Below are 56,973 nucleotides of genomic sequence, written 5' to 3'. Positions count from 1 at the left end.
TTGACATCGTCGTAAACGCGCGCACCCGACGGATCCGTGGGGGAAAGCAGATTCGCTTGCTTGACCATGAAGGCGTCTTTGAAGGCTTCCAGCGCGACCTCGAGGTGAGGGTGAGCGCGTATTTCCAAGGTCGTGGGGGCATGGGGATTGCTTGCGATCGGTCCTGGCAGCGGATGGTTGGCTTGCACGAACGACAGCAATGCATGGATGACCGGATCATCGGACACCAGCCTTTGATTCTCCAGGCGCACCGCGCCGGCATGCAGGGTTTTGCCCGCAACCGCATCGGCGGATCCCGGCGGCAGCGATTGCTGTGCGTCGGCCGAGGCGACGCTGCCGCTGTCCGTGTTCGCCGAGGTCGTGGCGTTCGGGGTTTGTTGGGCCTGCAAGGCGCGACGCGGCGGCCTGCCTAGCGCTGCGACGGGCAGGTCGGTATGGCGGTTGCCCTGTTCCAGGTCGGGCTGCGACGCCTCCGCGTCGGTGTGCGGATGCTGCGCCGGCATGATCAGCGGAGTGTGCGATGACGAGTTTATCGATGCAGAAGGATGCATGTTTATTTAGTATCCATGGAAAGGATTCAGAGCGTCTGGATAAACGCGACGCGCAGCTTAGTGGCTGGCCTGGAACACGACGACGCGATCCCGAAGCGGCGCTGCCCTATGCGAATTCGGCGGCGGATTTGTCTGCGAAGCGAACCATCGCGCGCGATGGCCGAATGGCGCCAGTCACGCCCATGCTCGGCGCGCAGCGTCGCGTGTTCCTCGCCAATCCCCCATGCGCGCGGTCTGCGGCATCGCCGCGCGCCGGTTCGCGCGTGCTGCCGGAACATCGGGTCGTTTGCGCACACGGCAAGGTCGCGCGGCCGCAGTCTGCTGCAGCGCGCGGTTAGCGGCGGCGAGAGGGCGGATCCGCCGCACGCGGCGGCCGGCCGGTTCTGCCAGGCGGCGTCACCGCGCTGCGCGCTGCGGACACAAAAAAAACCCGGAAAACTGAGGTTTTCCAGGCTTCTTGTGACCTTGAAACTGGTCGGGGAGACAGGATTCGAACCTGCGACCTCTACGTCCCGAACGTAGCGCTCTACCAGACTGAGCTACACCCCGAAGGAGCCGCACATGATACGGGGCTCGCCCGCATTCGGCAAGATCCCTTGCGAAAAAATTTCAGTCGGCGGCGTCCGGGGCGGCGCCCTCGCGGGCCTCGAACCACATGCCGTTGAGGATGGCGGCGGTGGAGGCCAGGCCGACACCGAGAATCCAGGCGAAATACCACATGCTGCGATCTCCTAAATGGATGGGGGGGCGCGTCAGTACGCGTTGGGGGTGTCGTCCAGCGATGCGGCGCTGACCTTGCCCTTCAGCACCCGGTACACCCAGGTGGTGTAGCCGATGACGATCGGCAGGAACAGCGCGGTGGCCAGCAGCATGATCCACAGGGTCAGGCGGCTGCTCGAGGCGTCCCACACGGTCAGGCTGGAGCCGGGCTGGCTGGAGGAGGGCAGCAGGAACGGGAAGATCGCAAAGCCGACGGTGAGGATGATGCCGGCGATGGCCGTGCCCGAGGCGAGAAAGGCCAGCCCGCCGCGCCGCTTGTGCAGCAGCACCGCGCTGAGCAACAGCCCGAGCAGGCCGGCCACCGGCGCCAGCGCGGTCAGCGGCATCGTCTGGTAGTTGTGCATCCAGCCGCCGACCTGGCCCAGCACCGCGGTCTTCAGCAGCGGGTTGGTGGCGCCGTCGGTGACCACCGGTGAGGTCACCGCATAGCCGGGCAGGCCCAGCGCCACCCACACGCCGCCGCTGGCGAACAGCGCGCAGGCCACCAGTGCCGCCACGCTGCCGTAGCCGGCCGCGCGCTCGGCCACCGGGCCGTCGGTCTTCAGCACCAGCATCGCCGCGCCGTGCGCCACCAGCATGCTCACGCTGAGCAGGCCGGCGAGCAGCGCGAACGGCATCAGCAGGCCGAAGAAGCTGCCGGTGTAGAACACCCGCAGGGTGTCGTCGAAGTGGAACGGCACGCCCAGCACCACATTGCCCACCGCCACGCCCATGATCAGCGCCGGGATGAAGCCGCCGACGAACAGCGCCCAGTCCCAGCCGTTGCGCCAGCGCTGGCTGGGCAGCTTGCCGCGGAACTTGAACCCGACCGGGCGCAGGATCAGCGCGAACAGGATCACGAACATGGCCAGGTAGAAGCCGGAGAAGCTGACCGCGTACAGCGGCGGCCAGGCGGCGAAGATCGCGCCGCCGCCGAGCACCAGCCAGACCTGGTTGCCTTCCCAGACCGGGCCGATGGTGTTGACCACCAGCCGGCGTTCGGCGTCGTTCCTGGCCACGAACGGCAGCAGCGCGCCGACGCCCAGGTCGAAGCCGTCCATCACCGCGAAACCGATCAGCAGGATGCCGAGCAGCAGCCACCAGATCAGGCGCAGCGTGGTGTAGTCCAATGCAATGAAGTCCATCGTGGTTCTCCTGCCGGGATCAGAGTTGACCGGCGGCCGCAGGGGCGGCGAGCGGGGTGGCGGGGCGCGCGGTCGGTTGCAGCAGCGCGGGCAGATCGTCCGGGCCCTTGCGGATCGCCTTGAGCATCAGCTTGATCTCGATGACCAGCAGCACGCTGTAGATCGCCACGAAGCCGGCCAGGGTGATCACGATCTCGTGCAGGGCCAGGCCGGAGGCAGCGTAGAAGGTCGGCAGCACGCCTTCCACCGCCCACGGCTGGCGGCCGTATTCGGCGACGAACCAGCCGCATTCGATCGCGATCCACGGCGCCGGCAGGGACCACAGCGCCAGCTTCAGGAACCAGCGCTGGTCCTCGAAGCTGTGCCTGCACGAGAACCACATCGCGGCGACGAAGAACGCGATCAGGTAGAAGCCCAGGCCGGCCATGACCCGGAACGTCCAGAACAGCGGCAGCACGCGCGGCACGGTGTCCAGCGCGGCCTTGGAGATTTCTTCCGGGGTGGCATTGAGGATGTCGTCGCGGTAGCGCTTGAGCAGCAGGCCGTGGCCCAGGTCCTGCCAATGACGGTCGAACACCTCGCGCGCCTGCACGTCGTTGCGGTCGGCCTTGAGCCGCTCCAGCGCGCCGTAGGCGATCTGGCCGCCGCGGATGCGGTGCTCGGCGCGGCCGACCAGTTCCAGGATGCCGGGAATCGGCGTGTCCAGCGAGCGCGTGGCGACCAGCCCCATCAGGTACGGCACCTTGATCGCGTAGTCGTTCTTGCCGGTGGCCTGGTTGGGGATGCCGAACGCGGTGAAGTCGGCCGGCGCCTGCTCGGTCTCCCACATCGCCTCGATCGCGGCCAGCTTCATCTTCTGGTGTTCGTTGGCGGCATACCCGCTCTCGTCGCCGAGCACCACCACCGGCAGCGAGGACGCCAGGCCGAACGCGGCGGCCACCGCGAACGAGCGCCGCGCGATGGCGCGGTGCGTGCCGCGCAGCAGGAACAGCGCGCTGATCGACATCACGAACACCGCGCCAGTGACGTAGCCGGCGCTGACCGTGTGCACGAACTTGGCCTGCGCCACCGGGTTGAACACCACCGCCATGAAATCGACCACTTCCATGCGCATCGTGTCCGGATTGAACACCGCGCCGGTCGGGTTCTGCATCCAGCCGTTGGCGATCAGGATCCACACCGCCGACAGGTTGGTGCCCAGCGCCATCAGCCAGGTCACCATCAAGTGCTTGACCGGCGACAGCTTGTTCCAGCCGAAGAAGAACAGGCCGATGAAGGTGGCTTCCAGGAAGAACGCCATCAATCCCTCGATCGCCAGCGGCGCGCCGAAGATATCGCCGACGTAATGGCTGTAGTACGCCCAGTTCATGCCGAACTGGAATTCCATGACGATGCCGGTGGCCACGCCCATCGCGAAGTTGATGCCGAACAGCACGCCCCAGAACAGCGCCATGCGCCGCCAGACCTCCTTGCGGGTCATGACGAACACACTCTCCATGATCGCGATCATGAACGACAGGCCGAGGGTGAGCGGCACGAACAGGAAGTGGTACATCGCGGTCATGGCGAATTGCAGCCGCGACAGCTCGACGACAGTGGTGTCGATCATGGCTGTGCTACCTCGTGGAAAATATGCATCTGGGTGGCCGGGTGGCGGTAGGTTGAAGCCGATGTTCCGCTTCCGCCGCGCGCGCGGCCTTGATCCAGATCAATGCGGGTTCCGGCCGCGACCGGCACCGTGACGGCACGCGGCGGTCCCGGCCGGGATGCCGACTTACAATGGCGGCCTGTTCGCCGCGCAGAGTCCGTTTTGACCGATCCCGCCGAGTCGTCCGCCGCACCGCCTGCCGCATCGCCGCACCTGCGGCAGCAACGCGTGCGCTGGCTGGCGTCGCTGGCCAGCGCGGCGCGTGGGCGGCAACGGCTGGCCGCGGCCGCGATCGGCCTGTCCGGGGCGCTGCTGATCGTGCAGGCCGGCGCCATCGCCTGGTTGCTGCAGGCCTTGCTGGTGGAGCGTCGCGAACTGCAGCAGGCGCTGCCCGCATTCGCCGTCCTGGCGCTGGTGCTGGCCGTGCGCGCGCTGCTCGGCGCCTGCGCGCAGCGCGCCGCCGGCGACGTCGCCGATGCGGCGAAGTTCGAACTGCGCCGGCGCGTGTACCGGCGCCTGCTGCAGCGCGGCCCGCTGTGGCTGCGCGGCCAGCGCAACGGCGAACTGGGCGAATTGCTGCTGGCCCACGGCGACGCGCTGGACGGCTACTACGCCGGCTACCAGCCGGCGCGGCTGGAAGTGAGCGTGGTGCCGCTGCTGATCCTGCTCGCGGTCGGCTGGAGCGACTGGGTGGTGGGCCTGCTGCTGCTGTGCACCGCGCCGCTGGTGCCGATCTTCATGATGCTGGTGGGCTGGAGCGCCGAAGCCGCCGGGCGCCGCCAGCTGCGCGAACTGGCGCGGATGGGCGGGCACTTCGCCGATCGGCTCAAGGGCCTGGGCCTGCTGCGCCTGTACGGCCGTGGCGAGGACGAACTGCGCGGCATCGCCGCCGCTGCCGAGGGCGTGCGCGAACGCACCCTGAAAGTGCTGCGCATCGCCTTCCTGTCTTCGACCGTGCTCGAGTTCTTCGCCTCGGTCAGCGTGGCGATGGTGGCGATGTACCTGGGCCTGAGCTACCTGGGCATGATTGCGCTGCACGCGGCGCTGCCGACCCTGGGCGTGGGCGTGTTCTGCCTGCTGCTGGCGCCGGAGTTCTATGCGCCGCTGCGGCGCCTGGCCGCGCACTACCACGACCGCGCCAACGCGCTGGCGGCAGCGGCCGAGGTGGAGCGCCTGCTCGGCGAGCTGCCGGATGCGGCGGCATCGCTGGTGCCGTCGGTGTCCTCGCCAGCCGTTGCCGCGCCGGCGCGCTCATCGCCGGCGCCGCCGTTGTCTGCGCTCCATGCGCCCGCACGGCCGGCAGCGCCTGATGGGTCCGCCGTGCCGTCGCCTGCAGCACCTGCAACGCCTGTGGTGCCTGCAGCGCTCGCAGAGCCTGAAACGCCTTCGGTACCCGCAGTGCCCATGGCGCTGGCGATGCCGACAGCGCCGGCACAACCGCTGCTGCACGCAGAGAGGCTGACGCTGCGCCCGCAAGGCGCGCGCTGCGACGCGCTGCAGGATCTGTGCTTCAGCCTGCAGCCCGGCCAGCGCCTGGCCCTGGTCGGACCCAGCGGCAGCGGCAAGAGCACCCTGCTCGAAGCGCTGGCCGGCTGGCTGCCGCCGCGCGCCGGCAGCCTGCACCTGCGGCCCGGATTGCGCGTCGGTTACGCCGGGCAGCGCCCGTACCTGTTCCACGGCAGCATCGCCGACAACCTGCGCCTGGCCGCGCCGCAGGCCAGCGCCGCGCAGCTGCACGCCGCGGCCGACGCGGCGCAGGTCATGCGCTTCGCCGCGCGCTTGCCGCGGGGCCTGGACACCGTGATCGGCGAACGCGGCTTCGGCCTGTCTGGCGGCGAAGCGCGGCGCATCGGCCTGGCACGGCTGCTGCTGCGCGATCCGCAGCTGTTGCTGCTCGACGAACCCACCGCCTTCCTCGATCCGGACACCGAGGCCGAACTGTTGCGCACGCTGGCGACGTTCAGCCACGGCCGCAGCGTGATCGTCGCCACCCACAGCGAAGCGGCGATGCGCTGGGCCGACAGTGTGCTGCGGCTGCCGGCGCGGGTGCCGGTGGACGACGCGATCGGAGCCGTGCGATGAGTGGCCCCGCGCGCGACGACGACCTGCGCAGCGTGTTCGGCCGCCACCTCGGCCGCCTGCTGCTGACCGCGCTGCTGCTGTTGTGCACGATGCTGGCCGGGGTCGGCCTGCTCGGTCTGTCCGGCGGCTTCCTGACCGCCGCGGCGTTGGCCGGCGTGGCTGGCATGGGCAGCAGTTTCAATTTCTTCTCGCCCTCGGCCGGCATCCGCGCGCTGACCTTCGCCCGCATCGCCTCGCGCTACGGCGAAAAGCTGGTCGGCCACGACGCCACCTTGCGCATCGCCCGCGACCTGCGCGTGTGGTTCTTCCGCCGCGCGCTGCCGCTGGCGCCGGCCAGGCTCGGCGCCAGCCGCACCGGCGAACTGCTGGCGCGCTTGATGTCCGACATCGGCGAGGTGGATGGCCTGGTGGTGCGCGCCTTGGCGCCGCTGGCGGCGCTGCTCGGCATCGGCGTGGCCGGCGTGGCCGCGGCGGCGGCGATCTACTGGCCGGCGGCGCTGCTGCTGGCGGTGCTGGCATTGGCGATCGGCGCCGGCGTGCCGTGGGTGGTCGCGCGCGGCGGCCGCGTGCGCGAGCAGCGCCGCGCACAGCAGCGCGAGACGCTGCGCACGCTGGCCTACGAAGGCCTGGAAGGTGCCGCCGACCTGGCCGCGCTGGACGCGCAGGCCGCCTGGATCGCGCGCGTGGACGCCAGCGCGCACGACCTGCGCGCGCAGGACCGGCAGCAGCGGCAGCGCCTGATCGGCGGCAATGCGCTACACGCGTTGTGCGCCGCGCTGGGCTTGCTGGCGATGCTGTGGCTGGCGCTGGGCGCGGCGCGTGCCGCGCTGATCGGCGCCGAACAGGCGGCCGGATTGCTGTTCCTGAGCGTGGCCCTGCTCGAAGTCTGGGCCGGTGCCGGCCTGGCCTGGCAGGCGCTGCAGTCCGGCCGCGTTGCCGCGCAGCGGCTGCAGGCCATCGCCGGCCAGGCCGCGCCGGTGGCCGACGCCGCGCGGCCGCAGCCGCTGCCCGCCGCCGGCGACGTGCAGTTCGATGCCGTGGTCTTCGCCTGGCCCGGCGAAACCCGGCACGTGCTCGACGGCATCGACCTGCGTATCGCGCCGGGCGAGCGCGTGGCCATCTGCGGCGACAGCGGCAGCGGCAAGACCACCTTGTCGGCGCTGCTGCTGCGGCTGTGGGATCCGCAGCAGGGCAGCGTGCGTTATGCCGGCGTGGACCTGCGCGAGCTGGCCCAGGCGCAATGGCACCAGCGCATCGCCTGGCTGCCGCAGGGAGCGCCGGTGTTCGCCGGCAGCGTGCGCGACAACCTGCGCCTGGGCGCGATCGATGCCGACGACGCCAGCTTGCAGCGTGCGCTCGCCGACGTGCGCCTGGACGCATGGCTGCACGAAGTCGGCGGCCTGGACGCCTGGCTGGGCGAAAACGGCGCGACCATGTCCGCCGGCCAGGCGCGGCGCCTGGCCCTGGCCCGCGCGCTGCTGCGCAACGCCCCGCTGCTGGTGCTGGACGAGCCCACCGAAGGCCTGGACGTGGATACCGCACAGGCCCTGCTGCGCGACCTGACCCAGGCGCTGGGCCAGCGCAGCCTGCTGCTGATCAGTCACGACGCGCTGCCGGACGGCGTGGTGCATACGCGCTACCGCATGCAACAGGGACGGCTGCAGGCCGAGCCGTAGCATCGCGGGTACCGGCGGCGATGATCGGAGCGGCGCATGGGCTGAAGCTGGATGCAGTCGGGACTGAAGTCCCTCCCACAAGGGCGGTAGCATGCCCTTGCCTCGTCGCGCAAACGGTTTCGTGTGGCCTCGGGCCATGGCATGGCCCGCGACGAGCGAAGCCGCGAGCCATCCATCCGCGACCCCATCTCGGGGCCGAACTATCTGTCGGGGCTGAAGCCCCTCCTACATGACGCGGCAGATTCCCGCGCTCGCAAGACGCTCCCTGTAGGAGCGCCTTCAGGCGCGACCGGCATCCATGCAAGACATGCGATCTGCCCTGCTAGACCTCTTGCCGAGCCCGTCTTCGCGAACCATGAAGCGGTGCCTCACTCGCGCGGCGCACGTCCTTCGTGCAGCGCCGTCACCGTGGCCACCGAGGGGCCGGTGAAGGCGATCAGCTGGTCGCCGAGCAGCACCAGGCGGCCGCTGTGGCGATCGACGCCATCGTAGGAATAATCGAAGCGGAAGGTCCGCTCGAAGCCGAGCCAGCCGTTGGGCAGGCGCCGCAGGCGCAGGCCGGTGCCGTGCACGCTCTGGTCCAGCCACTGCACATCGGCGGCCTTGCAGGCATTGCGGCCGAGACGCTCGGCGCATTCGGCGGCGGCGCGCGACGCGTTCCAGAACGCGAACACCGCGGCGCCGGCAATCATCCACAGGATCAGGCTAGGCATGCGTCACTGTAGCGAGGCGCGGGGTGGGGCGGCAATGTTTGGTTCGGGACCCGGGACTCGGGACTCGAAGCCTGGGCCGGGGCCGGGATTCGAAGAGGCGCGGATTTCGAGCGGGGAGTTTGCGTGTACGTCTCATGGCCTTTTGCAGGAGCGACTTCAGTCGCGACGGGCCTCACCGACTAAGCTCACTGCGACCGATGGCCCCAGGTAAGCCGGCATGGATCCTGGAGGTCGCAAGCGGTCGACAAGACGCTAGCGCCGCGGCAGCGGTTCGGTCGCTTGCGGTTGCGGCACCGGAGTCGCCTGCGTAGCGGCCGGCGCGGTGCCGGATGCCGGCGCTGGCGCCATCGGCGCAGCGGCCGGCAGCGCGGCCGGCGCCACTGCGGGAACCACACCCGGCAGCGCCAGCGGCCGCAGCTGCGCCTGCGCTTGCAACTGCAGCAGCGCCGCCCAGTCCTGGCGATTGAAGTCGCACAGTTCCTCCCGGCCGGGCGTGCACTCCAGGCCGGCGCCATCGTCGCCGACCTGGTCCTGCGCCAGCGGTGCCTTCAGTTGCAGGCGGCCGGCGCGGTCCAGCGGCAACTTGCGCATGGTCACCGCGTTGAGCACGTTGCCGCCGATCAGGTACAGCGTGTGGTCGCCGCCGACGTTGGCCGCGACCACGATGTCGCAATGCGACTCCCACGGCAGCGCGCCGCGGCGCGCCAGCGCCTGGCGCAGCCCGGCCGCGCCCAGCGGTTGCTTGCGCCCGCGCAGGAAGCACAGCAGGTCGCCCGGCGCCGGCTTGGGCTGCTGCAGGTCGGCATAGCGGTAGGGCAGGCCGTCGCTACCGGCCTGGTAGGCGGCGCGGATGTAGTCGATGTGCCGCACCGAGGAATGGAAGCCATCGACCCCGGCGCGCACCATCACCCAGGACACGAACGCCGCCGACCACGGGTTGTCGACCAGGAACGCACGGCAGTCCGCCTGCCGGTAGCGCGAGCCGTCCAGCTGCTGGCAGCTGGCGGCGCCGTCGCTGCCGCCCATCGCGCCCAGCGTGCCGCTGTCGCGCCAATACGCGGCCACGCGCTGCCAGGCCTCGATGCCGTGATCGGCCAGATAACTGCGCTCGGCCTCGGTCACGCGCAGGCCGGCGAGCCGGCCGTTGCTATCGATGAACGGCCGCCACCACAGCCGGTGCTCGTTGCAGGCGGTGTGCACGATGGCCACCGCGGCCGGGCTCAGGCCGAAGCGCGGTGGCAGGTCGCACACCTCCGCGGCGGCCGCGCGGCCGGCGGGAAACAGGGCGGCGGCACACAACAACGCGAACCAGGGGCGGGCCATCGGCGCACTCGGGGAATAGGAATGTGCGCAGCGTCGCAGAGCGGTGCGGCCGCGGCCGTGAAGTCAGTGCGGCGGCGGTCCCAGCTTCAGCGACAGATCCACCGCCTGCACGTGCTTGGTCAGCGCGCCGATGGAGATGCAGTCCACGCCGTCGGCGGCGATCGCGCGCACGCCGTCCAGGTCGACGCCGCCGGAGACCTCCAACGGAATCGCGCGGTGGAACGGCGCGGCGGCGGCGATCGCCACCGCCTCACGGCGCTGCGCCGCGTCGAAATCGTCGATCAGGATGCGGTCGCAGCCCACCGTCAACGCTTCGCGCAGTTGCGCCAGCGTTTCCACCTCGACCACCAGCGGCAGCTGCGGCCACTGCGCACGCGCGGCCTGCACCGCCGCGCTCAGCGAGCCGGCGGCGTGGATGTGGTTTTCCTTCAGCATCACCGTGTCGTACAGGCCGAAGCGGTGGTTGCTGCCGCCGCCGCAGCGCACCGCGTATTTCTGCGCCAGGCGCAGGCCGGGCAGGGTCTTGCGCGTGTCGAGGATGCGCGCGCCGGTGCCGGCGACCGCGGCCACATAAGCGGCGGTGGCGGTGGCGGTGGCGGACAGGGTCTGCAGGAAGTTCAGCGAGGCGCGCTCGGCGCTGACCAGCGCGCGGCTGCGCCCGTGCAGCAGCGCCAGCACGGTGCCGGCGGCCACGTGCTCTCCTTCGGCAATGTGCCAGTCGATCCGCACCTGCGGGTCGAGCGCGCGGTGGCAGGCGTCGAACCAGGGCCGGCCGGCGATCACCGCGTCTTGCTTGCACAGCAGGTAGGCGCTGTCGGCGCGGTCGGGCAACAACGCGGCGGTAACGTCGCCGCTGCCGATGTCCTCGGCCAGCGCGCGCGCCACGTCGGCCTCGATCTGTTCCTGCGCGGGCGCCTGCAACGGCACCGCGGTGGCGCTCATTTGCCGGGGAAATCGGCGAGTTGGGCGGTACCGATCGCTTCTTCGGCCAACAGCACCGGAATGCCGTCGTCGACGCGGAACAGCTGCTTGCGGTCGCGGGTGATCAGCGCCTCGCGCAGCGCCTGCGCCTGCGGGCTGCCGTCGGCGCGCTGCACGCCGCCGGCGGCGATGGCGCGGTTCAGCGCCTCCAGCCCGCGCGCATCCAGCAGGGCCAGCGGTTGGCGGGTATCGGGCGAGCACAGCAGGTCGAGCAGTTTGCGATCCATCCGGTCTTCGTCTTGCGTGGAAGACGGCTAGAATACGTCTTTAAGGCAGGGGACGGCCATGACCTCCAAGCAAACCACGCCGCTCGTCGGCATCGTGATGGGTTCCCGCTCCGACTGGGACACCATGCAGCATGCGGCGCAGAAGCTCGATGCGCTGGGCGTGCCCTATGAAGTGAAGGTGGTGTCCGCGCACCGCACCCCGGACGTGCTGTTCGCCTATGCCGAAGCGGCCGGCGGGCGCGGCCTGCGCGCGATCGTGGCCGGCGCCGGCGGCGCCGCGCACCTGCCGGGCATGCTCGCGGCCAAGACCGCGGTGCCGGTGCTCGGCGTGCCGGTGCAGTCCAAGGCGCTGAACGGCCTGGATTCGCTGCTGTCGATCGTGCAGATGCCGGCCGGCATCCCGGTGGCCACGTTCGCGATCGGCAATGCCGGTGCGGCCAATGCCGCGCTGTTCGCCGCGGCGATGCTGGCCGCCGAACACGCCGACATCGCCACGGCGCTGGACGCCTTCCGCCAGCGCCAGACCGACGAGGTGATGGCCAAGGACGACCCGCGCCAATGACCACCACCGTCGGAATCCTGGGCGGCGGCCAGTTGGCGCGCATGATGGCCGTGGCCGGCGCGCCGCTGGGGCTGCGCTTCGTGATGCTGGATACGGTGGCCGACGCCTGCGCCGGCCAGGTGGCGCCGCTGCAGGTCGGCGACTACCGCGACGAGGCGGCGCTGGCCGCGTTCGCCGCGCAGGTCGATGTGGCCACCTTCGATTTCGAGAACGTGCCGGCGGCCAGCGCCGAGTGGCTGGCAGAGCGGGTGCCGGTGTTCCCGAACCCGCGCGCGCTGGCGGTGGCGCAGGATCGGCTGGCCGAGAAGACCCTGTTCCGCGAATTGGGCATCCCGGTGCCGGAGTTCGCCGCGATCGGCAGCCGCGCCGAACTGGACGCGGCGCTGGCGCAGGTCGGCATCCCGTGCATTCTCAAGACCCGGCGCCTGGGCTACGACGGCAAGGGCCAGTTCCGGATCACCTCCGCGGCCGATGCCGATGCGGCGTGGGCCGCGCTGGGCGCGCAGGCGGCCAGCGTGGGCCTGATCGTGGAAGCCTTCGTGCCGTTCCAGCGCGAGATCAGCGTGGTCGCGGTGCGCGGCCGCGACGGCGAGTTCCGCACCTGGCCGCTGACCGAGAACTGGCATGTGCAGGGCGTGCTGTCGGCCAGCCTGGCTCCGGCACAGGCCGATACGGCGCTGCAGCGGGCCGCCATCGCCCATGCGCAGGCGCTGGCCGAGCGCTTGCACTATGTGGGCGTGTTCGCGCTGGAGCTGTTCTGCCGCGACGGCGAACTGCTCGCCAACGAGATGGCGCCGCGCGTGCACAACTCCGGCCACTGGACCATCGAAGGCGCGGAGACCGCGCAGTTCGAGAACCATCTGCGCGCGGTGCTGGGCCTGCCGCTGGGCTCCACGCGCATGCTCGGCCATGCCTGCATGCTCAACTGGATCGGGCAGATGCCCGACGCCGCGCCGGTGCTGGCGCAGCCGGGCGGACATTGGCACGACTACGGCAAGCAAGCGCGCGAAGGCCGCAAGGTCGGCCACGCTACGCTGCGCGAGGACACGCCGGCCGCTTTGGCGCAGGCGCTGCAGACGGTCGGCGCGCAGCTGCGGCGCGACGACCAGGTCGCCCCGGTGATCGAGGCGCTGCGCGCGCAGGGCTGAGCGGATGCCGACGGCCGCGCCCCGGCCATGCCTGGGCGTGGCCGGGGCAACGCAACGATGCCGGCGGCCGGTCAGACCGAATCCCGAATCCGGGCCTCAAACCAGATTCGCGGCCACGAACTCCCAGTTCACCAGCTTCCAGAACGCTTCCAGGTAGCGCCCACGGTCGCCGCGGTACTCGATGTAGTAGGCGTGCTCCCACAGGTCGCAGGCCAGCAGCGGGGTGTCCTCGCCGGTCAGCGGCGAGCCGGCGTTGACGGTGGCGAGCAGCGCCAGCGTGGCGTCCGGGCGCTGCACCAGCCACACCCAGCCCGAGCCGAACACGGCCAGGGCCATGCGTGCGAACTCGGCCTTGAAGCGGGCGAAATCGCCGAAGTTCCTGGCGATGCGCTCGGCCAGCTCGCCGCCCGGCTCGCCGCCACCGCGCGGACGCAGCCCACGCCAGTAGAACTCGTGGTTCCAGACCTCGGCCGCGTGCTGGAACAGGCGGCCCTGGGTGCGGCGCACCAGGTCCTGCAGCGGCAGTTCGGCGAATTCGCTGCCGGCGATCTGGGCATTGAGCCGTTCCACCAGCGCACGCTGGTGCTGGCCGTGGTGCTGGTCCAGGGTCTCGGCGGACAGGTGCGGCGCCAGCGCCGCGCGATCGTACGGCAGGGGAGCGAGTTCGATGGCCATGGATCCTCGGTGGCGGTTTCGGGCGCGCATGGCGGTACTGCCATGCGCAGGGCTTACACTATGCGGCTACGCGAAAGTCTAGCCGACCGCAAAGGTCGTTCTTTCGCCCCAGCAGGAGAAAACCCGCATGCAGGTGATGGAGCGCATCCAGGCCGACGTCGAACGCCATCCCATCGTGTTGTTCATGAAGGGCACGCCGCAGTATCCGATGTGCGGGTTTTCCAGCCGCGCGCTGCAGGCCCTGCTGGCCGCCGGCGCCGATCGGCTGCACACCGTCAACGTGCTCGACGAGCCCGAGATCCGCGCCAATCTGCCGCGCCATTCGAACTGGCCGACGTTTCCTCAGCTGTTCATCCATGGCGAACTGATCGGCGGCTGCGACATCACCATGGAACTGTTCGAATCCGGCGAGTTGCAGCGCATCGTGGCCGAGGCCTACCAGCCGTGACAGCGGCGGCGACGCCGCACGCGGGCGCGCTGGCGCAGCGCGTGGTGCTGGTGTGCGGCGCCGCCGGCGGGCTGGGCAGCGCCGCGGCCATGGCCTGCGCCCAGGCCGGCGCCACGGTGGTGCTGCTCGGGCACAAGCCGGCGCGCCTGAACCGGGTCTACGACGCGATCGCCGCCGTCGGCGCGCAGCCGCTGCTGTATCCGCTGGACCTGCTCGGCGCCACGCCGGAGGACTATGCGACGCTGGCGGCGCGGGTGCAGGCCGAACTCGGGCGGCTCGACGGGCTGTTGCATTGCGCCGCCGATTTCGTCGGCCTGACCCCGTTCGAGCACGCCGACCCGGCGCAGTTCGCGCGCGCCATCCACATCAACCTGACCGCCCCGGGCTGGCTGACCCAGGCCTGCCTGCCGCTGCTGAAGCAGGCGCCGGACGCGGCGATCGTGTTCGCGCTCGACGACCCGGCGCGTGTCGGCCAGGCTTACTGGGGCGGCTACGGCGCGGCCCAGCATGGCCGCCGCGGCCTGCTGGCGACTCTGCACGGCGAACTGGCGGCCTCGACGGTGCGCGTGGCCGGGCTGCAACCCGGGCCGATGCGCAGCGCACTGCGCGCACGCGCCTACACCCACCAGGAGGACCGCGACGCGGTCGATCCGGCGCACTACGCGGCCGCCTGCGTGGAACTGCTGGCGCCCGCCGGCGCCGCGCGCCGCGGCGCGATCTGGAATCCCCTGGCATGACCATCCTGTCGGCAGCCTTGCTGCTGTTCCTGATCCTCGACCCGCTGGGCAACATCCCGGTGTTCCTCAGCGTGCTCAAGCCGCTGCCGGCCAAGCGCCAGCGCGTGGTGCTGGCGCGCGAACTGCTGATCGCGCTGGGCGTGCTGATGGGGTTCCTGTGGGGCGGCAAGTACGCGCTGGAAGTGATGCACCTGCGCCAGGAATCGGTGTCGATCGCCGGCGGCATCGTGCTGTTCCTGATCGGCATCCGCATGATCTTTCCGCGCCCGGAGGGGCTGATGGGCGAGATTCCCGACGGCGAGCCGTTCATCGTGCCGCTGGCGATCCCGCTGGTGGCCGGGCCGTCGGGCATGGCCGCGGTGATGCTGATGGGCAGCAACGAACCCACCCGCCTGGGCGAATGGAGCCTGGCGCTGATCCTGGCCTGGATCGGCGCCTCGGCGCTGCTGTTCTCCGGCACGCTGCTGTACAAGCTGCTCGGCATGCGCGTGCTGATCGCGGTCGAGCGGCTGATGGGCATGCTGCTGGTGGCGATCTCGGTGCAGATGTTCCTGGACGGCCTCGGCGTCTATCTGAAGCTGCCGGTCGCCGGCTGAGCGGCCGTCCGCCGCGTGCGCGCGGTGCCGTGCCCTCTCTGTCGATCCGTGCCAATGCGGCGATGCGCAGGATAGTGGCGGCAATCGCACGCCAGTTGCGCTGGCGCCGACGGCATAACCGCGCAAACTGTGATGTAGAGGGCGTCATGTCCGTTTGTGCCAGTTCGTCACGTTTCGGCAACAAATCGGCACTATGGTGTTAAGCTAATGTTAACCCTTGCGGGGGATCCAGCAAGGGGGCACGAACCTCATTCCGCTGCCGTGCGCCGACCAGGACGGCGAGCTATGCGCATTTCGTCAACTTCCATCGAGGCTATTGCAATGACTCAACCCCGCCGTCTCCGGATGTCCAAGCTCACCCTTGGCCTCGTTGCTGCGCTCGCCGCCGCCCCTGTGTTCGCCCAGAGCACCTCCTCCGGCATCGGTGGCATGGTTACCCACAATGGCCAGCCCGTCGCGGGCGCCGAAGTGACCATTACCCACGTCGAATCCGGAACGGTCAGCCGCGCCAGCACCGATGCGAGCGGCCGCTACAACGCGCGCGGTCTGCGCGTCGGCGGCCCGTACAACGTCACCATCACCAAGTCTGGCGATGGCACCCAGACCCAGGAAGGCATCTATCTGGGCCTGGATCAGGTCGCCAGCGTCAATGCGCAGTTGACCGGCGACGTCGCCACGCTGGAGTCCATGCAGGTCACCGCCCCGCGCGGTTCCGAGGCGTTCACCTCGGACAACAAGGGCATTTCCACCAATCTGTCGCGCGGCGATCTCGACCGCACGCCGATGCCGGACCGCTCGATCCAGAACGTGGTGCGTTCCGATCCCCGCGTCGTGGTCACCGACCGCGACCGCGGCGCGTTCTCGGCAATGGGCCAGAACAATCGCTACAACAGCATCACCGTCGACACCATCAGCGCGGGCGACCCCTTCGGTCTGAACGACAACGGCCTGCCGACCAAGGGCACGCCGATCTCGCAGGACGCGATCGAGAGCTACAACATCTCCACCGCCAACTTCGACGTCGCCACCCGCCGCGGCGTGGGCGCTTGGGTCAATGCCGTCACCAAGAGCGGTACCAACGATTTCCACGGCTCTGCCTACTACGTCTACCAGAACGCCGACGACATGATCGGCAAGGGCGAGACCGACGCCAAGTGGACCGGCTACACCAAGGACACAACCAAGGGCGCGACCCTGGGCGGGCCGATCCTCAAGGACAAGCTGTTCTTCTTCGCCTCCTACGAGGAGAGCGAGAAGACCGCGCCGGGCGCGATCTGGGGCACCTCCGATTCCAGCGCCATCAGCAAGGTGAGCGGCGTGACCACGGCGCAGCTTCAGCAGATCACCACGACCGCGCAGAACCTCGGGCTTTCGCCGGGCGACGACGGTTCGGCCAGCACTGATATCGAAAGCAAGCGCTACCTGGCCAAGCTCGACTGGAACATCAGCGACTACCACCGCGCCAGCCTGCGCTTCAGCCGTACCGAAGAAGACGAGCCGATCATCACCGCCAGCAGTTCCACCCAACTGAAGCTGTCGAGCAACTGGTACGTGTTGAACAAGACCAACACCAGCTACGCGCTGAGCTTCTACGACGACTGGAGCGAGAAGTTCTCCACCGAAGCGTCGGTGGGCTACAGCAAGTTCGAGCAGGACCGTGCGCCGCTGGTCGGCGGCTACCAGCCCGAAATCACCGTGCGCACCAGTGGCGCCGACACCGGCAGCAGCGTGCTGCTCGGCACCGACTATTCCAGCCAGGCCAATGTGCTGAGCGTCAAGAGCTGGAACGCGTACTTCGCCGGTAGCTGGTTCCTCGGCGACCACGTCGTCAAGGCCGGTATCGACTACCAGCAGGACGAGGTCTACAACCTGTTCCTGCAGCGCTACAACGGCACCTACGCCTTCAACTCGATCGCCGATTTCGCCAGTGGTACCTATCGCCGCTACCAGCTTTCGCAGCCGGCCTCAGGCTATACCTTGGACAACGTCGCCGCCATCTTCAAGATGAAGCAGTACGGCCTGTTCCTGCAGGACACCTGGCAGGCAACCGATCGCCTGTCGATCCAGTACGGCCTGCGCTACGACGTGCCGAAGGTCAATCCGATGCCGACCTACAATCCGTGTTTCGCCGCGGACGCGGGCGTCACCGGCAATTTCGGCGCTTGCGGCCTGCGCGCGACCCCGGCCAACGCCAACGCGTCAGTGGGTGGCTTCGGCTTCTCCAACACCGGCACCATCGACGGCAACAGCGTCCTGCAGCCGCGCTTCTCCTTCAACTACGACCTGGATACCGAGCGTCCGACCCAGCTGCGTGGCGGTGCCGGTCTGTTCGTCTCCAATACGCCGGCGGTGTGGGTGGGTAATCCCTATTCCAACAATGGCGTTGCTGTGACCACCTACGACGTCAACCGCCGTAAGACCGCCGCCGATCCGGCGTTCAGCGCAGCTCCGTTCGGCCAGAACGTCCCGGGCGGCACGGTGACGCCGCCGGGCCTGGGCAGCTCGAGCATGACCGTGAACGTGGTCGATCCCAACTTCAAGCTGCCGGCCGTCTACAAGTACACCCTGGGCCTGGACCACCAGCTGCCTTGGCAGGACCTGGTGTTCACCGCGGAATATCAGCACCTCGACGTCGACAAGGGCATCCTGTATCAGGATCTGAACATGGGCGCGCCGACCGGCACGCTACCGGATGGCCGCTACACCTATGCGCGCTTCCCGAACCAGGCACCGGGCAGCACCAACGCCGCGAACTGGAACAAGAATGCGTCGTTCAGCAACGTCATCTATCTGACCAATACGGACAAGGGCAAGTCGGACAACTTCACTGTGTCGCTGAAGAAGCCCTTCGACGGCACCTGGAGTGCGATGCTGGCCTACACCTACAGCCGCGCCACCGAAGTGAACCCGGGCACCTCCAGCGTCGCCTACAGCAGCTATCAGAATCGCGCCTGGTACAACCCGTCCGACGATGCCGCAGGCATTTCCAACTACTCCATCCCCAACCGCATCATCGCGCAGCTGAGCTGGGAGCATAAGTTCTTCGGCGACTACGCGACCCGCGTCTCCGCGTTCTACGACGGCCACAACGGCGCGCCGTACAGCTGGGTGTTCGGCAACGATGCCCAGGGCCTGGGTCTGTCGTCCGGCCGCTCGCTGGCTTACGTGCCGTCCGGTCCGAGCGATGTGGTCTGGGCCAATGCGACCTCGCAGCAGCTGTCCTCGTCGTTCTGGGAGTACATCGGCAAGCATCCGGAGCTGGCGCGCTACAAGGGTGACGTTGCCGAGCGCAATTCCTCGCGTGCGCCGTGGGTGAACCAGCTGGACATGTCCTTCAGCCAGGAAATTCCCGGCTTCGCCAAGGGCCACAAGGGCGAGATCCGCCTGGACATGTTCAATGTGCTCAACATGACTAACAAGGATTGGGGTGTGGAGCACCGTGCCGAGTTCCCGCTGGTGCGCAACCTGGCCAACGTGGCCGGCGTCACTGCCGACGGCAAGTACATCTACGATATCTCCAGCACCAGCCTGTACAACCGCAACGGCACCTATGCGCCGACCGATCTGGCCATCAACGAAACGCAGAACCCGTCGCAGCGCTGGTCGCTGCTGCTGACGCTGCGCTATACGTTCTAACCAGGCCTTCGCGCAGGCGTTACAGGAAACGGCCGGGGCGACCCGGCCGTTTTCTTTTGCGGAGGCTGACGCTACAGTCGCCGTTGACGACAACGACAAGAATTGCGATATGACGACGAGCAATACGGCGGCACGGGCGCTGCCGGTAGTGGACGCGCGGATCTACCCGCGCGGCGCCCTGGACATCCTCTCGCGCGTGGAAGTGGTGCGCCTGCGCGATGCGTCCAGCGGAGGGCTGCACGAACTGCTGCGGCGCTGCGCGCTGGCGGTGCTGACCAGCGGCAGCGCGTCCGACGACCCGCGCGCCGCGCGCGACCTCTATCCGGACTTCGACATCCAGGTGGTGCAGCGCGATCGCGGCGTGCGCATCGACCTGTTCAATGCGCCGGCGATGGCGTTCGTGGACGGGGAGATCATCAACGGCGTGGCCGAGCTGCTGTTCGCCGTGGTCCGCGACCTGGCCTACATGGCGATCGAACTGGGGCCGGAATCGGCCGCCGACCTGGAGTCCGGCGAAGGCATCACCAATGCCGTGTTCGGGCAGCTGCGCAACGCGCGCATCCTGCAGCCGGCCGATCCCAACCTGGTGGTGTGCTGGGGCGGCCATTCGATCTCGCGCGACGAGTATCTGTACACCAAGCAGGTCGGCTACGAGCTGGGCCTGCGCGGGCTGGACATCTGCACCGGCTGCGGCCCGGGCGCGATGAAGGGGCCGATGAAGGGCGCCACCATCGCCCATGCCAAGCAGCGCAAGCACGACAACCGCTACATCGGCCTCACCGAGCCGGGCATCATCGCCGCCGAGTCGCCGAACCCGATCGTCAACCACCTGGTGATCATGCCGGACATCGAGAAGCGCCTGGAGGCCTTCGTCCGCATCGGCCACGGCATCATCGTGTTCCCCGGCGGCGTCGGCACCGCCGAGGAGATCCTGTACCTGCTCGGCATCCTGCTGCGCGAGGAAAACCGCGCGCTGCCGTTCCCGCTGCTGCTGACCGGCCCGACCATCGCCGCGCCGTATTTCCAGCAGATCGACCGCTTCCTGCGCCTGACCCTTGGCGAGATCGCCACCTCGCGCTACGAGATCGTGGTCGGCGATCCGGTCGCGGTGGCGCGCAAGATGGCCGAGGGCATCCAGCAGGTGCGCCTGCATCGCAAGGAACACAAAGACGCGTTCTATTTCAATTGGTCGGTGGACATCCCGCTGGAATACCAGCGTCCGTTCGTGCCGACCCACGAGGCGATGGCCGCGCTCGACCTGCATCACGGGCGCCCGCCACACGCCCTGGCGGCGGACCTGCGCCGCGCCTTCTCCGGCATCGTCGCCGGCAACGTCAAGGAAGACGGCATGCGCCGCATCGAGCAGCACGGCCCGTTCGAAATCCATGGCGACGCGGACATGATGCAGGCGCTGGACGCACTGCTGCGCGCCTTCGTCGAGCAGCGCCGGATGAAGATCTCCGGCGAGTACCGGCCCTGCTATCGGGTCGTCACTTGAGGGGAAGCGGGCGCCAACGGCGCGTGCTCGGGTCGGCCCTTGCCTGGAGCGGGATGTCGATGGTCACCGCATAGCGTTCGTCGCAATCTTCGATGTGCAGGTGCGAGCAAGGATGCAGGTCGGAGATCCTCCGGCGGATCGAGGACTGTCCGATGCCGTGACCGCGGCTGTCCGGCCGCGCCTGGCGCGGTAGCGTGTCGTTGCTGACCGCGATCCGCACGCCGTCGGCGTGCCGGGCGATCGCGACGATCACCTTGCTGGCCGCCGTACGCGGTTCCACACCGTGCCGGACCGCGTTTTCCACCAACGCTTGCAGGCAGAGTGCCGGCAGGTGCAACGATGGCAGCGCACTCTCGATGCGCCACTCCACGTCGAGCCTGGGGCCTAGCCGCAACTGCTCGATCGCCAGGTAGCGGCGTGCGAGCTCGATCTCTTCCTCAAGCGGCATTTCGTGCCGACCCTGCAGGCTCGCGCGGAACAGGTCGGCCAGATCGAGCAGCAATCGCTCGGTCGCGTCGGGCTGGCTGTGCACGAGCGCCGCGCCCACGTTGAGCGTGTTGAACAGGAAGTGCGGGTGCGTACGCGCCTGCAGCGCCTCCAGCTCAGCGCGCACGGCGCGCACCGACAGCGCCTGGACACGCAGATGGTTGCGGATTGCCACCAGGCCCAGCAGCCCGGCGATGAAGGCGATGCCCATCGCATTCATGATCCCCGGCAAGGCGCCAGCCAGGGAGGGCGAGGGTGCCACGCTGCCGAACAACAGCATGAAGCAAAACTGCGCCAGTCCGGTGGAGGCGACCATCGTCAGTAGCGCGCCGCCGAGCTGCACGCCGACCGGCCATCTTTGCAGCCATCGCCGCGCCAGGTGCATGGTCAGCAGCGTGGACAGCGCGACCCATTGGATCAGCAGCGAGGCGATGCCGAATACAATCAATCGCTCGCCCGCGTTCCCAGGCGCTAGCGCCAATATGCACGCGAGGGCCTCGCCGGTGATCCATATCCCGATGATCACTGCCGGCTGTTGTAGTCCCTCCAACATGGACGGCGCATATGGTTCTGACTGTGGCATCGTGTCATTGAAGCTGGCTGAGTCCTTCATCATGCCACTCGTGCGGCGCATCATGCCGCTTGTCGCCAAGTGTTTGCCGGCCTTTGGTCGCACGATCTAAGATGACGAGGATAAATCGAGAGGGCGGGGTAATGGGCGAGGCAGACTTGCTCCCGGACGTTTGCGCGTCCCGTTCGGGGGGATTCACCTTGGTGGAGCTGATGGTCACGCTGGCGGTGCTGGCGGTGCTGGCCGCGATCGCCATGCCTTCGTTCACCTCCCTGATCAACAGTAACCGGCTGTCGGCGGCCTCTGACGACATCCTGTCCGCGCTGCAGTTCGCGCGCAGCGAGGCGATCAAGCGCAACGCGCCGGTGAGCGTCTGCGGCAGCAGCGATGGCGCCACCTGCGGCAGCGCGTCCACCTGGCAGGGCTGGCTGGTCGTGACCGGCAGCGCCGACAGCGTGTTGCAGTCCTATAAGGCGCGCTCGCCGCTCCGTGTCACCGGGCCGGTCACGCGGATCACCTATGGTGCCAACGGGACTCTGAAGACCAGCAGCGCCTTGTCAGTCATCGCTTGCATCGCGACCAACCGCCCGGCGGAGAACCAGCGCGCGGTAGCGCCGACCTCGGCCACCCGGGTCGCGGTGAGCAGCGTCAACGGCAGTGGGGTATGCCCCTCATGACTGCGCGCGCGATGACAAACCGCCGGCGGCAGGTAGGCGTGAGCCTGCTTGAGGTGCTGATCTCGGTGCTGATCCTGGGAGTGACCCTGCTTGGCATAGCCGCGATGCAGGCACGCGCGTTGAGCAACGGCCAGAGTTCGTTCGAGAACAGCCAGATGGTCATCCATACCTACTCGATCCTCGAGGCCATGCGTGCAAATCGCAGTGCCGCCACGAGCGGTGCCTACAACCTGACGATGACCTGCAGCGTGCCTTCGGCCGGCGGCACGCTGGCGTCCGCGGACATACGCGCGTGGCTCGAAAGCATGAAGACCGGGCTCAGCGGCGCCGCCAACGTTTCCACGGATACCACCACATGCGGTTCGATCGCCTGTACCAGCTCGACCTGCACGGTGACCGTGCAGTGGGACGATAGCCGGGGGCGCGCGGTGAATGCGTCCACTGCCGAGTCGGCCACAGGCACAGGCTGCACCATCCGCCAGCTGGTGACGGTGGCCCGGCTATGACCCGTGCCGTCCCGCGCCGCCGTGCTGCTATCGGCCTGTCGCTGATCGAGCTGATGATCGCAATGGTGCTGGGCCTGCTGCTGGTGGGAGCGGCGATCAGCATCTTTCTGTCCAACCAGCGGGTGTTTCGCACGGTCGAAGGCATGGGCTGGGCCCAGGATGGCATGCAGACCACCTTCGAACTGATGGCGCGCGACCTGCGCGAGGCCGGCGGCAACCCATGCGACGGAACCCTGCCGGTGGCCAATGTCATCAACAATGCCAGCAGCACCTGGTGGACGAACTGGAGCTTCCCGGTCGTCGGTTACGAAAACGGCGCATTGAGTGGAAGCGCGAGCGGGACCGACGCCATCCAGGTCCTTACCCTCGACCCCCATCTGGCTAACGTCACCGCTGCACAGAGTTCGACCAACATCACCGTGGACGATGCGAGTGGCCTGAGCGCCGGCAACACGGTGATGATCTGCGACAACACCCAGCTGGCGTTGTTCGCGGCCGGCAGCGTGACCGGCAATGTGATCAACCATGCCAGCAGCGCGAACTGCAGCAACAACAGCCTGAGCGTGCTGCCGGCGGTCTGCTCCGGTAATGCGGTGGCCTATTCCTATGGCGTGAATTCGGTGGTGAGTCGGCTGCGCGGCATCCGCTGGTACGTGGCGAGCAACGCTCGCGGTGGGCGCTCGCTGTATCGCAAGATCGACAACGGCGCGGCTGAGGAGATGGTCGAGGGGGTGCAGGATATGCAGATCACCTACCTGACCACTGGGGCCGCCGCCTACCAGACCGCGTCCACGGTCGGCCCCGCCTCGCCCCCCGACGCCGCCTGGGGCAACGTCATCGCCGCGAAGCTTGTGCTGACCGTGCGAGGCGGCGACAAGACCGGTTTCGGTGGCCAGCAACTCGACCGCACCGTCCAATACGTGATCAACCTGAGGAATCGTACGCTATGAGGGCGATCGCGCAGTCGCACGCCATCGGCCGCCGCCCCCGCGGCATCTCGTTGATCGTGGTGCTGATCCTGATGCTGGTGATGATCGTGGTGGGCCTAGCGGTGATTCGCGGGGTCACGCTGCGTGAGAAAATGAGCTCGAACATGCTCGACCGCAGCCTTGCATTCCAGTCAGCGGAAGCGGCGCTCCGGACGGGCGAGCAGGCCATCAGGACGGCGGTGGCGTCTGGCGGCAGAATCGGGGTCGATTGCAGCGGCGGCGCGTCCTGTCCGATCCCTCCGGCAGGTGCCTATACCGACGTCGGAACCGGCTGGGTCAATGCAACTTCTATCCAGTCGATCGGCGCGACGACGCCGCAGTACTACGTACAGTACCTGGGCCAACGCACTAGTCGCCAGCAGTTGTCGCTGGGCTACAGCGCCAACTCCAATCAATACGGAAGCGGCAGCAGCGCCGTGCTGCAGTCGGTCTATCGGGTGATCGCGCGCAGCCAAGATCCCACGCTGGCCGATGGCCGGTCGGTGGTGGTGCTGCAGTCGAACGTGACCGTCCAATGAGCAAGCCAATTCCCGCGATGGAAACCCGCGATATGAAACCAGGCGATCGCATGCGCCATGGCATGGCCCGATCCGAAGTGTCGCAGCGCCGGCGTACACGCTGGCTGGCGTTCGCGACGGGAGCCTTCGCGGCGCTGTGTTCGGGTAACGGCGCTTCGATCGATCTGGGCACGCGCCCGATCTCGCTGCCGACAGATATTCCTGGCGCGCTTACGCTGGTGCCTTCGGTCGAATACCCGACCATCATCAGCCAGGCCAACCTGGGGAGCTACAGCAACGCTTCGGAGTATGTGGGCTACTTCGATCCGGTCAAGTGCTACGGCTACAGCTACGACACCACGAACAAGATGTATTACTTCGTGCCGAAGTCCAAGAACAGCGCCGGCGTACATACCTGCAGTGGCTCGTGGAGCGGCAACTACTTCAACTGGGCGGCCACCCAGACCATCGACCCGTTCCGCTCCGCCCTCACCGGCGGCTACCGCATCATCGACCAGGTCGGGCTGACCGTGCTGCAGAAGGCCCGCCACGACCGCGACAGCGACTACGCCGACCGCACGATCTCCAGTTCGGTTTCCTCACTGACGCCGTTGCCATCGGGCTGGTCCAGCGTCAAGACCCGGATCAGGAGCCTGAGCCGCGAAATGTGGTTCACCGGCACCGGCAGCCTTACTACGGACGCCAGCAATGTGATCGACTACGATCCGTCGATCACCAAGCCGGATCCGACCAAGGTGTACAGGGTCTGGGTGCGGGTGAAGGTCTGCGATCCGAGCATCGGCCTGGAGTCCAACTGCACCAAGTACTCCGACACCAACTACAAGCCGGAAGGGCTGATCCAAGAATATGCGAACAAGATCCGCTATAGCATCTTTGGTTACCTGAACGATTCGACCGTTAGTCGTGATGGCGGCGTGCTGCGCGCCAGCATGAAGTTCGTCGGTCCCAACGCCTATTACCCGGAGATCGACAGCTACAGCAACCCGCGTAGGGAGTGGGATCCTGCCACCGGTGTGCTCTACAAGGATCCGGACAGCAATGCCGACAGCAGAATTGGCGTGGGAAATGTCCATAGCGGCGAACAGATCAATACCAGCGATAGCAGTAACAGCCGCAACAGCGGTGTCATTAACTACCTCAATAAGTTCGAGGAATTGACCACCAGCCAAGCCAAGTCGTTCGATCCGGTCAGCGAGCTCTACTACGCCGCGATCCGCTACTTCAAGAACCTAGGCAACGTTGCCTCCTACTCCACCCTGAGCTCGAACTTGGGCACGGCGAAGGTCCAGGCGGACTACTTCCCGGTGATCACCAGTTGGGATGATCCGATCCGCTACAACTGTCAGGTCAATGCCGTCCTCGGCATTGGCGATGTGAACACGCACCGCGACAAGAATTTGCCGGGAAATACCGCCTATCGCCTGGAGGAGCCTTCCATGCCTCCCGAGGTCGCCGCCGACACCAGCGTGAACGTCATCACCAGCACGCAGAAGGTGCTGGCGATGGAGGGGCTGGACACGACGATTTCCAACAGCTGGAGCGGCCGAAACAACTCGGCCTTCATCGCCGGTCGGGCCTACGATTCGCACACCGTGGACATGCGCCCGGACGTCGAAGGCAAGACCAACACCACCGGAAGCCAGACGGTGAGCACCTATTGGGTGGACGTGCGTGAGGCGCAAACCCTGTATGGTCCTTCCAAGAACATGTATTGGCTCGCTTCCAAGTACGGCGGCTTCACCGTGCCTTCGGGCTTTTCTCCGTACGCCTCGACCACTACCGGGTTGCAGCAGAGCTGGTGGTACACCACCCGCGACACCTTGTCCCCCAACAGTGGCGGCACCTATCCGCGGCCGGATAATTTCTATGTGGCCAGCGACGCCAAAAACATGGTCGCCAGCCTGAGGAGCGCGTTCTCCAAGATCCTCAAGGACGCCACCGGATCGGTCGCGGCGCTGGGATCGGACGCGACCGCCCTGAATACCGGTTCGGTGGTCTACCAGGCTCAATACACTGTAGGCGATGCCAATCAGTGGAAGGGCGAGCTGACCGCGTACAAGGTCGATGACGCCGCCCGTACGCAGACCGCGATCTGGAGCGCCAACGCCAAACTACCTGCCTATGCGAGCCGCAAAGTGCTGTATGCCAGCAATGGCAGCCTGGTGGATCTCACAGGGACTGTAGGTAGCCTGACCAGCGCCCAAGTCGAATACATCCGCGGCAGGCGGGACCAGGAAAAGGGTGCCGGCGGCAGCTTCCGCAATCGCCTCGGCGTGCTTGGCGACATCGTCAATTCGCAGCCGCTGTACGTCGGTACGCCCAATGCGTCGCTCTACAGCGGCAAGAGTTTCTCCGGTGCCGGCCTGTACCCCCAGTTCGCGGCCAACAAGGCCGAGCGTACCCCGATGGTGTACATCGGCGGAAACGACGGCATGCTGCATGCCTTCAATGCCAACACCGGCGTGGAGCTCTTTGCGTTCGTACCGACCGAGGCGATCTCCAAGCTCTCTTCCTCCGGTTTCACTTCTCCAGACTATACCCATGTCTATACGGTCGACGGGTTGCTGACTGCGGCCGACGTCTACCTCGGTGGCGAGTGGAAGAGCGTCCTGGTCGGCACGATGGGACGAGGGGGCAAGAGCGTGTTCGCGCTCGACGTGACCAACCCGGCCTCGCCGAGCCTTCTGTGGGAGGTGAATAGCGCCTCCCTGGGCAACGTGCTGGGCCAACCCATCATCGCCCAGGTCGCCGACGGCTCCTGGAGCGTGCTGCTCGGCAACGGCCCGAACAGTTCCTCGCAGAACGCGCAACTGGTGCGGATCGACATCGCCACCGGTACAGTGGCCTCGGTGGACACCGGGGTAGGCAGTGACAATGGCCTGAGTGGCGTCAATGCCTGGTCTTCCGACGGCAGCGGCATCGTCGACAAGGTGTACGCGGGTGATCTGAAGGGCAACCTGTGGCGGTTCAGCAAGAGCGTTAGCGGTTGGAGCGTCGGCCAGCTCTTCGCGGCAGGCAGCAGCAAGCCAATCACCGCCGCGCCGCTGGTGGCGCGCAACCCTTCGACGCTCGAAACCTGGGTGTTCGTCGGAACCGGGCGTTATCTCACCAGTGCAGATCTGGCCAACACCGACCAGCAGACCTGGTATGGCCTGATCGACAAAGACAGCACGATCAGCGCGTCCAATCTCAAGCAGATCCGGATCCTATCCGACACCACGCTCAATGGCTACAATGTGCGCACGATCGATTCGTCCACCGGTGCCGGTACCAGCGGCTGGTACATGGATTTCTACGAGACAGGTGAGCGCATGGTGGTGGCGAACTACTTCCAGGGGCTCTATCTGGTGGGCAGCACACGCATCCCGGATTCGAACGATATATGTAGCCCGAGCGGCAAGGGATACACCATGGTGATCGATCCCTTCACCGGCGGACGTTTGTCGTCGTCGTTCTTCGACGTGAACGGCGATGGCGTATTCGACAACAACGATGCTGTGAAGGGCGTTCCGGTGTCCGGCATCGGCACCAGCAAGGGATCGAGTGGGTCGACCTTCGTCGGTAGCGAGATGATTTCCAATCTGGACAACGCCTCGACGACGTCGATCTCGACCAACTCGTCATCCGGCACGGTGACGCGGGTGCAATGGAGAGAGCTGATCAATGAATGAGTCCTATGATCGCCGTCGGATGGTGGCACATCCTGGCATGGCCGGACCCGGCAATGGATTCACGCTGATCGAGCTGATGATCGTGGTGGCGGTGATCGCGATCCTTGCCGCGATCGCTTATCCGAGCTATACCGCGCATGTCGTGAAGGCGCGTCGTGCCACTGCCGCTTCCTGCTTGATGGAGCGCGGTCAGGACATGGAGCGCTACTACACCACGCATCTGACCTACGTCTCGGCGCCCGCCCTGACCCAGTGCGACGGCGTGACCGATTTCTACACGCTTTCCTTCAATGGTTCGGTCAGCGCGAAGGCCTACAGCCTTCAAGCCGTGCCCAAGGGTGCACAGCTGACGCGCGATACCAAATGCGGCACGCTCTATCTGAACCAGAAGGGCGAGCGCACCGCGAGCGTGTCCGGCACCGACCCAATGTCCTGCTGGTGAGCGGCGCGCCGCTCCGGCCGCGGCCAAGGGCCGAAGCCGGCTGCTGTAGTGCTCGTCGGGGGTGTTGATCTTTGTGCATGTAGATAGCTACAATGCGCACCCCGCCCGAATAGCTCAGCCGGTTAGAGCACTTGACTGTTAATCAGGGGGTCGTTGGTTCGAGTCCAACTTCGGGCGCCAGAAATAGCAAGGGCTTGCGGATCATCCGCAAGCCCTTTTTCGTTACACCGGTAAAATTGCCGTGAAAATCAGGCTTTTTCAGCGTTTCGCTTGGCAGGCCTGACTTGCCGCCGCCCTGGCCAAGCGGGTCCGGCCGGCGTTGTTCACGACCACCTCAGCCAGCAGGCGCCCCTTTCCGCAGATCCTGATGCTGAGGTTGCTGCCGGCGCTGCGGCCGTCCGGCAGAAAGCGCACGGCTTGTCTGCCGCTGTTCGAGATGACGGTGATGGAGGCCGCTGCCGGTGCGGTTTCCAGGCCCAGAATCCTGCCTGGGTCGGTCGGTTGCGCTTGTCGTTCCAGGTCGCGGTAGACCATCCATCCATGGCTCCAGTCGTTGTCGGCGCGGCATTTCCTGTCGCCATCCGATGGGCACACGCTGACCGGCATGCCGTAGCTGATGGCGCTGCTGCGGGCCAGGGCAAGTTGGGAACTGAGCCGATAGCTGGTGACGGCCAGGCGTTGGCGCAACAGAAGGTCCTGGAAGGCCGGTATGCCGATCGCGGTCAGCACGCAGATCATCGCCATCACGATTGCCAACTGCAGCAATGTGTAGCCTCGAACACTGGATTTCCACATGGGAGCCACCCTTCGATGGGGGGCTACCAGTCTCGGTCCCCTGGCGCAGGGGCTTGAATGAGAGGGTTCACCGTTCCCATGTAAGGAATCTTCCCGGCAGTGCGTCAGCCGAGGCTCCTGTACTCACATTCATCCCGAGGCCTGTCCATGTCCGACCGTTTCCAACTCGTATCGCCGTACTCGCCGGCCGGCGACCAGCCGCGGGCGATCGAGAAGCTGGTGGCCGGCTTCGAGGCCGGTCTGGCCAAGCAGACCCTGCTCGGGGTCACCGGTTCGGGCAAGACCTACACCATCGCCAACGTGGTCGAGGCGATCCAGAAGCCGACCCTGGTCATGGCGCCGAACAAGACCCTGGCGGCGCAGCTGTACGGCGAGTTCAAGGCGTTCTTCCCGAACAACGCGGTCGAGTACTTCGTCAGTTATTACGACTACTACCAGCCCGAGGCCTACGTGCCGTCCTCGGACACCTTCATCGAGAAGGACAGTTCGATCAACGAGCATATCGAGCAGATGCGCCTGGCCGCGACCAAGACGCTGCTGTCGCGCCGCGATGCGCTGGTGGTGGCAACGGTCTCGGCGATCTACGGCCTGGGTGCGCCGGAGGACTATCTGTCGCTGCGCCTGATCCTGTCGATCGGCGAGCATATCGAGCAGCGCCAGTTGATCAAGCATCTGACCGACCTGCAGTACACCCGCAACGAATACGAACTGCACCGCGGCACGTTCCGCGTGCGCGGCGAAGTCATCGACGTATTTCCCGCCGAGTCGGACAGCGAGGCGCTGCGCATCGAGCTGTTCGATGGCGACGTCGAGCAGCTGACCCTGTTCGATCCGCTGACCGGCGAGACCCTGCGCAAGCTGCAGCGCTACACCGTCTATCCGAAGACCCACTACGCCACCACCCGCGAGCGCACGCTCAGCGCGGTGGACACGATCAAGATCGAGTTGAAGCAGCGGCTGGAGCAGCTGTACGCGCAGAACAAGCTGGTCGAGGCGCAAAGGCTGGCGCAGCGCACCCAGTTCGACCTGGAGATGATGGCCGAGGTCGGCTACTGCAACGGCATCGAGAACTACTCGCGTCATCTCACCGGCAAGGCCGCAGGCGAGCCGCCGCCGACGCTGTTCGACTACCTGCCGGCCGACGCGCTGCTGGTCGTGGACGAGTCGCATGTCACCGTCCCGCAGATCGGCGCGATGTACAAGGGCGACCGCTCGCGCAAGGAGACGCTGGTGGAGTTCGGCTTCCGCCTGCCGTCCGCGTTGGACAACCGGCCGCTGCGTTTCGAGGAATGGGAGGCGCGTTCGCCGCGCAGCATCTACGTGTCGGCCACGCCCGGTCCGTACGAACTGCGCGAATCGGCCGGCGAGATCACCGAACTGGTGGTGCGCCCGACCGGGCTGATCGATCCGGAGGTGGAGATCCGCCCGGTCGGCACCCAGGTCGACGACCTGCTGTCGGAGATCGGGCTGCGCGTTGCCTTGGGCGATCGCGTGCTGGTCACCACGCTGACCAAGCGCATGTCCGAGAACCTCACCGAGTACCTGAGCGAACACGGGGTCAAGGTGCGCTACCTGCACTCGGACATCGACACGGTCGAGCGCGTGGAGATCATCCGCGACCTGCGCCTGGGCAAGTTCGACGTGCTGGTCGGCATCAACCTGCTGCGCGAGGGCCTGGACATGCCCGAGGTGTCGCTGGTCGCGATCCTGGATGCGGACAAGGAGGGCTTCCTGCGTTCCACCGGTTCGCTGATCCAGACCATCGGCCGTGCCGCGCGCAACCTGCGCGGCAAGGCGATCCTGTATGCGGACCGGATGACCCGTTCGATGCAGGCGGCGATCGACGAGACCGGGCGTCGCCGCGAAAAACAGGTGGAGTACAACCTCGAGCACGGCATCACCCCGAAATCGGTGGCGCGGCCGATCGTCGACATCCTGGAGGGCGCACGCGCCGACGGGGCGGTCGAGTCCAAGTCCGGCAAGGGCAAGGGACGCCGGGTGGCGGAGGAGCCGGCCGACTACCGCATGCTGGAGCCGGCGGAGGTGGCATCGCGGCTCAAGGCACTGGAGCAGAAGATGTACCAGCACGCCCGCGACCTGGAGTTCGAGGACGCGGCGCGGGTGCGCGACCAGATCAAGAAACTGCGCGACGCCAGCCTGGTCAGCTAGGTACGAGGCTGCCGGCCTCCTGCCGGCGGCTATTGTTCTTGAGCGCAAGGTGGGCTAAGATTCGCGCCCCTGCAGCGGTATGGTCGCAGCAGCGATGGGCGGTTAGCTCAGCGGTAGAGCACTACCTTGACATGGTAGGGGTCACAGGTTCGAACCCTGTACCGCCCACCACGACATGCAAGCGATGCATGCGTGGAACACGACAAGCCGGCGCCGCCGGCTTTTTTGTTGCCCGTCGTTCGGGGCGGGGAGGCTGTCGCATCGCGTGCGGCAGTGGCTCTGGCGCCTGGCTTGCTTTAGCATTGGAGCGACGATCAGGCGAGGAGGCCGTACGCATGATGGAATATCATCATACGATTCAAGTCAAAGGACGCTACCAGCTCGTGGCGTTGACGCGCGAGCCGGAATACAGCCCGGCCAACGTGGTCGGCTACACCGTGACCACCGAAGGCGGCGCGCGCCTGAATTCGCACGACCTGTCCTGGGACGAGGCGCGGGTCTGGATGGATAGCCTGGTCGAGCAGGACGGCGGCGGCGTCGGCGTGGAAAAAAAGGCGTCGAAGAGCCAGCCCGGCAGCGTGCGGCGACGCTAGAATAGGTGGCATGGTGGATCAAGGAGGATAGGGGCTTGGCCAATCGCAAAATCGTTACGGCGACGATGATCGTCGTGCTCACCGTGGTGGCCGGCTATTTCCTGTCCGGCTATCTGGTGCTGCTGCTGCTCAAGCTGGACACGCGACTGTTCGGGCTGGGCACCTACTACGAGTACGTGCATGCCATCGGCTTGCCGCAGGTCGCGCCCTATGTCGGCAAGATCAAGTGGGCCGGCTACCTGGGCTTCGGCTTGCCCGGATTGCTGTGCCTGCTGACGCTGGTCTTGATGTTCAAGCCGCGCAAGCAGGCCCTGCACGGCGACGCCCGTTTCGCTGGTGCTGCCGACCTGGCCAAGCACGGCCTGTTCAAGCAGAGCGGCAACGGCATTGTGGTCGGCAAATTCCGCGGCAAGCTGGTGCGCCTGAGCGGGCAGCAGTTTGTCATCCTGGCCGCGCCTACGCGCTCTGGCAAGGGCGTCGGTGTCGTGATCCCCAACCTGCTCGAATACCAGGAGTCGGTGGTGGTCCTGGACATCAAGCAGGAAAACTTCGATCTCACCAGCGGCTGGCGCGCCAGCCAGGGACAGGAAGTGTTCCTGTTCAACCCGTTCGCCGAAGACCGGCGCACGCATCGCTGGAATCCGCTCAGCTACGTGTCCGACGACCCGGCGTTCCGCGTTTCCGACCTGATGAGCATCGCCGCGATGCTGTATCCGGACGGATCGGACGACCAGAAATTCTGGGTCAGCCAGGCGCGCAATGCGTTCATGGCCTTCGCGCTGTACCTGTTCGAGAACTGGGACGACGAGCGCAACATCGGCTTCCCGGGCGGCCTGGGTACCCCGACGCTCGGAGCCATCTACCGGCTGTCCTCGGGTGACGGCAGCGACCTGAAGAAATACCTCAAGTCGTTGTCAGGACGGCGCTTCCTCAGCGGCAATGCCAAATCGGCGTTCTCCAACATGCTGTCGCAGGCCGAGGAAACCTTTGCGTCGATCCTGGGTACGCTGAAGGAACCGCTCAATGCCTGGATCAATCCGGTGCTCGACGCGGCCACCAGCGACAACGATTTCCTGCTGACCGACCTGCGCAAGAAGAAGATGACCATCTACATCGGCATCCAGCCCAACAAGCTGGCCGAGAGTCGCCTGATCATCAACCTGTTCTTCAGCCAGATCATCAACCTCAACACCAAGGAACTGCCCAAGAGCAACCCGGCGTTGAAGTACCAGTGCCTGCTGCTGATGGACGAGTTCACCGCGATCGGCAAGGTCGACATCATCGCCTCGGCGGTGTCATACATGGCTGGCTACAATGTCCGCCTTCTGCCGATCATCCAGAGCATGGCGCAGCTGGATGCGACCTATGGCAAGGACGTGTCGCGCACCATCATCACGAACCATGCACTGCAGATCCTCTACGCTCCGCGCGAGCAGCAGGACGCCAACGACTACTCTGAGATGCTCGGCTACACCACCTTCCGCAAGAAGAACATCACCCGCGGCAAGGATGTGACCCGTAGCGTGTCGGAAGAGAGGAGGGCGCTGATGCTGCCGCAGGAACTGAAGGCGATGGGGAACGATCATGAGGTGTTCCTGTACGAAGGCATCCCGCATCCTGTGAAGTGCGACAAAATCAAGTACTACAAGGACCGGCACTTCACCGCAAGGCTGAAGCCAAAGGTGGATGTGTCGACGCTTTCCTTGTGAAATAAGTGATGCAGTTCGCAAAATTATTGGCAATCTGGCTGGATTGAACGCTTTTTTGCTAAATGCTTGACGTGAGCTTAGCCCTGCGGCACATTCTCACGATGATGGTGTGGGGCAATTGGCAATAGGAACAGGGGCGTGGGTTTTCAGGACACACGCGAGGGTGACATGGAAAGTTTTCTGACAAATTCCGTTTTTCTCAGCGCTGACAGCCTGTCCTCGGACGTTCTTCGTCTGCAGGAGCGCGTGCGTGCGCCGGATTTACGCGGCCCCCGACTCTGTCACCAGGCTCTTGCGCCGGCTGTGTATCGCGCCGTGCCGTCCCTGTGGCGAAACCTGCAGTTCTCAGACCGTCGGCCGTTTGCCGGCCGTCCATCAAAAAACGTTTCCGCAATTTAGAGGCTCGCGTGAAAAGAACGCATATGTTTCGGATGATCGCCACTCTGAGCGCCGTTGCGCTGTTGAGCGCCTGTGCCACCAGGCCGGCGCCTGATTTCCGCGGCAGGTGGAAGCCGGTCAACCGGTTCTCCGAGTCGACGATGGAGATCCCGCTGTACTCCTCGTACGTCTACCAGGCGTCGCCGATGGACGGCACCTTGAAGACGATGCTTGAGCGCTGGGCCAGGGACTCGAACATGGAGCTGGCATACAGCATCCAGTCCGACTACACGCTCTATGCGCCAGTGGCCAAGATCAACACCACCAGCATCCAGCAGGCAGTCGCCGAACTCAGCGTGGTCTATGCGCAGGAAGGCGTCACCGTTTCCGCTGCGGGCAACCGCATTCTGGTGCAGCCTTCTTCTTCGCTGAGCGGGGGCGCGTCGCCGGCCGGCAGCGCGAAGTGACGTTACTTTCGGGCGCGCCCGTGCGCTCCCCACAGCCATATTACGAACCTGGTGAAGTCTGATGTTCGGTAAAAAACCAGTTGAGAGCGAAAGCGTCAACAAGGCGGTTGCAACGGCTGTCAACTACGAGATCAGCATCGCTGACATGGCGCGGCGCAGCGAGCGCCGTGCATGGTGGGTCGCGTTCGGCGCGATCGTCATGTGCCTGCTGTTGGGCGGCGGCTATTACTACATGCTGCCGTTGAAGGAGAAAATTCCGTATCTGGTGATGGCCGATGCCTATACCGGAACCTCTACGGTTTCCGTACTGAAGAATCCGGGCGAGGTCCGCAGCATCACCATGAGCGAGGCCTTGGCCCGAAGCAACGTGGCCCGCTTCATCACCGCCCGCGAGTCCTACGACTACGAGATGATGGGTCTCAACGACTGGAACACGGTGTTTTCGATGGCGCCGGCGGAGACCGCGGTAGGCGCCGAGTACCAGGCGCTGCATGCGCAGACCAATCCTTCGGCACCGTACTTCGTCTATGGCAAGGTCCGTTCCATCCGGGTGAATATTCTGAGCATCAACCTGCTGGGCGGCGGTGCCCAGCCTTATACCGGTGCGAATGTCCGCTTCCAGCGCAGTATCTACGACAAGAAGACCGGGCAGACCACGCTGCTGGACAACAAGTTTGCGATCATGGGCTTCCGCTATAACGGCAACGTCGTCATGAAGGACGACCTGCGCGTACAGAATCCACTGGGTTTTCAGGTCACTGACTACCGCGTCGACAACGATTACGCGGCGATTCCTGCGCCACCGCCCAGCGCGATTCAGCAGACGCCAGCCGCTACGACCGGCCAGCAACTGGTACCTGGTCAGGCGCCGGCGCAGCAGGTACCAGGCCAGCCGATGACGCAGCCGGCAGCGCCCGGGAGCAATGGCGCAATGCCCCTGCAGCAGGCACCTCCGGCCGCGCCCGGCACGGCGCCTGTCTATCCTGGTGCGCAGCCCGTCGCTGCGCCGCCGCTGCCCAACGCTGCACCTCAGAACACTGGCAATGGAGCGAACGTTCGATGAGTTTCATGACGAAAACCGGTTCGGCGTGTGCCGCGATGCTGGCATTGGCCTGGTTTGCGCCGCTTGCCTCGGCGCAGGTGGTCCAGCAGTACGAGTACGAGCCTGACAAGATCTACCAGGTACGCACTGGCCTCGGGATCACGACGCAGGTCGAACTGAGCCCGAACGAGAAGATCCTCGATTACAGCACTGGTTTTACCAGCGGCTGGGAACTGAGCCGGCGCGAAAACGTCTTCTACCTGAAGCCGAAGAACGTCGACGTCGACACCAATATGATGATCCGCACGGCTACCCATTCCTACATCCTGGAATTGAAGGTGGTCGCCACGGATTGGCAGCGGCTGGAGCAGGCCAAGCAGGCCGGCGTGCAATACAAGGTGACCTTCACCTATCCCAAGGACACCAGTTTCGCTGCGGCCACAGACGAGGTGAAGAACGAGTCTCAGCTCGATACCCGCCTGTCCAAGGATCGACATTATTATTTCGATTATGACTATTCGACGCGCTCGAAGCAGACATGGATCGTGCCGAGCAGCGTCTACGACGATGGTAAATTCACTTACATCAAGATGGATCTGACGCGCTTTCCGACAGGTAATTTTCCGGCCGTCTTCGGTCGCGAGAAGGAAAATGACGAGGATTTCCTGGTCAATACCACGGTCGAGGGTAATACCCTGATCGTGCATGGGACCTATCCTTTCCTGGTTGTCCGCCACGGCAAGAATGTTGTCGGCTTGCGTAGGAATAAGCAAAAGTGAACTCGAACATACCTCCGTCTGACGAAAATAACGGCCACGAACAGGGTCAGCCGCGTTCTCCGCAAGCCGGCGACACGGGCAAGGAAAATCCCTATTTCGCCCGCCAGCGCCAAGCTGCCGATCCGGATCTCGATGCCAACGAACCGGTGCTGCGCTCCAGCGACGTTCAGAAGCTCAACAGGAAGGCGCTGTTTTTCCTCGCCGGCATCGCGTTGTTGCTGATCCTGGCGATCTTCTGGCTGGTAGGCGGCAGCGGAACCAGCGAACCGCCGCCCAAGCCCAAGCAGGAGGCGGTCGTCGCGCCTGCGTTGCCGCAGACTGCCGCGCCGTTGCCGGCACAGCAGGCCGAACCGGTAGCGCTCGAGCAGCAGCCCAGCCTGCCGCCGTTGCCGCCGATGCCGACCGATAGCGACCCATCCAATGCGCCGGCCTCGCGGCAGGAGCGCGGCCCTTCACTGCTGGAGCGGCGCATGGCCGGAATGCAGGATTCTGGCGGCCAGCAGGGTGGCGGACTTGCCGGTATGTTGCCCGGGCAGCAGCCGGGTGGGGCAATGCAGGAGGAGCAGCAGACCTCGGCAAAGCCCATCGCCAATCCTGACGGCCTGCTGGTGCGAGGCACCTATATTCGTTGCGTGCTGGAGACGCGGATCATCACCGACTTCCCCGGTTTCACGTCCTGCATCATCACCGAGCCGGTTTACTCCATCAACGGCAGGCGCTTGCTGTTGCCGAAGGGCTCAAAGATGCTCGGCCAGTATGGTTCGTTGGAACCCACCGGTCCGCGGATGCAGGTGGTCTGGGACCGTATCACCACGCCAACCGGGATCGATGTGACGTTGATGGGACCCGGCGTCGACAACCTCGGCAGCGCCGGTCATCCTGGCCAATACAGCGCGCATTGGGCGAGCCGGATTTCTTCGGCGTTGATGATCAGCATGCTCAGCGATGCGTTCAAGTGGGCCGCGGCCAAAAATGGTCCGGCGACGACCACGGTGGGTATCAACTCGGGCGTTGTGACCGAGCAGCCGTACGAGAGCAACACCGCGCAAGCCATCCAGCGCCTGTCCGAACAGGCATTGGAGCGCCGGCGTCCTGCCACCGTGACCATCAACCAGGGCACCGTCGTCAACGTCTATGTGGCAAAAGACGTCGACTTCACCGCCGTGCTGCCGCGTTGATCGTGTAGAGACTGCATCGTGACCCTCGACGACTCCCCGACCGCGCAGATCTCCACGGATTTCCTGGATTACCAGTACTCGGTGCTGGGGATCCTGGATTACCTGAATTCGCCGGAAGTGACGGAAATCTGCATCAACCGTCCCGGCGAGTTGTACCTGGAGACGTTGCGCGGCTGGCAGAAGATGGACATCCCGTCGCTGACGTTCGATCGGGCTCGCCAGTTCTGCACGGCGGTGGTCAACGAAAGCAACACCGGCCAGCGCATCACCGATACCGATCCGGTGGTGTCGCTGACCTTCCCGACCGGGCAGCGTGCGCAGTTCGTCATTCCGCCTGCCTGCGATGCAGGCAAGGTGTCGATCACGATCCGCTTGCCGTCCAAGCACACGAAGACACTGGAGCAGTACAAGGAAGACGGATTCTTCGAGGAGATCCTGGAGCAGAAAGCGGGCGTCAGCGATCAGGATCGGGAATTGCTTGAGCTCAGGCGCGAGCGGAACTACGCCGAGTTCTTCAAGAAGGCCGTGCTGTTCAAGAAGAACGTCGTCGTCGCCGGCGCCACCGGCAGCGGCAAGACCACATTCATGAAGTCCTTGGTGAACCACATTCCCAACGAAGAACGTCTGGTCACCATTGAGGACGCCCGCGAGCTTTTCATCAGCCAACCCAATTCCGTGCATTTGCTCTATTCGAAAGGTGGACAAAGCACGAGTAACGTGACGGCCAAGAGCTGCATGGAGGCCTGCCTGCGCATGAAGCCGGATCGGATCATCCTGGCGGAGTTGCGCGGCGACGAATCGTTCTACTTCATCCGTAACTGCGCCTCCGGTCACCCTGGCTCCATCACCAGCTGCCACGCTGGCAGCATCGGCCAGACCTGGGATCAGTTGGCCTTGATGGTGAAGGCGTCATCCGAGGGGTCGGGCCTTGAGTTCTCGGTCATCAAGCGTCTGCTGATGATGACCATCGACATCGTGGTGCACATCAAGTCGCATGCCGGCCGTCGCTATATCACCGGCATCGACTTCGATCCGGAGCGCACGCTCCATGGGGGTCAATGAATATGTTCATTAAGGTGAGCTCCCATACCGCGTCGTATTGACTTTGATTTTCTCTTCGAACACGATTGTTTGCGTCATCTGCGACTCGCCAGCTATTCGCCGGCACGGTCGATGGACACAGGAGTAAGCGCGGCATGTTGCCAGGCATGGAACTATTGAGTTGCCCCGAAATGGCGGTTCCTGCCGAAGTGATGCAGCACGTCGTGCGCGTCGAGTCGTCGCGCAATCCTTTTGCGATCGGTGTGGTCGGCGGTCGCCTGGTGCGGCAGCCGCAGAACATCTCCGAAGCCGTCGCCACAGCGCGCATGCTCGAAGAAAAGGGCTACAACTTCTCGCTTGGCCTGGGGCAAGTCAACCGCTACAACCTGGTGAAGTACGGGCTGGACTCCTACGAGAAAGCTTTCAAGACCTGCCCGAACCTGCAGGCGGCCTCCAGGATCCTCGCGGAATGCTATAGCCGTTCGGGCGGCAATTGGGGGAAATCCTTCAGCTGCTACTACTCGGGCAATTTCGAGACTGGTTTCAAGCACGGCTACGTGCAGAAGGTCTACGCCTCGATCAACCAGGGGCGCGTGCAGGCTGACATTCCTGCAGGAGCGATTCCTCTGGTTTCATCCGGTGTACGCCGTATTGCTGGCGAGACTGCGAAAGCCGCGGTGGTGCGCGAACTCGATTCGGTCGTATCGCGCCGCATCGAGGCCGCAAGCCAGCTCGCGAGCGGGCTGGCGGCGCAACCGCAGCCGTCTGCGCTGTACCAGGCCGCCGCCGCGGCGCCGGTGCAGCAGCAGGCCGCAGTGGTCGCCGCCGCCGGCGGCACCGCGTTGCCGGCAGCCGCGTCCGACCCGGATCTCTACGTGATACGACCGACAGGTGCCGGCAAGGGAGTGGCCATGCCTGCGGTTAGCGGAGCCGATTCAGCTTCGCACGCGTCTGCAGGTGGTCCTCAGCCTGCTGCAGGCGCGGCCGTCCCTGGCCTGAACCGTCCGCCGCCCCCAGGCGACGGAGCTTTTGTGTTCTAGCCAGTAGCAGTAGTGCTGCCATGCGAATGGCTTTTTTCGATCCCCCCTCTGTTCCACTTAAGGAGATAGACTATGAAGTTCAACAAATCTGCAGTGAATTCGAACGCGAAGGCAGTCGGCATGGCCGCATTGAAGGCCGCGATTTTCACTGCTGCTGTGTTCGCCTCCGGCGTTGTCATGGCGGCGGATGGCGGCGGTATGTATGCCGGCGCCGACACCAAGGTTTGTAACTTTCTCGGCAAGACCAACAACATCCTGAACATGGCGTCGGTGGTTGTGGTGACGATTGCGGTCGTCTTCGCCGGCTACCAGATCGCTTTCGCGCACAAGCGCGTTTCCGAAGTGGCGCCTGTGCTGATGGGCGGCGTGCTGATCGGCGCGGCTGGTCAGTTGGCCAAGATGCTGATCGGCGATACCGGTCAGACGGAGTGCAAGGCCTCCGCAGCGATTCAGGTCATCCAGCACGTACTGCACTATGCATAAGAACGTACTTTTCCGGGGTTGCACCCGGCCCGCGATGTTTTTCGGGGTGCCTTACATCCCGTTCTTCATCGGCGCGGGCGGCGGCTTCCTGATGGGTATCTATTTCGATATGTGGCTGCTGCTGCTCATTCCGGTGATCGTCTTCGTCATGCAGCAGATGACCAAGCGCGACGAGATGATATTCAGAATGCTGGGGTTGCGCTGGATGCTCAGGATGCGAGTGCGCAACCTGCAGCGTTACTCCGGCATGTGGGTATTTTCTCCCAATGAGTACAGGAGAAATGTTCCAGGCGCCAAGCCGTAGCCCGATTTGGCCGTGTGCCTCGACCCCATGCACGAACGGTTTCGTGCATGGGGTTGTTCGGTTTCCGCACCACGGCCATCGGTGTGTGCGTACACCAGCAATTGTTCGACTGTTCCCGTCTCATCCGAGTCGGGCCTTGGCAAGACGAAATGCATTCAGAGTCATCCCACCATGTTCATTCCAGATACGTCGATCAGCGAGTTCATCCCCATCTCCACGCACGTGGCGCCTTCAGTGCTCAAGACGACGGGGGGAGACTTCATGTTGACCTGGCATCTGGGTGGGTTGCCGTTCGTCGGCCGCGAAGAGTGGGAGATCGAGCATCGCCATAATACGTTCAACCGGATGCTGCAGACCTTACGTGCGCCGGATTTCGCCAACGTGGCCTTCTGGGTGCATGACGTGCGCCGCCGCCGGCGTATCAAGTCGAGCGGAAAGTTCCGCCAGGCCTTCAATCAGGCGCTGTCGGACGAATACTATGGCGCGCTTTCTTCGCAGAAGATCATGCAGAACGAGTTGTATCTGACCATGATCTACCGCCCTGTTGTCACGGGAAAGCGGCTGATGAACAAATCGTCGGATATTGCACAGCTGCAGAACGAGCAGGATCAGGCGATCACCAAGATCATGGAGTTGGCCGGCAACGTCGAAGCCGTGTTGAAGGACTACTCGCCTTACCGGCTCAGCATGTACGAAGCCAGCAACGGCGTCGTGTTCTCCGAGGCGCTCGAGTTCTTCGGCTACCTCATCAACCGCATCGATGAGCCGGTGCCGGTGCTGCAGGCGCCGGTTCCCGCCTACCTGCCGGTCAGCAAGCACATGTTCGCCAACAAGACCGGCGACTTCGTGATCAAGACGCCTGAAGGCGTCAACCACTTCGGTGCGATCCTGAACATCAAGGAATACACCGATGGAACCTATCCGGGCATTCTGAATGGCCTGAAGTATCTGGATTTCGAATATGTCGTGACCCATTCCTTCAGCCCGATGGGGCGCCACGATGCGCTGAAGGTGCTGGACCGGACCAAGGGCATGATGATCTCGTCCGGCGACAAGGCGGTGAGCCAGATCCACGAACTGGACCTGGCGATGGACCAGCTGTCGTCGGGCAATTTCGTGCTCGGCGAATACCATTTCACCATCGCCGTCTATGCAGACTCCCAGGAAAAGCTGTCGCAGCAGACCGCGACCACACGTGCCGAGTTGTCCAACGCCGGGTTCGTCTCCACCAAGGAAGACCTGGCCATCGCGTCGTCCTTCTATGCGCAGCTTCCGGGCAACTGGAAGTACCGCACGCGCCTGGCCAATGTCAGTTCGCTGAATTTCCTTGGCCTGTCGCCGTTGCACAATTTTGCCCAGGGCAAGCGCGAGAACAACCCTTGGGGCGAGTGCGTCACCACGCTGCAGACCACCAATGGTCAGCCGTACTATTTCAACTTCCATGCCACGCATCCGGCCGAGAATTCGCTGGGCGAAAAGGCCATCGCCAACACCATGGTGATCGGCAAGTCCGGTACCGGTAAGACCGCGTTGATCAACTTCCTGCTCAGCCAGGTACAGAAATTCGATCCGATCCCGACCATCTTCTTCTTCGACAAGGACCGTGGCGCGGAGATCTTCGTGCGCGCCTGCGGCGGCAACTATCTGGCCCTGGAAAACGGCCGCCCTACCGGTTTCAACCCGTTCCAGTGCGAGCGCAGCGAGGCCAACGTGCAGTTCCTGGCCGACCTGATCAAGGTCCTGGCCGGCAAGCTCGAGTACACCTCGCGCGAGGAAGAGGACATCTTCCGCGGCGTGGAAGGCATGCTGGATACGCCGATGCACTTGCGCAGCATGACCAACTTCCGCAAGAGCCTGCCCAACATGGGCGACGACGGCCTGTATGCGCGCATGCGCAAGTGGACCGCGGGCAATTCGCATGGCTGGGTATTCGACAACCCGGTCGACACCATCGACCTGGAAAAGGCCAGCATCATCGGCTTCGACTACACCGACGTCATCGACAACCCGGAAGTGCGGGTACCGGTCATCAACTATCTGTTGCACCGCCTCGAGGCCTTGATCGACGGCCGCCCGCTGATCTACGTCATGGACGAATTCTGGAAGATCCTGGACGGCAAGGGCGGCCTCAAGGAATTCGCCAAGAACAAGCAGAAGACCATCCGTAAGCAGAACGGCATGGGCATCTTCGCCACGCAGAGCCCGGAAGACGCGCTGGCCAGCGATATCTCGGCGGCGCTGGTCGAGCAGACCGCCACCATGATCCTGTTGCCGAACCCGAACGCCAGCAAGGAAGACTACATGGAAGGTCTCAAGCTCACCGAAGCCGAGTACCAGGTGGTGGTCAATCTCGACGAACGCTCGCGCTGCTTCCTGGTCAAGCAGGGCCACGGCTCGTCGGTATGCCAGCTCAATCTGCGCGGCATGGACGATGCGCTGGCCGTCATCTCGGCGTCCACCGACAACATCGAAATCATGCACCAGGTGCTCGAGCAAAAGGCCAAGGCGCATGGCGTGGCGCCGGATGATCTAACGCCCCAGCAATGGCTGAGCGAATTTTATGCCAAGCGCAAGGGGTCCGGAAAATCCGGTCCCGCGAAGTCCTCTTCTTCCGATAACCGGGGCACGGCAGCGGTCGTCTGACTGCGTGCTTCGGTCGTCATGCGTGTGTCTCTACAAGTTCAGTGGTGAGGTATTTATGGACATCGTGATGAAAATTTCCAATCGGTTCCGAATCGTTGCTGCGGCGTTCGCGCTGTGCGCGTTGCTGCCGGCTACTGCGCTTGCACAGTGGGAGGTGGTCGACAACGATGGAAACACAAAGCTCGACGATGCGAACAAAAAGCTCGACAATATCCGTAAAGATCACAATCTCGGCGCAAAGCCGAAGCAAAATGCAAGCGGCGAGGAAGTCGAAAAGCCAAAGGAAAAGCTCGTAAAGAGGCAAGACGACGAGGGCGTTTCGCAATGTGCGAAATCCACGTCGGGTACGTCTGTTTCCAGCGAACAGCAGAAGACCTGCGAGATCATCGCGCGTACACGCAACTCGCAGTACAACTATATGGTCGCGATGTACGAAATCACGGAGAAGCGGTTGAAGCGCCTTCGTGAAATCGAGCAAGAGCGTCAGGGTCTTCAGCCGGAACAAATCGGCAAACTCGAAGACAACACCAACAAGCTGATCGCACTGAAGACGTTGATGGACATCGACCGCCAACAGACCGAGGCGGCGATGTTCGCCTACGAAAAGCGCATTGCATTTCTGAACGATGTGCAGTCGGCCGGAGCGCGGGCAGCGATGAATGGCCAGAGACCGCCATCGGCGGACGGAACGCAGGCCGGTGGTTTGTTCCCGGGTTGGGAAGGGCTGGGAGACATAGCGAGCAAAATGATTGGCGGTGCGGTCATGACGGGAGCGCTGGAAACCGCAAAGTCGTCGAAACCCGATGGGTTCCAAAAATTGAACATCGATTGATGATTCGCATTGTGCCGATTCCTTTTTGAGCGGATCGGTTCGTAGGAATTGCATTCAGCGATGAATGCGCTGCGCCATGGAGTAGTTTATGCCGGATGTGACCAGCTTGTTGAGTAACCTTGGCAATTATGCGTTATTTACGCTCATCAACAACTTCTTGCGTGACGAGATCGACTATTTTCAGTGGTCGCTCTTGATCCGCATGTCGTGGTGGGTGACAGTGACGGCGATGAGCGCGTTGACGGTGTGGGTGCTGTTCAAGGGTTACCAGGTGGCCACGGGCCAGTCGCGGCAATCGGCGATGGAGTTGGTGGTGACGGCGCTGCGCGCGTCGCTGATTGTCGGTGTGGCGATGGGCATGGTGTCGGCGGCCAAGCCGCATGGAGACGAGACCAGCCTGTACTGGCGGGCGACGGACGGGCTGAGCAGCGCGATCGTGAAGACGGTGACGGGGAGTTCGGACAGCCCGTACAAGGAGATCGACAAGAACCTGGCGCTGATGCAGGTGGGGATGACGATCATCGACCAGATCAATACGGCTGGGGATCCGGAGCGTGACAAGGAGAAGGATCGGGCGCGGATGTTCTCGGGCATAGGGATGGCCGGTCCGGGCGTGGTGGGCGGTTCGCTGTTGCTGCTGAACAAGCTGGCGATCGCGTTGTTCATCGGCTTTGGGCCGTTGTTCATCCTGTGCCTGCTATTTGATGCGACGAAGTCGTTGTTCCAGAAGTGGTTGCTGTACGGGATCGGGACGATGTTTTCGTTGTCGGTGCTGACGTTCACGGTGAGCCTGGCGACGAAGGTGACGACGGCGGTAGCGGCGGGTTTCATTGCGAAGTGGGCGGCCACCAATGGCACAGCAGGCGAGGGCGTGATGAGCATGGCGTTGCAGCAGGGAGGGATCGGGTTGGTACTGAGCACGCTGATCCTGGCCGCGCCGCCGATGGCGGCGGCGTTCTTCCAGGGCACGCTGGGGCAGTTCAATGCGTATTCGCAGCTGGGTCAGGCCGGCAAGGATCCAGCGACGGGGCGGCCTTATACGCCGCAGGAGCCTAGCAAAAACTCGCAAGGTGGTTCCGAGAATGTGCAGAAGTATGAGGCTAATGCTTTGGATAATCTAAACAGGACACCTAGTACCCAGGTCCAAGTAGCTGCACCTGGAAGTCGCGGAGCACACGGCAATAATGGGTAATTTTTATGAATAAAAGAACTAATTTAATTTTTATTTCTATTGTGTGGTGTTGCTTTTGCTTGGATGCAAGCGGGCAGACTCGCTGCCCAGTCGGAGTACAAGCAGGAAGCAGCCAGTGTCTACCAGACGATGAAGACGCTGCTCCCGCTCGTCCCACTGGTGAATGGATAAAGACGTGGGGCGCATTAGCTGCATCCAATGAAGCGCATGGATCATGGTCGACCACTGGAAAGTTCACCGAAGAAGATGCGCGTCGAGATGTATTAGATAGGTGCTATGAAACCGGTGCGTCGGATTGCGGTGTGATCACGACGTATTTTAATCAGTGTATTGCTGCCGTTGGCTCTGGTGAATCTGGTATCAGTATTGGTAAGGGAAAAGATGAGTCTGCTGCTAAAAGTTTTGCACTAAAGGAATGTGGGAAGCATGGGGGGGGGTGCGTAGTTAAATTTTCTGAGTGCACGGATCCTTTCTTCAAAAAATATTGAGCGGCGAAATTGGTGGTGCTGATTTCTTAAAGTGCTGACTGTTTGAAAATGCCCTTAATTTGGTGATTCTATGTTGCGCAATCTTCTTCTGGTTTTTCTATTTTTATCTTCATCGGGATGCACTTCTCCTGTTGAGTCGTCAGTTATTGATTCAAAACAGAGGGTTTCTGTTGCCGCAGATAATTCCTCTGCAGTGAAGGCTTCAAAAAAAAATAAAGATTCGATCTCCATTTTTGATAATTTTAAAAAGGGCATGTCTTACGGAGATTTAAGAAAGCTTGCCCTGACTAATGGCTGGCTTGCTAAACCTCATTCCTCTTGCAAGCAGGGAGTGGTCGGCGCTGCGTTTGAGAAAGTTTGCTCATCCAACCCCAAGCGCTGTGAAGCTTGCGAATTGGCCCCTGAGTTGAGTGAATGCAGTGGAGATGGATATTGCCTTATGGAGTTTGCTGATGCTGATGGTGGCAAATTGCTGGCAGTTGCGACTTATGGAGAAATTGAGGATGTACTAGTGACAGGGAAGGACTCGCGGCTTCAAGTCACTTCATGGGAAGTTAAGTCTGTAAAATAGCGATTGGTGTTAATTCATAAGGAGGATTTATGAGCAGTCCGTTAGCTGATCTAATCCAGCGTGGCGAGTCTGGGCGTATAGGATATAACGCTTACAATCGTGGTGCCTATCTCGGCGATGATGGGCGCGAGCGCGTCCGTGGAAGTGATGGCCCTATAGATTTCTCTGCAATGACAGTTGGTCAGGTGATGGATGCTCAGGCACTGCCAAGAGGTGATGAGCAACGATTATTTGCGGTGGGTAGATACCAAGTGATACCCGGCACAATGAAAGATGCTGTGGATTTGCTGGGTATCGAACGTTCCAAGGCGATGACGCCCGACGTACAAGATAAAATTTTCTCCGATTATCTTATGTCGCAGAAACGGCCTGCCATAAGGGAATACATAACCGGCCAGACTGGTGCGACACTTCATGATGCGCAAAAGGCGTTATCACAGGAGTGGGCAAGTATCGCTAACCCTGATACAGGGAGAAGCTATTACCCTGGTGGTGCGAATCATTCCTCCATTACTAATACGGAGACAGCGCAGGCGCTAAATGCGATGCGTGAGTCTTATTCTAAAGCGATCCAGAGCGGTTTGTCTCCAGACGATGCTTGGCGACAGATCAACTCCCAGCCCGCGCAACAATTGTCGGCACCATCGCATTCCCAGCGTGCCGAGCCGATGGCCGATGGCAAGCTCGAACCAGGCGAACGTGGCGACGCCGTCAAGCAGATGCAGGGCCAGCTCGCGCAACTCGGCCTGACCGGCCGCGATGGCAAACCCTTGCATCCAGACGGCGACTTCGGCCCGAACACCCGCTACGCTGTGGAACAGTTCCAGCGCGAGCATGGTTTGCATGTGGATGGCGTCGTCGGCCGCAATACCCGCGCGGCGCTGGATCAGGCCGTGGCGCAGCATGCGCCGACGCAGCAAACCGCAACGCCTCAGTCCGCCGCTGTAGCCGCAGCGCCATTACTGTCGGACCCCAGCCATCCGCAGCATGCCTTGTACTCGGGTTCGGTACGCGAACTGGAAAAGCTCGGCGAGCACGGCGGTTTCGCCAATCGCCAGGCTTTGGAGCAGGCGGCCGGGCAGATGGCGTTCGAGGCCAAGGTCAGCGGTCTTGATCGGATCGATCATGTCTTGCCGAGCAAAGACGGCCGTGGCTTGATCGCGGTCCAGGGTGAACTGAACGATCCGGCGATGCATCGCGTGTACGTCGATCGCGAGCAGGCGCAGGTGCAGCCGTTGCAGGAGAGCACGCGGCAGATGGCCGAGGAAGTGCAGCGGCAGTCGCAGACGCAGCAGGGCGAAGCGAGAGCGCCAGCGGCGATGACGCGTTAGGGCTTGCGCTATGAGCAGACCAACGGCGCCTTGAGCGCCGTTGGTTGCCGCTGTGCGCAGACGCGGCTACAGTTGATCTTGGTCCGCGACCACTGATTCGTCTAGCTGCTTCTTCCTGCTGTTCGCTCCTGATCCGCATGTCGTGGTGGGTGACAGTGACGGCGATGAGCGCGTTGACGGTGTGGGTGCTGTTCAAGGGTTACCAGGTGGCCACGGGCCAGTCGCGGCAATCGGCGATGGAGTTGGTGGTGACGGCGCTACGTGCGTCGCTGATTGTCGGTGTGGCGATGGGCATGGTGTCGGCGGCCAAGCCGCATGGAGACGAGACCAGCCTGTACTGGCGGGCGACGGACGGGCTGAGCAGCGCGATCGTGAAGACGGTGACGGGGACGTCGGACAGCCCGTACAAGGAGATCGACAAGAACCTGGCGTTGATGCAGGTGGGGATGACGATCATCGACCAGATCAATACGGCTGGGGATCCGGAGCGTGACAAGGAGAAGGATCGGGCGCGGATGTTCTCGGGCATAGGGATGGCCGGTCCGGGCGTGGTGGGCGGTTCGCTGTTGCTGCTGAACAAGCTGGCGATCGCGTTGTTCATCGGCTTTGGGCCGTTGTTCATCCTGTGCCTGCTATTTGATGCGACGAAGTCGTTGTTCCAGAAGTGGTTGCTGTACGGGATCGGGACGATGTTTTCGTTGTCGGTGCTGACGTTCACGGTGAGCCTGGCGACGAAGGTGACGACGGCGGTGGCGGCGGGTTTCATTGCGAAGTGGGCGGCCACCAATGGCACAGCAGGCGAGGGCGTGATGAGCATGGCGTTGCAGCAGGGAGGCATCGGGTTGGTCTTGAGCACGCTGATCCTGACCGCGCCGCCGATGGCGGCGGCGTTCTTCCAGGGCACGCTGGGGCAGTTCAATGCGTATTCGCAGCTGGGGCAGGTAGGCAAGGATCCGGCGACGGGGCAGCCTTATACGCCGCAGGCGCCTGGCTACGATTCATCTTCAAGAACTACTCATGACTATAATCCGTCTCAGTCCATCAATACTCATAGCTCAAGACAGCCACAGTTTGCATCTGATACAGGATCACAGACAGGTGGCGGCAGGTTGAGAAACGCTGATTCAAGTTAATTTTTTTGGAGAGATTGTCTTGAAAATTATATTTGGCGTGTGTTTTTATCTTTCTTTATGCTTTTGTGCATATGCTCAAACTGCCTGTCCCGTTGGTGTTACTGCGGGCAGTTCTCAATGCTTGCCCGATTCTGACTCTTCTTCTCAGCCGAGTCGACCAACAGGTGAATGGATCAAAACATGGGGTGCAATCGCCAGTTCTTCAAGTGGGGATATTGGAAGTAGTAAAGGTAAATTCTCCGAACAAGAGGCTAAAGATAACGCGCTAAGATTGTGCGCAAATTTTGGAAATTCAGATTGCGAGATCGTGACTACATATAAAAACCAGTGCGTAGCAGTAGTAAGAGCTGCTGATGGCCGTACTGGTGGAAAAATTGTCACAGCTGGAAGTGAAAATAGTGCAAAGGATAGCGCTCTCAGTCAGTGTAAAAAGTCTTCTGGTGGTGAATGCTCTGTAGTCGGTACGGACTGTTCAAAACCTTACTTTAGAAAATATTGAGATCTTCAGCCGATTTCGCTTTTTCGCGAGCATGGCCTAGAGTTGGATGGTGTTTTCGGCTTACTTGTGCGGTGCTTAATCAAGCGATCGCACAGCATACATTCGCTCAGCACTCTGCGGCAGTGTTGCTGCCGCTGTTTTCAGACCTAAATGATCAACAGTATCCTTTGTACCCTGGTGCACTTCGCGAATCGGAAGCTCTAGCCGGTTGCTGAAATACCAATTTGGATCTGACAAACCCAGAACGGTGAGCAGTCTCCTGTGAATTCTGCGTCCTCTGCGGACATAGGATGCCGGAGATTCCACGCAGAAGCCCCTAAACGGTGTATCTCGAGACGACAGTCATAGATCCTGTGAAATTTTTCAGCAGCCTGCTAGTCGAACGCGGCAGCTTTGCCCATGATCGCGAATTGGAGCAGTTGGCGGGTCAGATAACGTTTTATGCTAAAATCAGTGGCCTGGAAAACGGAAAAATTATACTTAGGCTTTAATATTAAATTCTTGAGGTGATTTTGGATTTATGAATAAAAATAAATTCCCTGTTTTTGCTTTCTTTATTTCTTTTTTTCTTTTATCGTGTCAAGAGAAAAAAGTAAATTCTACTGCTAATGAAGCTCAGGGGTTGGCAGAAAATAAATATCACATCGACGGTGTAGAGTCAGTTCAACACACGGAAGGAAATTCACATAGACAAGTTCCACTTGACAAGGGGGCGCTTGACTCCATTGTCAAGGCCGTTCTGAACTCTGCCTATGGAGCTGCTAATTTCGACTCGTCGCGAGGCTGTTGGCGTCATTCCTTTCAGGCTGGCGGCGATTCAATGGATTATTGTATGGTTGCTGCTACGCCTTATGTTATCAATAGCGGTGATGGCGCTAGGATTTATTTGCAGACCCATAGCGATCCGCAAGCTGGAATTTATTCTCAGGTTGATCCCGGTTTAGAGGGACTTTTCTTTATTGGCCTGGGTGCTAATCAGAAATGGACCGCTCTTGCCTCTAGTCCTGCGATCGATATGGGCCAAGCGGGGGATTGTGGTTGTAGTGATAGTAAGGTGATAGACGTAGGTCCTAACATTCATGGATGGTTATCCACAGTAGGTGGAGTATGGCAGGGAGTGCAGGTGACTCGTTACTCGCTCCAGGTGCCAATGGGTGGAAAAATTCGCGATGTATCAGAAATTCCTCGTGTTAGCGAGAATTCTCCGGATGAGAGTAATGCGTTAGAAGTTGATCGCGATGGTAAAGTGGTTGCGGGAATGTACCCAATAAAAGTTACCCAAACTCGTGCAGGTAATGTGCTAGGAACGCGTTTGGTTAGTTATGATGAAAGAAAGGGAGTCTACCCATGGGATCCTTGATTTTCAAATAAAAATTTCTTACAAGGAGAGAGTGTATGGCAAGGATTGATGATCGGTGGGTTGAGCATCGGCAGGAATTAGTAGATGCCGCGCGTGGCGCTGGTATAGATCCTGGCGTGATGGTGAAAATTACTGGCTTTGAATCAGGGTTCAACCCTCAGGCAAGGCCGGTGGCAACCACTAATCCCCAGAATAATACCGTAAGACAGTTTGACGGGACAATGGCAATCTCGTCAGCTTATGGATATGGTCAGTTTTTGGATGGAACTTGGCAGCAGATGATCAATGCCTATGGCGAGAAGTATGGTGTTGAAAATGCTGCGAATCTGACCCGTTCGCAGACCAATTCGCCGGAGTTGCGCCAGGATACACGTCTGCAAGCAGCGATGCTGGCTGAGTTTACACGCGAAAATATCGATCGTGCTTCTCGATATGGTGGCGCAGACGTCGCTGCAAATGTTTATGCAATGCATAACCTGGGCGTTGGCGACGGCTCTAGATTCTTGCAAGCCGTGCATGATCATCCAGATGCTAAGGTAAACACTGTGCTGAGTGCCCAGGTTATCAGAGGAAATGCCTCCCTCTATGGTGATGGGAATATTACTAATGCCCAGGCGTATGCAGCTATGGGGCGGCAAATGGATAAATATGCCGGCTATGCTGAGGGTGTAAAAAACCTGCCGCCAGATCATCAATCTAGGCATCCAGTGCAAGGGTCGCCGCATCAGACGCATCATTCGATTAATATCTTTAAGCTTGAACAAGGGCAGCATGGGCAGCCTGTAGAGCAGTTACAGCATCAGCTTTCTCAGCTCGGCCTGACTGGCCGCGACGGCAAACCCTTGCATCCAGACGGCGACTTCGGCCCGAACACCCGCTACGCTGTGGAACAGTTCCAGCGCGAGCATGGTTTGCATGTGGATGGCGTCGTCGGCCGCAATACCCGCGCGGCGCTGGATCAGGCCGTGGCGCAGCATGCGCCGGCACAGCAAACCGCAACGCCGCAGTCGACGGCCGCAGCGCCATTACTGTCCGACCCCAGCCATCCGCAGCATGCCTTGTACTCGGGTTCGGTACGCGAACTGGAAAAGCTCGGCGAGCGCGTCGGTTTCGCCAATCGCCAGGCCTTGGAGCAGGCGGCCGGGCAGATGGCGTTCGAGGCCAAGGTCAGCGGTCTTGATCGGATCGATCATGTCTTGCCGAGCAAAGACGGTCGTGGCTTGATCGCAGTCCAGGGTGAACTGAACGATCCGGCGATGCATCGCGTGTACGTCGATCGCGAGCAGGCGCAGGTGCAACCGTTGCAGGAGAGCACGCGGCAGATGAGCGAGGAAGTGCAGCGGCAGTCGCAGACGCAGCAGAGCGAAGCGAGAGCGCCAGCGGCGATGACGCGTTAGGGCTTGCGCTATAAGCTGACCAACGGCGCCTTGAGCGCCGTTGGTTGGCGCTGTGCGCAGACGTGGCTGCAGTTGATCTTGGTCCGCGACCACTGATTCTTCTAGCTGCTTCTTCCTGCTGTTCGCTCCTGATCCGCATGTCGTGGTGGGTGACAGTGACGGCGATGAGCGCGTTGACGGTGTGGGTGCTGTTCAAGGGTTACCAGGTGGCCACGGGCCAGTCGCGGCAATCGGCGATGGAGTTGGTGGTGACGGCGCTGCGCGCGTCGCTGATTGTCGGTGTGGCGATGGGCATGGTGTCGGCGGCCAAGCCGCATGGAGACGAGACCAGCCTGTACTGGCAGGCGACGGACGGGCTGAGCAGCGCGATCGTGAAGACGGTGACGGGGAATTCGGACAGCCCGTACAAGGAGATCGACAAGAACCTGACGTTGATGCAGGTGGGGATGACGATCATCGACCAGCCAGCAATGGCGCTGGATCAGGCGCAGTGCAGGCCGAGGGATTCGGGGACGTGCGGCTGCGGCGTTGCCGACGCTGCGAATTCACAATCCCGCCAAATGGGTTACCATTTGGTGATTCTTCAATGCGGAACTACGGGTGGCCCGCGGCAACGCCGGCCGAGCGTGCGACATGAGCACTACCATCGCCCCAGCATGAAACCCCGTCCAAGGCTGTCCGAGCAGGCGCCCTTGTGGCGCCTTCTTTGTATCCCGTGCCTTGCGCCGCCGGCTTCCGGCGCGCGGCGGGAAACGTCCGCCCCGCCTCGCTTTCCTTCTTGCCGACTCCCATGATCACGATCACGCTTCCCGACGGCAGCCGCCGCGAATTCGAACACCCCGTCAGCCCCATGGACGTGGCCCAGTCCATCGGCCCGGGCCTGGCCAAGGCGACCATCGCCGGTCAGGTCGACGGCCGCCTGGTCGACGCCTGCGACCGCATCGAGCACGACGCCAGCCTGCGCCTCATCACCGCCAAGGACGCCGAGGGCGTGGAGATCATCCGCCACTCCTGCGCGCACCTGGTCGGCCATGCGGTCAAGCAGCTGTATCCCGAGGTCAAGATGGTGATCGGCCCGGTCATCGCCGAGGGCTTCTACTACGACATCTACAGCGAGCGCCCGTTCACCCCCGAGGACATGGCGGCGATCGAGCAGCGCATGCAGGAGCTGATCGCGCAGGACTATGACGTGGTCAAGAAAGTGACCCCGCGCGCCGAGGTGATCGAACTGTTCCGCCAGCGCGGCGAGGACTACAAGCTGCGCCTGATCGAGGACATGGCCGACGACGTCACCGCGATGGGCCTGTACTACCACCAGGAATACGTGGACATGTGCCGTGGTCCGCACGTGCCCAATACGCGCTTCCTCAAGGCGTTCAAGCTGACCCGCATCTCCGGCGCCTACTGGCGCGGCGATGCCAAGAACGAGCAGCTGCAGCGCATCTACGGCACCGCCTGGGCCGACAAGAAGCAGCTGGATGCCTACATCCTGCGCATGGAGGAAGCGGACAAGCGCGACCATCGCAAGATCGGCAAGCAGCAGGGCCTGTTCCATCTTCAGGAAGAAGGCCCGGGCCTGGTCTTCTGGCATCCGAAGGGCTGGTCGATCTGGCAGGTGGTCGAGCAGTACATGCGCAAGGTCTATCGCACCAGCGGCTATGGCGAGGTGCGCTGCCCGCAGATCCTGGACGTGTCGCTGTGGCAGAAATCCGGCCACTGGGACAACTACCAGGACAACATGTTCTTCACCGAGTCGGAGAAGCGCACCTACGCGGTCAAGCCGATGAACTGCCCGGGCCACGTGCAGGTGTTCAACCAGGGCCTGCACAGCTACCGCGACCTGCCGATCCGCTACGGCGAGTTCGGCGCCTGTCACCGCAACGAGCCGTCCGGCGCGCTGCACGGCATCCTGCGCGTGCGCGGTTTCACCCAGGACGATGGCCACATCTTCTGCACCGAAGCGCAGATCGAGGCCGAGGTCACCGCCTTCCATCTGCAGGCGCTGAAGGTCTATGCGGATTTCGGCTTCTCCGACATTTCGGTGAAGCTGGCGCTGCGCCCGGACAAGCGTATCGGGACCGACGAATTCTGGGACCGCACCGAGGAGACGCTGCGCCGCGCGCTGCGCGCGGTGAACGTGGAATGGGAGGAGCTGCCGGGCGAGGGCGCCTTCTACGCGCCCAAGATCGAGTACCACCTGAAGGACGCGATCGGCCGCACCTGGCAGCTGGGTACCATGCAGGTCGACTACTTCATGCCCGAGCGCCTCGGGGCCGAGTACGTGGACGAGCAGAGCCAGCGCCAAACCCCGGTCATGCTGCACCGGGCCATCGTCGGCTCGATGGAGCGGTTCATCGGGATCCTGATCGAACACCATGCCGGCGCGTTCCCGGCCTGGCTGTCGCCGGTGCAGGCAATGGTGATGAACATCACCGATGCCCAGGCCGACTATGTAGAGAGCGTGCGGAAACTCCTTGCAAATCAAGGGTTCCGCATCGAGGCCGATTTGCGGAACGAAAAAATCGGCTATAAGATTCGCGAACACACGCTGCAGCGGGTGCCTTACCTGCTGGTGGCGGGCGACCGCGAGAAGGAAAACGGCGCCATTGCAGTCCGCACGCGATCGGGGGAGGATCTGGGAACCATGTCGGTTGCCGCCTTCGCCGACCGGCTGCGCGCCGAGCAACTGGCGTAAGACAACCCCGATGCGGGCGGAGCCTCCCTCCGCGTCGGTCCGATTCCCCTGGGAGATTGCAACATCAGTACCCCTGACAACAAACAGAACCGCAAGAACCAAGAGATCCGTGTCCCGCGCGTTCGCGTGATCGGCAAGGACGGCGAGATGGTCGGCGTGTTGACCCGCGACGAAGCCTTGGCGCTGGCCGAAGAGGATGGGCTCGACCTGGTCGAGATCCAGCCGCAGGCCGATCCGCCGGTGTGCAAGATCATGGACTTCGGTAAGTTCAAGTTCGAGCAGCAGAAGAAGGCGAACGAAGCCAAGAAGAAGACCAAGCAGGTCGAGATCAAGGAAATCAAGTTCCGTCCGGTCACGGACGAGGGCGATTACCAGATCAAGCTGCGCAACATGCGCCGCTTCCTCGAAGAGGGCGACAAGGTCAAGGTCAACATCCGCTTCCGTGGCCGCGAGATGAGCCACCAGGAACTCGGGCGCGAAATGGCGTCGCGGATCGAGGCCGACCTCGGCGAAGACATCGTCATCGAATCGCGTCCGCGCCTGGAAGGCCGGCAGATGGTGATGATGATCGCGCCGAAGAAGCGCTGACCAGCCGCTCCAGATCGCGCCCCCGCCCATGCGCGGGAGCGCGGTCGCCACGGGCGCCCTTCGTGTGTCCCGATCGCCGCGCTCCGCCGCCGCGCTGTTGCCGCGTGGTCGCGCATCGCGCAGCCTGTTCGAGTCCCGAGTCCCGAGTCCCGAGTCCCGACGCGCAGGCGCCAGGATCGAAATACATGATTTGCAAGGCATTCCAAGCCCTGGCATAATGCGCGGCCCAGTGCATCGGGTTTGCCGTCAACGCGGCAATAGGACCCGCCCTGATTCTTTGAGGATCAAGGGCTTACAAGCCGGTACGGGCACGGACGGAAAGCGTGGCACAGCCACCGCCCTGACCAGTGACAAAACACCATCAAGGACATTGCAATGCCCAAGATCAAGACCAACCGGGCGGCGGCCAAGCGCTTCCGCAAGACCGCCTCCGGCAAATACAAGTGCGGCCACGCCAACCGTAGCCATATCCTCACCAAGAAAGCGACCAAGCGGAAGCGCAACCTGCGGCAGACGAACCATGTTCGTGCCGAGGACGCTGGCCGTCTTGACCGTATGCTGCCTTACCTCTGAGGACTGAACCATGGCTCGAGTAAAACGTGGCGTCCAGGCACGCCGTCGTCACAAAAAAGTTCTGAACCTGGCCAAGGGCTATTACAACGCCCGTCGCAAGGTCTTCCGCGTCGCCAAGCAGGCGGTGATCAAGGCGCAGCAGTACGCCTACATCGGCCGCAAGCAGAAGAAGCGCGTGTTCCGTTCGCTGTGGATCACCCGCATCAATGCGGCGGCCCGCATCAACGGCCTGAGCTACAGCCGTTTCATGAACGGCCTGCTCAAGGCTGGCATCACCCTGGATCGCAAGGTGCTGGCGGACATCGCTGTGCACGACGCGCAGGGCTTTGCCGCCTTGGCGGAGAAGGCAAAGGGCGCGCTGGCGGCATAAGTGCGAGTTGCTCGCAGGAGCCCGCACATCCATGTGCGGGTGTCCAACGAGGCGCCATCGCCAACATGCAGGGGAAGGGCGCGAGTCCTTCCCCTTTTTGCGTTTTGGGCATCCCGAGATCGGGATCGATCACGTGCCGGGATGTCTCCCGATCGCGGAATCCGGGTCGGGTGGTCGGCTGAAATGAGGCGCGAGTGCAATGAGTGAGATCGAATCCCTGAGCGGGCAGGCGCTGGCGGACATCGCCGCGGCGCAGAGTCCCGAAGCGCTGGAGCAGCTGCGCGTCGCGCTGTTGGGCAAGAGCGGCAGCATCACCGCGCAGCTGAAGCAACTCGGCGCGTTGCCGCCGGAGCAGCGCAAGCTGGCCGGCGAGGCGATCAACCAGGCGCGCGACGCGGTCTCCGCGGCGTTGGCCGCACGCCGCGCGCTGCTGGAAGGCGCGGCACTGGATGCGCGCCTGGCCGCCGAGCGCATCGACGTGACCCTGCCGGGCCGGCGCGGTGAGCGCGGCGGGTTGCATCCGGTCACGCGCACGCTGGAACGCATCACCGAGATCTTCGCGCGGCTCGGCTACGAGCTGTCCGACGGTCCGGAGATCGAGGACGACTGGCACAACTTCGAAGCGCTGAACTTTCCGCCGCACCATCCGGCGCGGGCGATGCACGACACCTTCTACTTCGGCGACGGGCGTCTGTTGCGCACCCACACCTCCGGCGTGCAGGTGCGCTACATGGGCGAGCATGCGCCGCCGCTGCGCATGATCGCCGCCGGCAAGGTCTACCGCAGCGACAGCGACCAGACCCACTCGCCGATGTTCCATCAGGTCGAAGGCCTGCTGGTCGACGAGCATTCCACCTTCGCCGACCTCAAGGGCACCCTGTCCGAGTTCGTGCGCGCGTTCTTCGAGCGCGACTTCGAGATGCGCTTCCGCCCCAGCTATTTCCCGTTCGTCGAACCCGGCGCGGAAGTGGACATCGCCTGGCAGCAGCCCGACGGCAGCACCCGCTGGCTGGAAGTGCTCGGCTGCGGCATGGTCCATCCGAACGTGCTGCGCAGCG

At 63.5% G+C, this 56,973-nt stretch carries 53 protein-coding genes, 3 tRNA genes and 1 pseudogene (2 of these 57 running past the window's edge); 45 read left to right on the top strand and 12 right to left on the bottom strand.

The features are described from left to right. Positions 1-551 carry the 5' end (the start) of a XopB/HopD1 family type III secretion system effector gene (xopB, locus tag KHF85_RS12425; RefSeq protein ID WP_284566896.1) on the bottom strand. 1,336 nt of this gene lie to the left of the window's left edge, so the window shows 551 of its 1,887 coding nt (coding positions 1-551); the start codon lies at positions 549-551; its stop codon lies beyond the left edge, outside the window. Between xopB and KHF85_RS12420 the strand changes: the two genes are divergently transcribed. Beyond that, complete coding sequence (locus KHF85_RS12420; RefSeq protein WP_284569615.1) at positions 521-889, top strand: hypothetical protein; 369 nt, start codon at positions 521-523, stop codon at positions 887-889. The genes xopB and KHF85_RS12420 overlap by 31 nt on opposite strands. Before the next feature lie 134 nt (positions 890-1,023). On the opposite strand, the gene KHF85_RS12415 is transcribed toward KHF85_RS12420, so the two are convergent. The 4 genes from KHF85_RS12415 to KHF85_RS12400 all read right to left on the bottom strand — a co-directional run bounded on the left by KHF85_RS12415 (position 1,024) and on the right by KHF85_RS12400 (position 4,064). Beyond that, a tRNA-Pro gene (locus KHF85_RS12415) sits at positions 1,024-1,100 on the bottom strand. Between the two features lie 60 nt (positions 1,101-1,160). Continuing rightward, on the bottom strand, positions 1,161-1,271 hold the full coding sequence (gene cydX / locus KHF85_RS12410) for a cytochrome bd-I oxidase subunit CydX (RefSeq protein WP_003470310.1): 111 nt from the start codon (positions 1,269-1,271) through the stop codon (positions 1,161-1,163). A gap of 32 nt (positions 1,272-1,303) precedes the next feature. Beyond that, entirely contained in the window at positions 1,304-2,455 is a 1,152-nt protein-coding gene (gene cydB, locus KHF85_RS12405) for a cytochrome d ubiquinol oxidase subunit II (RefSeq protein WP_284566895.1), read from the bottom strand. 19 nt (positions 2,456-2,474) lie between these two features. Continuing rightward, positions 2,475-4,064 (bottom strand): cytochrome ubiquinol oxidase subunit I, encoded by a 1,590-nt coding sequence (locus KHF85_RS12400; RefSeq protein ID WP_284566894.1) that lies wholly within the window; start codon positions 4,062-4,064, stop codon positions 2,475-2,477. A gap of 201 nt (positions 4,065-4,265) precedes the next feature. On the opposite strand from KHF85_RS12400, the gene cydD reads away from it, so the two are divergent. After that, a complete protein-coding gene (gene cydD, locus KHF85_RS12395) occupies positions 4,266-6,185 on the top strand; it encodes a thiol reductant ABC exporter subunit CydD (protein ID WP_284566893.1) in 1,920 nt (639 codons plus the stop codon). Further along, positions 6,182-7,861, top strand: a complete 1,680-nt coding sequence (gene cydC / locus KHF85_RS12390) for a thiol reductant ABC exporter subunit CydC (protein ID WP_284566892.1) — start codon at positions 6,182-6,184, stop codon at positions 7,859-7,861. The genes cydD and cydC overlap by 4 nt, the downstream gene beginning before the upstream one ends. Positions 7,862-8,229: 368 nt before the next feature. Here cydC and KHF85_RS12385 read toward each other — a convergent pair whose 3' ends face one another. From KHF85_RS12385 to KHF85_RS12370, 4 genes are all read right to left on the bottom strand, one after another. Continuing rightward, positions 8,230-8,574: a DUF3301 domain-containing protein gene (locus tag KHF85_RS12385; protein ID WP_284566891.1), complete on the bottom strand. Its 345-nt coding sequence runs from the start codon at positions 8,572-8,574 to the stop codon at positions 8,230-8,232. 252 nt (positions 8,575-8,826) lie between these two features. After that, entirely contained in the window at positions 8,827-9,897 is a 1,071-nt protein-coding gene (locus tag KHF85_RS12380) for a DUF2272 domain-containing protein (protein ID WP_284566890.1), read from the bottom strand. A gap of 63 nt (positions 9,898-9,960) precedes the next feature. After that, the gene (nadC, locus tag KHF85_RS12375) at positions 9,961-10,839 is read right to left on the bottom strand and encodes a carboxylating nicotinate-nucleotide diphosphorylase (RefSeq protein ID WP_284566889.1); all 879 of its coding nucleotides are present in this window, start codon (positions 10,837-10,839) and stop codon (positions 9,961-9,963) included. Continuing rightward, positions 10,836-11,105 (bottom strand): Trm112 family protein, encoded by a 270-nt coding sequence (locus KHF85_RS12370; RefSeq protein WP_039005221.1) that lies wholly within the window; start codon positions 11,103-11,105, stop codon positions 10,836-10,838. The genes nadC and KHF85_RS12370 overlap by 4 nt, the downstream gene beginning before the upstream one ends. 58 nt (positions 11,106-11,163) lie before the next feature. Here KHF85_RS12370 and purE point away from each other — a divergent pair, with 58 nt between their 5' ends. Further along, entirely contained in the window at positions 11,164-11,667 is a 504-nt protein-coding gene (gene purE / locus KHF85_RS12365) for a 5-(carboxyamino)imidazole ribonucleotide mutase (RefSeq protein WP_284566888.1), read from the top strand. Further along, the gene (locus KHF85_RS12360) at positions 11,664-12,815 is read left to right on the top strand and encodes a 5-(carboxyamino)imidazole ribonucleotide synthase (protein WP_284566887.1); all 1,152 of its coding nucleotides are present in this window, start codon (positions 11,664-11,666) and stop codon (positions 12,813-12,815) included. Before purE ends, KHF85_RS12360 begins: the two co-directional genes overlap by 4 nt. A 96-nt stretch (positions 12,816-12,911) precedes the next feature. Here the strand turns inward: KHF85_RS12360 and KHF85_RS12355 are convergent, their stop codons facing one another. Further along, a complete protein-coding gene (locus KHF85_RS12355; protein WP_284566886.1) occupies positions 12,912-13,490 on the bottom strand; it encodes a superoxide dismutase in 579 nt (192 codons plus the stop codon). A gap of 127 nt (positions 13,491-13,617) precedes the next feature. On the opposite strand from KHF85_RS12355, the gene grxD reads away from it, so the two are divergent. The 5 genes from grxD (at position 13,618) to ppnN (ending at position 20,405) form a co-directional block, all read left to right on the top strand. After that, positions 13,618-13,938 (top strand): Grx4 family monothiol glutaredoxin, encoded by a 321-nt coding sequence (grxD, locus tag KHF85_RS12350; protein ID WP_003468232.1) that lies wholly within the window; start codon positions 13,618-13,620, stop codon positions 13,936-13,938. A gap of 89 nt (positions 13,939-14,027) precedes the next feature. Then, positions 14,028-14,675 (top strand): SDR family NAD(P)-dependent oxidoreductase, encoded by a 648-nt coding sequence (locus KHF85_RS12345; RefSeq protein WP_284569547.1) that lies wholly within the window; start codon positions 14,028-14,030, stop codon positions 14,673-14,675. Further along, the gene (locus KHF85_RS12340; RefSeq protein ID WP_284566885.1) at positions 14,672-15,271 is read left to right on the top strand and encodes a MarC family protein; all 600 of its coding nucleotides are present in this window, start codon (positions 14,672-14,674) and stop codon (positions 15,269-15,271) included. Before KHF85_RS12345 ends, KHF85_RS12340 begins: the two co-directional genes overlap by 4 nt. Positions 15,272-15,592: 321 nt before the next feature. Then, entirely contained in the window at positions 15,593-18,907 is a 3,315-nt protein-coding gene (locus KHF85_RS12335; RefSeq protein ID WP_284566884.1) for a TonB-dependent receptor, read from the top strand. Positions 18,908-19,016: 109 nt separating this feature from the next. Further along, on the top strand, positions 19,017-20,405 hold the full coding sequence (gene ppnN / locus KHF85_RS12330) for a nucleotide 5'-monophosphate nucleosidase PpnN (protein ID WP_284566883.1): 1,389 nt from the start codon (positions 19,017-19,019) through the stop codon (positions 20,403-20,405). Here the strand turns inward: ppnN and KHF85_RS12325 are convergent. Next, positions 20,398-21,504, bottom strand: coding sequence for a sensor histidine kinase (locus KHF85_RS12325; protein WP_284566882.1), 1,107 nt, complete (start codon positions 21,502-21,504; stop codon positions 20,398-20,400). The two genes, ppnN and KHF85_RS12325, sit on opposite strands and share 8 nt — an antisense overlap. 170 nt (positions 21,505-21,674) lie before the next feature. Here KHF85_RS12325 and KHF85_RS12320 point away from each other — a divergent pair, with 170 nt between their 5' ends. The 7 genes from KHF85_RS12320 (at position 21,675) to KHF85_RS12290 (ending at position 28,445) form a co-directional block, all read left to right on the top strand. Continuing rightward, the gene (locus tag KHF85_RS12320) at positions 21,675-22,139 is read left to right on the top strand and encodes a GspH/FimT family pseudopilin (RefSeq protein WP_284566881.1); all 465 of its coding nucleotides are present in this window, start codon (positions 21,675-21,677) and stop codon (positions 22,137-22,139) included. A gap of 38 nt (positions 22,140-22,177) precedes the next feature. Beyond that, entirely contained in the window at positions 22,178-22,645 is a 468-nt protein-coding gene (gene pilV, locus KHF85_RS12315) for a type IV pilus modification protein PilV (RefSeq protein WP_345782158.1), read from the top strand. Further along, positions 22,642-23,595 (top strand): PilW family protein, encoded by a 954-nt coding sequence (locus KHF85_RS12310; protein WP_284566879.1) that lies wholly within the window; start codon positions 22,642-22,644, stop codon positions 23,593-23,595. The genes pilV and KHF85_RS12310 overlap by 4 nt, the downstream gene beginning before the upstream one ends. Then, positions 23,592-24,152 (top strand): pilus assembly PilX family protein, encoded by a 561-nt coding sequence (locus KHF85_RS12305; protein WP_284566878.1) that lies wholly within the window; start codon positions 23,592-23,594, stop codon positions 24,150-24,152. The genes KHF85_RS12310 and KHF85_RS12305 overlap by 4 nt, the downstream gene beginning before the upstream one ends. Next, a complete protein-coding gene (locus KHF85_RS12300) occupies positions 24,149-27,823 on the top strand; it encodes a pilus assembly protein (RefSeq protein ID WP_284566877.1) in 3,675 nt (1,224 codons plus the stop codon). Before KHF85_RS12305 ends, KHF85_RS12300 begins: the two co-directional genes overlap by 4 nt. After that, a complete protein-coding gene (locus tag KHF85_RS12295; RefSeq protein ID WP_080999323.1) occupies positions 27,816-28,265 on the top strand; it encodes a type IV pilin protein in 450 nt (149 codons plus the stop codon). The genes KHF85_RS12300 and KHF85_RS12295 overlap by 8 nt, the downstream gene beginning before the upstream one ends. Before the next feature lie 103 nt (positions 28,266-28,368). Next, positions 28,369-28,445, top strand: a tRNA-Asn gene (locus tag KHF85_RS12290). Positions 28,446-28,523: 78 nt separating this feature from the next. On the opposite strand, the gene KHF85_RS12285 is transcribed toward KHF85_RS12290, so the two are convergent. Next, positions 28,524-29,060, bottom strand: coding sequence for a GspH/FimT family pseudopilin (locus KHF85_RS12285; RefSeq protein WP_284566876.1), 537 nt, complete (start codon positions 29,058-29,060; stop codon positions 28,524-28,526). A 147-nt stretch (positions 29,061-29,207) separates the two neighbouring features. Here KHF85_RS12285 and uvrB point away from each other — a divergent pair, with 147 nt between their 5' ends. From uvrB to pheS, 28 genes and pseudogenes are all read left to right on the top strand, one after another. Further along, positions 29,208-31,229, top strand: a complete 2,022-nt coding sequence (gene uvrB / locus KHF85_RS12280) for an excinuclease ABC subunit UvrB (RefSeq protein ID WP_284566875.1) — start codon at positions 29,208-29,210, stop codon at positions 31,227-31,229. A 96-nt stretch (positions 31,230-31,325) separates the two neighbouring features. Further along, positions 31,326-31,400, top strand: a tRNA-Val gene (locus tag KHF85_RS12275). A gap of 164 nt (positions 31,401-31,564) precedes the next feature. Then, on the top strand, positions 31,565-31,822 hold the full coding sequence (locus KHF85_RS12270) for a hypothetical protein (protein WP_064538514.1): 258 nt from the start codon (positions 31,565-31,567) through the stop codon (positions 31,820-31,822). Positions 31,823-31,887: 65 nt separating this feature from the next. Beyond that, positions 31,888-33,531, top strand: a complete 1,644-nt coding sequence (locus KHF85_RS12265; protein ID WP_409976703.1) for a type IV secretory system conjugative DNA transfer family protein — start codon at positions 31,888-31,890, stop codon at positions 33,529-33,531. A 422-nt stretch (positions 33,532-33,953) separates the two neighbouring features. Then, a complete protein-coding gene (locus tag KHF85_RS12260) occupies positions 33,954-34,376 on the top strand; it encodes a hypothetical protein (protein ID WP_038233241.1) in 423 nt (140 codons plus the stop codon). Between the two features lie 61 nt (positions 34,377-34,437). Further along, positions 34,438-35,439: a VirB8 family type IV secretion system protein gene (locus KHF85_RS12255; RefSeq protein WP_284566873.1), complete on the top strand. Its 1,002-nt coding sequence runs from the start codon at positions 34,438-34,440 to the stop codon at positions 35,437-35,439. Next, positions 35,436-36,197 (top strand): TrbG/VirB9 family P-type conjugative transfer protein, encoded by a 762-nt coding sequence (locus KHF85_RS12250; protein ID WP_053837132.1) that lies wholly within the window; start codon positions 35,436-35,438, stop codon positions 36,195-36,197. The genes KHF85_RS12255 and KHF85_RS12250 overlap by 4 nt, the downstream gene beginning before the upstream one ends. After that, a complete protein-coding gene (locus KHF85_RS12245) occupies positions 36,194-37,375 on the top strand; it encodes a TrbI/VirB10 family protein (RefSeq protein WP_284566872.1) in 1,182 nt (393 codons plus the stop codon). Before KHF85_RS12250 ends, KHF85_RS12245 begins: the two co-directional genes overlap by 4 nt. An 18-nt stretch (positions 37,376-37,393) precedes the next feature. Next, on the top strand, positions 37,394-38,437 hold the full coding sequence (gene virB11, locus KHF85_RS12240) for a P-type DNA transfer ATPase VirB11 (RefSeq protein ID WP_003478787.1): 1,044 nt from the start codon (positions 37,394-37,396) through the stop codon (positions 38,435-38,437). A gap of 134 nt (positions 38,438-38,571) precedes the next feature. Continuing rightward, positions 38,572-39,456, top strand: a complete 885-nt coding sequence (locus KHF85_RS12235) for a lytic transglycosylase domain-containing protein (protein WP_345782157.1) — start codon at positions 38,572-38,574, stop codon at positions 39,454-39,456. A 72-nt stretch (positions 39,457-39,528) separates the two neighbouring features. Then, positions 39,529-39,939, top strand: a complete 411-nt coding sequence (locus KHF85_RS12230; protein WP_284566871.1) for a TrbC/VirB2 family protein — start codon at positions 39,529-39,531, stop codon at positions 39,937-39,939. Beyond that, positions 39,932-40,243 carry a VirB3 family type IV secretion system protein gene (locus tag KHF85_RS12225; RefSeq protein ID WP_080998910.1) on the top strand — a complete coding sequence of 104 codons (312 nt, stop codon included), beginning with the start codon at positions 39,932-39,934 and terminating at the stop codon, positions 40,241-40,243. Before KHF85_RS12230 ends, KHF85_RS12225 begins: the two co-directional genes overlap by 8 nt. A gap of 171 nt (positions 40,244-40,414) precedes the next feature. Further along, complete coding sequence (locus tag KHF85_RS12220; protein WP_284569546.1) at positions 40,415-42,886, top strand: VirB4 family type IV secretion/conjugal transfer ATPase; 2,472 nt, start codon at positions 40,415-40,417, stop codon at positions 42,884-42,886. 55 nt (positions 42,887-42,941) lie between these two features. Further along, entirely contained in the window at positions 42,942-43,718 is a 777-nt protein-coding gene (locus KHF85_RS12215) for a hypothetical protein (protein WP_284566870.1), read from the top strand. An 88-nt stretch (positions 43,719-43,806) separates the two neighbouring features. Next, a complete protein-coding gene (locus tag KHF85_RS12210; RefSeq protein ID WP_284566869.1) occupies positions 43,807-44,910 on the top strand; it encodes a TrbL/VirB6 family protein in 1,104 nt (367 codons plus the stop codon). A 5-nt stretch (positions 44,911-44,915) separates the two neighbouring features. Beyond that, the gene (locus tag KHF85_RS12205) at positions 44,916-45,398 is read left to right on the top strand and encodes a DUF4189 domain-containing protein (RefSeq protein ID WP_284566868.1); all 483 of its coding nucleotides are present in this window, start codon (positions 44,916-44,918) and stop codon (positions 45,396-45,398) included. Positions 45,399-45,468: 70 nt separating this feature from the next. After that, the gene (locus tag KHF85_RS12200; protein WP_284566867.1) at positions 45,469-45,969 is read left to right on the top strand and encodes a hypothetical protein; all 501 of its coding nucleotides are present in this window, start codon (positions 45,469-45,471) and stop codon (positions 45,967-45,969) included. A 266-nt stretch (positions 45,970-46,235) separates the two neighbouring features. Next, positions 46,236-47,300, top strand: coding sequence for a peptidoglycan-binding domain-containing protein (locus KHF85_RS12195; protein ID WP_284566866.1), 1,065 nt, complete (start codon positions 46,236-46,238; stop codon positions 47,298-47,300). A gap of 125 nt (positions 47,301-47,425) precedes the next feature. Beyond that, a pseudogene (locus KHF85_RS12190) lies at positions 47,426-48,433 on the top strand (type IV secretion system protein); the annotation flags it as partial. 19 nt (positions 48,434-48,452) lie between these two features. Then, complete coding sequence (locus KHF85_RS12185) at positions 48,453-48,932, top strand: DUF4189 domain-containing protein (RefSeq protein ID WP_284566865.1); 480 nt, start codon at positions 48,453-48,455, stop codon at positions 48,930-48,932. A gap of 520 nt (positions 48,933-49,452) precedes the next feature. After that, a complete protein-coding gene (locus KHF85_RS12180) occupies positions 49,453-50,292 on the top strand; it encodes a hypothetical protein (protein WP_284566864.1) in 840 nt (279 codons plus the stop codon). A gap of 35 nt (positions 50,293-50,327) precedes the next feature. Beyond that, positions 50,328-51,689: an XVIPCD domain-containing protein gene (locus KHF85_RS12175; protein WP_284566863.1), complete on the top strand. Its 1,362-nt coding sequence runs from the start codon at positions 50,328-50,330 to the stop codon at positions 51,687-51,689. Between the two features lie 137 nt (positions 51,690-51,826). Continuing rightward, on the top strand, positions 51,827-52,483 hold the full coding sequence (locus KHF85_RS12170; protein WP_284566862.1) for a type IV secretion system protein: 657 nt from the start codon (positions 51,827-51,829) through the stop codon (positions 52,481-52,483). Further along, on the top strand, positions 52,480-54,384 hold the full coding sequence (gene thrS, locus KHF85_RS12165; protein ID WP_284566861.1) for a threonine--tRNA ligase: 1,905 nt from the start codon (positions 52,480-52,482) through the stop codon (positions 54,382-54,384). Before KHF85_RS12170 ends, thrS begins: the two co-directional genes overlap by 4 nt. A gap of 48 nt (positions 54,385-54,432) precedes the next feature. Further along, positions 54,433-54,972, top strand: coding sequence for a translation initiation factor IF-3 (infC, locus tag KHF85_RS12160; protein WP_080601535.1), 540 nt, complete (start codon positions 54,433-54,435; stop codon positions 54,970-54,972). 375 nt (positions 54,973-55,347) lie between these two features. Beyond that, on the top strand, positions 55,348-55,545 hold the full coding sequence (gene rpmI, locus KHF85_RS12155) for a 50S ribosomal protein L35 (protein WP_002811096.1): 198 nt from the start codon (positions 55,348-55,350) through the stop codon (positions 55,543-55,545). A 10-nt stretch (positions 55,546-55,555) separates the two neighbouring features. After that, entirely contained in the window at positions 55,556-55,915 is a 360-nt protein-coding gene (gene rplT, locus KHF85_RS12150; protein ID WP_003466653.1) for a 50S ribosomal protein L20, read from the top strand. Positions 55,916-56,114: 199 nt separating this feature from the next. Further along, a protein-coding gene (pheS, locus tag KHF85_RS12145) for a phenylalanine--tRNA ligase subunit alpha (protein WP_284566859.1) crosses the window boundary here: on the top strand, positions 56,115-56,973 show its 5' portion. It continues 137 nt past the right edge of the window; 859 of the gene's 996 nt are visible here — the first part of the coding sequence; its start codon is at positions 56,115-56,117; its stop codon lies off the right edge, out of view.

It is taken from the genome of Xanthomonas graminis pv. graminis (genome assembly GCF_030168915.1).
Classification (GTDB): Bacteria; Pseudomonadota; Gammaproteobacteria; order Xanthomonadales; family Xanthomonadaceae; genus Xanthomonas_A; species Xanthomonas_A translucens.
The sequence above is the reverse complement of the archived record's forward strand: the minus strand, read 5'-3'. Positions and strand labels throughout refer to the sequence as shown.

What these genes read in the sequence shown, in the direction of transcription:
- KHF85_RS12420 (WP_284569615.1), top strand. Translation starts at nt 521, where the DNA reads ATGACGAGTTTATCGATGCAGAAGGATGCATGTTTATTTAGTATCCAT.
- cydX (WP_003470310.1), bottom strand. Translation starts at nt 1,271, where the DNA reads ATGTGGTATTTCGCCTGGATTCTCGGTGTCGGCCTGGCCTCCACCGCC.
- cydB (WP_284566895.1), bottom strand. Translation starts at nt 2,455, where the DNA reads ATGGACTTCATTGCATTGGACTACACCACGCTGCGCCTGATCTGGTGG.
- KHF85_RS12400 (WP_284566894.1), bottom strand. Translation starts at nt 4,064, where the DNA reads ATGATCGACACCACTGTCGTCGAGCTGTCGCGGCTGCAATTCGCCATG.
- cydC (WP_284566892.1), top strand. Translation starts at nt 6,182, where the DNA reads ATGAGTGGCCCCGCGCGCGACGACGACCTGCGCAGCGTGTTCGGCCGC.
- KHF85_RS12385 (WP_284566891.1), bottom strand. Translation starts at nt 8,574, where the DNA reads ATGCCTAGCCTGATCCTGTGGATGATTGCCGGCGCCGCGGTGTTCGCG.
- KHF85_RS12380 (WP_284566890.1), bottom strand. Translation starts at nt 9,897, where the DNA reads ATGGCCCGCCCCTGGTTCGCGTTGTTGTGTGCCGCCGCCCTGTTTCCC.
- nadC (WP_284566889.1), bottom strand. Translation starts at nt 10,839, where the DNA reads ATGAGCGCCACCGCGGTGCCGTTGCAGGCGCCCGCGCAGGAACAGATC.
- KHF85_RS12370 (WP_039005221.1), bottom strand. Translation starts at nt 11,105, where the DNA reads ATGGATCGCAAACTGCTCGACCTGCTGTGCTCGCCCGATACCCGCCAA.
- purE (WP_284566888.1), top strand. Translation starts at nt 11,164, where the DNA reads ATGACCTCCAAGCAAACCACGCCGCTCGTCGGCATCGTGATGGGTTCC.
- KHF85_RS12360 (WP_284566887.1), top strand. Translation starts at nt 11,664, where the DNA reads ATGACCACCACCGTCGGAATCCTGGGCGGCGGCCAGTTGGCGCGCATG.
- KHF85_RS12355 (WP_284566886.1), bottom strand. Translation starts at nt 13,490, where the DNA reads ATGGCCATCGAACTCGCTCCCCTGCCGTACGATCGCGCGGCGCTGGCG.
- grxD (WP_003468232.1), top strand. Translation starts at nt 13,618, where the DNA reads ATGCAGGTGATGGAGCGCATCCAGGCCGACGTCGAACGCCATCCCATC.
- KHF85_RS12345 (WP_284569547.1), top strand. Translation starts at nt 14,028, where the DNA reads ATGGCCTGCGCCCAGGCCGGCGCCACGGTGGTGCTGCTCGGGCACAAG.
- KHF85_RS12340 (WP_284566885.1), top strand. Translation starts at nt 14,672, where the DNA reads ATGACCATCCTGTCGGCAGCCTTGCTGCTGTTCCTGATCCTCGACCCG.
- KHF85_RS12335 (WP_284566884.1), top strand. Translation starts at nt 15,593, where the DNA reads ATGACTCAACCCCGCCGTCTCCGGATGTCCAAGCTCACCCTTGGCCTC.
- ppnN (WP_284566883.1), top strand. Translation starts at nt 19,017, where the DNA reads ATGACGACGAGCAATACGGCGGCACGGGCGCTGCCGGTAGTGGACGCG.
- KHF85_RS12325 (WP_284566882.1), bottom strand. Translation starts at nt 21,504, where the DNA reads ATGAAGGACTCAGCCAGCTTCAATGACACGATGCCACAGTCAGAACCA.
- KHF85_RS12320 (WP_284566881.1), top strand. Translation starts at nt 21,675, where the DNA reads ATGGTCACGCTGGCGGTGCTGGCGGTGCTGGCCGCGATCGCCATGCCT.
- KHF85_RS12310 (WP_284566879.1), top strand. Translation starts at nt 22,642, where the DNA reads ATGACCCGTGCCGTCCCGCGCCGCCGTGCTGCTATCGGCCTGTCGCTG.
- KHF85_RS12305 (WP_284566878.1), top strand. Translation starts at nt 23,592, where the DNA reads ATGAGGGCGATCGCGCAGTCGCACGCCATCGGCCGCCGCCCCCGCGGC.
- KHF85_RS12300 (WP_284566877.1), top strand. Translation starts at nt 24,149, where the DNA reads ATGAGCAAGCCAATTCCCGCGATGGAAACCCGCGATATGAAACCAGGC.
- KHF85_RS12295 (WP_080999323.1), top strand. Translation starts at nt 27,816, where the DNA reads ATGAATGAGTCCTATGATCGCCGTCGGATGGTGGCACATCCTGGCATG.
- KHF85_RS12285 (WP_284566876.1), bottom strand. Translation starts at nt 29,060, where the DNA reads ATGTGGAAATCCAGTGTTCGAGGCTACACATTGCTGCAGTTGGCAATC.
- uvrB (WP_284566875.1), top strand. Translation starts at nt 29,208, where the DNA reads ATGTCCGACCGTTTCCAACTCGTATCGCCGTACTCGCCGGCCGGCGAC.
- KHF85_RS12270 (WP_064538514.1), top strand. Translation starts at nt 31,565, where the DNA reads ATGATGGAATATCATCATACGATTCAAGTCAAAGGACGCTACCAGCTC.
- KHF85_RS12265 (WP_409976703.1), top strand. Translation starts at nt 31,888, where the DNA reads ATGATCGTCGTGCTCACCGTGGTGGCCGGCTATTTCCTGTCCGGCTAT.
- KHF85_RS12260 (WP_038233241.1), top strand. Translation starts at nt 33,954, where the DNA reads ATGTTTCGGATGATCGCCACTCTGAGCGCCGTTGCGCTGTTGAGCGCC.
- KHF85_RS12255 (WP_284566873.1), top strand. Translation starts at nt 34,438, where the DNA reads ATGTTCGGTAAAAAACCAGTTGAGAGCGAAAGCGTCAACAAGGCGGTT.
- KHF85_RS12250 (WP_053837132.1), top strand. Translation starts at nt 35,436, where the DNA reads ATGAGTTTCATGACGAAAACCGGTTCGGCGTGTGCCGCGATGCTGGCA.
- KHF85_RS12235 (WP_345782157.1), top strand. Translation starts at nt 38,572, where the DNA reads ATGTTGCCAGGCATGGAACTATTGAGTTGCCCCGAAATGGCGGTTCCT.
- KHF85_RS12230 (WP_284566871.1), top strand. Translation starts at nt 39,529, where the DNA reads ATGAAGTTCAACAAATCTGCAGTGAATTCGAACGCGAAGGCAGTCGGC.
- KHF85_RS12225 (WP_080998910.1), top strand. Translation starts at nt 39,932, where the DNA reads ATGCATAAGAACGTACTTTTCCGGGGTTGCACCCGGCCCGCGATGTTT.
- KHF85_RS12220 (WP_284569546.1), top strand. Translation starts at nt 40,415, where the DNA reads ATGTTCATTCCAGATACGTCGATCAGCGAGTTCATCCCCATCTCCACG.
- KHF85_RS12215 (WP_284566870.1), top strand. Translation starts at nt 42,942, where the DNA reads ATGGACATCGTGATGAAAATTTCCAATCGGTTCCGAATCGTTGCTGCG.
- KHF85_RS12210 (WP_284566869.1), top strand. Translation starts at nt 43,807, where the DNA reads ATGCCGGATGTGACCAGCTTGTTGAGTAACCTTGGCAATTATGCGTTA.
- KHF85_RS12205 (WP_284566868.1), top strand. Translation starts at nt 44,916, where the DNA reads ATGAATAAAAGAACTAATTTAATTTTTATTTCTATTGTGTGGTGTTGC.
- KHF85_RS12200 (WP_284566867.1), top strand. Translation starts at nt 45,469, where the DNA reads ATGTTGCGCAATCTTCTTCTGGTTTTTCTATTTTTATCTTCATCGGGA.
- KHF85_RS12195 (WP_284566866.1), top strand. Translation starts at nt 46,236, where the DNA reads ATGAAAGATGCTGTGGATTTGCTGGGTATCGAACGTTCCAAGGCGATG.
- KHF85_RS12180 (WP_284566864.1), top strand. Translation starts at nt 49,453, where the DNA reads ATGAATAAAAATAAATTCCCTGTTTTTGCTTTCTTTATTTCTTTTTTT.
- KHF85_RS12175 (WP_284566863.1), top strand. Translation starts at nt 50,328, where the DNA reads ATGGCAAGGATTGATGATCGGTGGGTTGAGCATCGGCAGGAATTAGTA.
- KHF85_RS12170 (WP_284566862.1), top strand. Translation starts at nt 51,827, where the DNA reads ATGTCGTGGTGGGTGACAGTGACGGCGATGAGCGCGTTGACGGTGTGG.
- thrS (WP_284566861.1), top strand. Translation starts at nt 52,480, where the DNA reads ATGATCACGATCACGCTTCCCGACGGCAGCCGCCGCGAATTCGAACAC.
- rpmI (WP_002811096.1), top strand. Translation starts at nt 55,348, where the DNA reads ATGCCCAAGATCAAGACCAACCGGGCGGCGGCCAAGCGCTTCCGCAAG.
- rplT (WP_003466653.1), top strand. Translation starts at nt 55,556, where the DNA reads ATGGCTCGAGTAAAACGTGGCGTCCAGGCACGCCGTCGTCACAAAAAA.